Genomic DNA, 57,367 nt, shown 5'->3' with positions numbered 1-57,367 from the left:
ACGGCGCTACCGCTCCAGCACCCCGTTGAACCGACGAGGCAGCCCCAGCGGATTGTCGTCCCGCAGTTCCTTCGGCAGCAGCGCCTGAGGCGCCCCCTGGTAGACAACCGGCCGCAGCCACCGCTCGATGGCCGTACCGCCGACCGAAGTCGACGTGGACGTGGTGGCCGGGTACGGCCCCCCGTGGTGCTGCGCGGCAGCGACCGCCACACCGGTCGGCCAGCCATTGACCAGCACGCGCCCCGCCAGCGGCGTCACCTCGGCCAGGAGCTCCGCGCCCCGGCCCTCGCCCGCCGCCTCCTCCGCCGACAGGTGCACCGTCGCGGTGAGGTTGCCGGGCAGCCGGGACAGCACGGCCGTCGCCTCGCCCTCGTCGTCGTACCTGACCACCACCGTGACCGGCCCGAAGCACTCCTCCAGGAGCAGGTCGTAGGCCCCCTCCTCGGCCAGCTTGCTCGCCGGCACCGTCAGGAAGCCGGCGCTGACGGTGTGTTCGCCGCCCGCGCCGGGGGTCACCGGGGTCTCCACGCCGTCCAGCCCGGCCCGCTCGGCGACCCCGGCGAGGAAGTTGTCCCGCATCCGGTGGTCCAGGAGGACACCGGCGTCGGTGTCGCTGACGGCGTCGGTGAGGGACTTGACCAGTCCGTCGCCCGCCGCGCCGGACGGCACCAGCACCAGGCCGGGCTTGACGCAGAACTGGCCGACACCCAGGGTCATCGACCCGGCGAGACCGGCGCCGATGGCCTCGGCACGCTCTGCGGCGGCGGCCTCGGTGACGACCACCGGGTTGAGCGAGCCGAGCTCACCGTGGAAGGGGATCGGCACCGGCCGGGCGGCCGCCGCGTCGAAGAGGGCGCGTCCGCCGCGCACCGAGCCGGTGAAGCCCGCGGCGGCGACCAGCGGGTGCTTGATCAGCTCGATGCCCGCCTCGAAGCCGTGGACCAGGCCGAGGACGCCCTCCGGGACGCCGTTGTCCACGGCGGCCCGGCGCAGCACCTTGGCGACCAGCTCGGAGAGGCCGGGGTGGTCGGGGTGGGCCTTGACGACCACGGGGCAGCCGGCGGCCAGCGCGCTCGCGGTGTCGCCGCCGGCGACCGAGAAGGCGAAGGGGAAGTTGGACGCCGAGTAGACGGCGACGACGCCCAGGGCCACCTTGTAGCGGCGCAGGTCGGGGATCGGCGGGGTGGCGGTGTCGTCGGGGTGGTTGATGATGACGTCGAGGAAGGCGCCCTCGTCGACGATGTCCGCGAAGGCCCGCAGCTGGTAGCAGGTGCGGGCGAGTTCGCCGGTCAGCCGGACCGGGCCGAGGGCGGTCTCGGCGTCGGCGGTCTCCACCAGCCAGTCCTTGGCGGACTCCAGACCGGCGGCGGCGGCACGCAGGAACGCCGAGCGGACCGCGCGGTCGGCGAGGGCTCCGCGTGCCGCCTGCGCCGCCTTGACGGCCGCGTCGACCTCTTCGGCTGTGGCCTCCACCGCAACCTGCTCGCGCTGCTTCCCCGTGCGAGGGTCGACACTCCAGACTGGTGCTGCTGCCACCGCGGGTCCCTCCAAGTATTGCTTACCAAGGCCATCGACCAGGGGCGTTCGATATACTGAACACCGTCTCTGATGATGAATACGCTGTTGGAGACTATATCCTCGGTTTCTCGTCCAACGAAGGGGTCCAGGGCGATGTCGGCAGGCGAGACAGGCGGCGGGGCACAGGTCAAGTCCGCGGTGCGGACGGTTGAATTGCTCGAGTACTTCGCCGGCCGGCCCGGTATGCACTCCCTCGCGGCGGTCCAGGAGGCCGTCGGGTATCCCAAGTCCAGTCTCTACATGCTGCTTCGCACGCTGGTGGAACTGGGCTGGGTGGAGACGGACGCGACGGGCACGCGGTACGGCATCGGGGTGCGGGCGCTGCTCGTCGGCACGTCGTACATCGACGGCGACGAGGTGGTGGCGTCGGCCCGGCCGACCCTGGACCGGCTCTCCGACGACACCACGGAGACCATCCACCTGGCCCGCCTGGACGGCACGAACGTCGTGTACCTGGCCACCCGGCAGTCGCAGCACTACCTGCGTCCCTTCACCCGGGTCGGGCGCCGGCTGCCGGCGCACTCGACCTCCCTGGGCAAGGCGCTGCTGGCCACCCACACCGACGAGCAGGTGCGCAAGCTGCTGCCCGAGACGCTGCCGGCGCTGACCGAGCACACGATCACCGACCGGGAGAAGCTCATCGAGGAGCTGCAGCAGATCCGGGAGCAGGGCTTCGCCGTCGACCGTGAGGAGAACACCCTGGGGCTGCGCTGCTTCGGCGTGGCGATCCCCTACCGCACCCCCGCGCGCGACGCGATCAGCTGCTCGGTGCCGGTGGCCCGGCTGACCCCCGCCCACGAGCAGATGATCAAGGACGCCCTGTTCGACGCCCGGGACCGGCTGACGCTGGCGACCCGCAGGCTGTGACGATGGAAGTCGTACTCCGCCCGATCCGCGACAGCGACCTGCCGGTGTTCTACCGGCAGATGAACGACCCGGAGGCGGCGCGGATGGCCGCCTTCACCCCGGAGAACGCGGCCGACCAGGACTCCTTCGACGCGTACTGGAAGGAGATCCGCTCCTCACCGGACGTCGTCGCGCGGACCGTGCTGGCGGACGGGGAGGTGGTGGGGACCACGGCGGCGTACGGGCGGCCGGGCGAGCGTGAGGTGACGTACTGGATCGACCGCGCCCACTGGGGGCGCGGCCTGGCCACGGCCGCCCTGCGAGCCCTGCTCGCCCAGGTGCCGGAACGCCCGCTGTACGCGCGGGCCGCGGCGGACAACGCCGGCTCCCTCAGGGTGCTGCGGAAGTGCGGGTTCCACGAGAGCGCCCGGGCCCGGGTGTACGCGAACGCCCGTGGCGAGGAGATCGAGGAGGTCGTGCTGCTGCTCTCCTCCTGAGAGCCCGATGAGAAAACCGGCGGAACGGAACGCTCGTCCCGTCCCGCTCGTCCTCCTGGTCGGGATGAACAAGACGATCAGGCGGGCCTCCGTCTTCGCACTGCTGCTCGTGCTCACCCTGCTGATCAGGGCGACATGGCTGCAGTTCTACGACGGCAAGGCCCTCGCGGAGAGCAAGGACAACCGGCGCAACGTCATCGAGACGTACGCGGAGCCGCTGGGGAACATCATCGTGGCCGGCGAGTCGATCACCGGATCGGCGCGCGCGAAGGGCAGCGACCTCGCGTACAAGCGCACGTACAAGGACGGCAAGCTGTACGCGGCGGTGACGGGCTACGCCTCGCAGGCCTATGCGCCGACCCAGTTGGAGGGCATCTACCAGGACCTCCTCAACGGCACGGACACCCGCCTCAAGACCGTCATGGACACCGTCACCGGCAAACGCGCCGACCCGGGCGACGTGATCACCACGATCGACCCCGACGTGCAGAAGGCGGCGTACGACGCGCTCGGCGACAAGAAGGGCGGCGCCGTCGCGATCGATCCGAAGACCGGCAGGATCCTCGCGGCCGTGTCCACGCCGTCGTACGACCCTTCGGAGCTGACCGACGCCAACACCGCGGGGACGGCCTGGAAGAAGCTCACCGCCGATCCGGACAAACCGCTGACCAACCGGGCGCTGCGCCAGCCGCTGCCGCCGGGCTCGACGTTCAAGCTGGTCGTGGCGGCGGCCGCGCTCGAGGACGGGCTGTACAAGGACGTGGACCAGGCCACCGTCAGCCCCAACCCGTACACCCTGCCGGGCACCACCCGGCCGCTGGCCAACGAGAGCGCCTCCGCGCCCTGCGAGAACGCCTCGATACGCGTCGCCCTGCAGTACTCCTGCAACAACGTGTTCGGGAAGATGGCCGTCGACCTCGGCCAGGACAAGGTGCGGGCGATGGCCGAGAAGTTCGGCTTCGACGACGACCAGCTGGACGTGCCGGTGCGGGCCTACACGAGCGTGTACCCGTCGAACATGGACAAGGCGCAGACGGGCCTGTCCGGCATCGGCCAGTTCGACGTCACGGCCACGCCGCTGCAGATGGCCATGGTGTCGGCCGCGATAGCCGACGGCGGCAAGCTGGTCTCCCCGCACATGGTCGCGCAGATCACCGACGGCGGCGGCGACGTGCTGAAGAACTACGACGACAGCGCGGGGAGCAAGGAGATCATCAGCTCCTCGACCGCCGAACAGCTGCAGTCGGCGATGCGGACGGTCGTCGAGCAGGGCACCGGTACGAACGCGAAGATCTCCGGTGTGACCGTGGGCGGCAAGACCGGTACCGCCCAGCACGGCGAGAACAACAGCCAGACGCCGTTCGCCTGGTTCACCTCGTTCGCCAAGTCCGGCTCCGGCAAGGAGGTCGCCGTGGCGGTGATGGTGGAGCAGTCGGACGCGGCGCGGTCGGAGGTCAGCGGCAACGGACTGGCCGCACCGGTGGCGAAGGCGATGATGCAGGCGGCGTTGAAGAACTGAGCCCGGCGCGGGGGCGGCTCCCCCGGACCGCCCCCCGGCTCACTTGACGCCCAGGATCTGCTCCACCGGGTCGATCGCGAAGTACACGAGGAACAGTGCCGAGACGGCCCACAGCAGCCAGTTGACCTCCTTCGCCTTGCCCAGCACCGACTTGATCAGGACGTAGGCCAGGAAGCCGGCGCCGATGCCGTCGGTGATGGAGTACGTGAACGGCATCGCGGCGATGGTGAGGAAGGCCGGGATGGCGATCTCGTACCTGTCCCAGTCGATGTGCTTGACGTGCGTCATCATCAGGAAGCCGACCGCGATCAGGGCGGGCGCCGCGGCCTGGAGCGGGACGATGGTGAGCAGCGGGGTGAGGAAGAGCGCGAGGCCGAAGAGACCGCCGGTGATCAGGTTGGCGAAGCCGGTGCGGGCGCCCTCGCCGACACCGGCCGCGGACTCGATGTAGGCGGTGTTGGAGGAGGCGGAGCCGATTCCGCCGGCCACGGCGGCGGCGCCGTCGATGAACAGGACGCGGCCGATGCCGGGCACCTGGCCCTGCTCGTCGAGCAGTCCGGCCTCCGCGCTGATGCCGACGATGGTGCCCATGGCGTCGAAGAAGTCGGACAGGATCAGGGTGAAGACCAGCATGACCGCGGTGAGCACCCCGGCCTTGGCGAAGCCGCCGAACAGACTGAAGTGACCGACGAGTCCGAAGTCGGGGGCGGCCACGATCCGGTCGGGGACCTTCGGGGTGGTCAGGCCCCAGCTCTTGATGTCGGCGACGGAGTTGATGACGATCGCGACGACCGTCATGGTGAGGATGCTGATCAGGATCGCGCCCTTCACCTTGCGGGCGAGCAGCGCGATGGTGAGCAGTACGCCGAGACAGAACACCAGGACCGGCCAGCCGGTGAGCCGGCCGACGGCGCCGAGCTGTACGGGCACGGTGGTGTTCGCGGCGTCGGGGATCCGGCTGACGAACCCGGCGTCGACGAAGCCGATGAAGGCGATGAACAGCCCGATACCGACGCCGATGGCCTGCTTGAGCTGCTGCGGGATGGCGTTCATGATCGCCTCGCGCAGACCGGTGAGGACCAGCACGCAGATCAGGATGCCCTCGAGGACGACGAGGCCCATCGCGTCGGCCCAGCTCATCAGCGGAGCGAGCTGGAAGGCGACGACCGCGTTGAGGCCGAGGCCGGCGGCGATGGCGAGCGGGAGGTTGCCGCCGACGCCCATGATGATCGTCATCACACAGGCCACCAGGGCGGTGGCGGTGACCAGTTGGCCGGTGTCGAGGGTGTGGCCGAACTTGTCCTTGGCGCTGCCCAGGATGATCGGATTCAGGACAAGGATGTAGGCCATGGTGAAGAAGGTGGCGAAGCCGCCGCGTATCTCCCGGCCGAGGGTCGATCCCCGTTCGGAGATTCTGAAGTAACGGTCGACACCGTTCGCCGCGGGTGGCGCGGCGCTCGGCCGGCCGGCCACCTTCTGCGTCTCGGACATGGTGCTGCTCCCTGTTGCCTGGTGATCGGTCTGCGGATGCTGGCTGGATTGTTCCCTCGTTGAACCTGTTTCAGGTTTTCTCCGTGTTACGGAATCGGGCGCCGACCGGCCACACGGCGTTCGAGACCCCGCACGAACCGAACAGTTGATCGCTGCTACGCTTCCCCGTCTCGTCCCGGTCACCCCCGGACAGTCACACGCCATTCACGTGACACGCACAGAGAGGTACCCCGTGGGCACAGTCGTCGACGACGCCGCCTCCGAGGAGTTCCACGCTTTCTTCGAACGGCACTACGCCGAACTCTCCCGGCTCGCCCACCTCCTGACGGGCGAGCCGGACGCCGCGGACGACCTGGCCGCGGACGCGCTGCTGGCACTGTGGCACCGCTGGGACCGGGTGCGCACGGCCGAACACCCGGTGGCCTACGCCCGGGGCGTCGTCGCCAACCTGGCCCGGACCCGCATCCGCAGCGCGGTGCGTGAGCGCCGCCGGATCGCGCTGTTCTGGTCGCACCGCGAGGAGAAGACCGAGAACCCCGACGTGGCCGGCATGGTGGACGTGCAGGGGGCACTGCGCAGGCTGCCGTTCCGGAAGCGGGCGTGCGTCGTGCTGCGGCACGCGTTCGACCTGTCGGAGAAGGACACCGCGCTGGCCCTCGGGGTGTCGGTGGGTACGGTGAAGAGCCAGACGTCGAAGGGAATGGCCGAACTTCAGCGGTTGCTCGGCAGCGAGAGCGCTTCGCGGAAGGTGCACGCCGCCATGGCGCGCGGCGGCGAGACCGGAGGTAGGAACCGATGAGGCAGCAGGACGTGCATGACGAGCTGCGCGCCCGGCTGCACGAGGCGGCCGAGGCGCACGAACCCGACCGGGCACGGATTCTCGCCCGGATCGAGCGGGGCATGGCCGCCGGCGGCCACCCCGACCACCGGGCGACGCGCCCGCCGGCGTTCGGGTGGTTCCGGGTGGTCGGCGCCACGGCCGCGGTGGCCGGTGTCCTCGCGGTCGGCGGCTACGCGGTGGCGTCCGCGGTGAAGGACGACACCCCCGCGCAGCAGACGGTCGCGGTCTCACCGACGCCCACGCCGTCACCGGACGCCACGAAGAGGCCGCCGGTCCACTCGTCCACCCCGTCGGCCGTTCCGAGCCGCACCCCACCGCCCTCCCACGAGGCGAGCCCGTCCACGGCCCCGGCGCCGAAGCCCTCGGCCACCACGCGGGCGCCCGCCGGTCGGGGCACGCGGAACGGCCCGCTGTGGTCGGACGGTTCGGTCGACCCGCACAGCAACGACTTCTGGGCGCAGAGCAACATCACCCTCAAGACCGCGAAGCAGCTGACCGCGCTCACCGTGCGGTTGAAGGTGGCGCAGACGGGCGGCGTGTCCACGACGGGCGCCTGGAGCTCCCTGCCGGAGGCCGACTTCACGCATACGGTGGAGGAGAAGGACGGCTTCCTCGTCTACACCTGGGTGCTGAAGCAGGGCCGTACGGTCCCCGCGGGCCAGTGGGTCTTCGCCGGACAGTACGACCACGAGCGCGGCGGCCGGGACGCGAAGGACGACACCTACACCGCCGCGGGCGCCGCGGGCGCCGCGCAGTACGCCGTGGGGGGCGATTTCGCGGCGCACGGCTCGGGCGCCGGAGATTCCTGAACCGACTCCAGAAACAACCATGTGTTCGTTTCCGGCGTCTGTACAAGTGTCGGCCTGAGCCCCCCTCGGCCGTACGGCCGGCCTGAGCCCCCCTCGGCCGGCAACGGGAACGCCCCGCCGGTGACGACCGGCGGGGCGTTCCTCCTTTGCCGGACCGGCCGCACCCGGTCACACGGCGGATGCCGTCGGCGCCTGTGCCCTTCCCTGACCGGGCGGGTTGACGGTTCCGCCCTGAGCGGCCAGCGCCTGCTCCAGACGCCGGATGTGGTAGTACTGCACCCGCGTGGTCCGCTGCAGTGCCATGACCGCGGCGAGGAACTGGTCCATCTCGGCGGCCCTGGTGAGGATGTCGTCGGGTACGTTCTCGTCCCGCAGGCAGGCTTCCGAGTCCCGGCTCAGCACCGCGTGTGCCCAACCGCGGGTGATCGGCTTGAACAGGTCCGGGTGGTTGGCCACGATGCGGGCCCGGATGGCCAGGTCGTTCTCGGCGGCTTCCACATGCAGTCCGGTGTCCTTGTTGCGCGCCCCGAACAGCGGCTCATGGACGTGGTACGCGTCGAAGCCGTGCTCGGCGCAGCCGATCCAGAAGTCCCAGTCCTCTCCGGCCCGCATGTTCTCGTCGTACCCTCCCACGGCCCGCCACGCCTCACGGCGGTACAGCGAGCAGTAGAACATGATCAGTCGCTGGAGCAGCAGCTCCCTGCTGTACGCGGGGAGAGGCATCACCTGCGGGGGAAGGTCGTCGTCGGTGAAGGTGAACACGTCGGTCGAGGCGATGGCGACGTGGGGATCGCCGTCGAGCACCGCGACGGTCTTCTCCAGCATCGTGGGCGCGATCACGTCGTCGGCGTCCAGGGGCAGGATGTAGCGGCCGGCGGCGGCCTCGATTCCGGTGTTGCGCGCGGCGGAGACCCCGGCGTTGGCCTGCTGGAGCAGTCTGATGCGCCGGTCGGGGTGGCGGGCGATCAGGCCCTCGGTCACCTCGACGGTGTTGTCGGTGCTGCCGTCGTCGACGATGACCAGCTCCCAGTCCTCGAACGTCTGGGCGAGAACACTGGACACTGCCTCGGGCAGGTAGCGGGCGTAGTCGTGGCACGGGACGACCACCGAAACCACGGGTTCGGATCTCTGGGGCATGCGCCGTCTTTCGCTTCGGGACGAGAACGGAAACGGGAAGGGACAGGGCGGGGCGGGACGGCTGCCGGCGGCCCCCTCACGTCCTGCTGGACGGCCGCGCCGCAGCGGACCCGCCGGACCACCCACTAGTGGTGGAGCGCCGTCGACCCACTCGTGGTGGAGCGCCGTCGACCCACTCGTGGTGGAGCGCCGTCGACCCACTCGTGATGGAGCGCCGTCGACGCTCCTAGCCCTCGAAGGGGAACAGGTGCCCGTGGTGCCCGTAGTCGCAGAACGTGAGGTTGGCGATGGGGGCGCAGCAGTGGTGATGGTAGCCGGTGATGGTCATGTTGCCGATCGGCGTGCAGCAGTGGATGTAGTCGGTGATGGTCATGTTGCCGATGGGCGTGCACGGGTGCTCGTACCCGGAGGTGACGGCGACGCCGCCCATGGCCTGGTCCGGGTGTCCGTGGGTCGCCGACGGGGCGAGGGAGTCCGAAGCGGCGGCTGCGGCATAGGCCGCCTCCGCGCCGTTCAGCAGTCCGGCGGTCGCCAGTGCGGCGGGGAGGGCCAGCGAGGATAGGACACGGGTTTTCACGGTGGGTCCTCTCTGTCGAGGGTGGGGAGCTGCCCTGCGGGGCCGGTGCTTTCGCGACCGGTGCAGTGGCGCCACCGTAGGATTTACTTACTTTCCGTGTCAAAGACGCTACTCCAAGTGACGGAGCGGGCGAGTGCCGTCAGGACGGGGACACGGCCCCGGCGCCCACCGGGTCCGGTGCGTGGTGCGGGTGCACTACTTCCAGGTCGGGCAGGGCCCAGCAGGCGGTGCCCATGTCCCGGGCCATCGCGGCCAGGCCCTCGGTCTCGATGAGGTGCCGGTACGGGAAGCAAGGGAAGGTCAGGCCGTCGCGGTGGAGGTCGGCGCGGACCAGCAGTGCCGTGCCGCCCACGGAGTCGACTCGGACCAGCCCCTGTCCCCGCAACTCGTCGAGGTAGGTCCGGCCGAACCCTTTCGGGGGCTGCAGGATGCCGTCGCGAAGCCACCGGGACCAGTCGAGCGTGCCGGCCCCGCGGTGCAGGACGAACGTGTTGAGGTCGTACGTGGGTCCGCCCGCCGTGGTGGCGCAGTGCGGGACGACGATGTCCTTGCGCGCGCCGAGGAGACGCTGGATCAGGTCGGCCGGATGGTCGGTGACGTCGACGTCCAGCCACAGCGCCCACTCCTCGTCGGCGAGGGCCCGGGAGAGCAGATGGTTGCGGGCCCTGGCCAGCACCGACCGGCGCCGGCGCTGGACGCCCGGCTCCCAGCGGGGGCCCTCGAGCTGCAGGCCGAAGTCGCGGTGCACCAGGGTGACCCGCCGGTACTCCGCCTCGAGGCCGGGCAGGGCCTGCCGGAGCAGCTCTCGTGTCGTGTCCCTGCTGTCGCCCTCCAGCAGGCCGAGGGAGAGGGCCTCGCGCGGGTAGTCCAGGCCGCGAAGGCTCTCCAGATAGCGGGGCAGGAACGCGGCCGCGTCCTTGACGGGGGTGAGCACCAGCACCCGTGGCCGCTCGCTCGCCGGTTCCGGGGCCGGCTCCACGGCCGTCCGCGGTCCTTGGACGCGGGCCGGGGTGCCGGCCCGGCCCGCCTCGGCATGGGCGATGTCCTTCGGTTCGATCGGCATCCGGGCCGCCATGGCCTGCAATCGCTCGGCATAGGCGCCGGGTTCGGCCCAGATCTCGGTCGCCACGTCGAAGTGCTCCGCGAAATGGGACTCGTCGAACGTGTTGCCGCCGTGACACACATAGGTGTACAGCTCGGGCGCGTCGACCGACACCACACGGCAGCCGCGGACCACCCCTTCCGCCACCGGCGTGTCCTCGCCCCGGCGCAGTGCCGGGTAACGCGGCAGCCGGTCCTTGGCGCACACCATCGACCCCTCCCAGACGCGCGCGCAGGAGATCGCGAGCTTGCGCCGGGCGGGCCACCACAGCCGTTCACGGGCGAGGAAGCAGGCGTCGACGCCCAGCGCGAGAATCGCCGCCATCTGGGTCTCGACCCGCTCCGGGTCGTACAGGTCGTCGTCGTCCCACTGGCAGACGTAGGGCCCGGTCGCCCGGTCCACCGCCTCGTTGCGCAGTTCGCCCAACGTCCGTCCCTCCGGGGGGAGCCGGTGGTGGCGGATCCGCGGGTCGCCCTGCTCACGGATGTGCCGTTCGAGGGCGTCGTCCGTGCCGTCCTCGACGACGACCAGTTCCAGGTTCGGGTAGGTCTGCGCGCGGAAGCAGCTGATCGCGCGACGGGCCGTCGACGAGCGGTCCTTGGTCACCATCAGGCAGGACACCGTCGGCGCGGGCGCGCCCGAGGCCCAGCGGCGGCGTTGCGCGTCGAGGCTGAGCATGCCGTCGGCCAGGGGGTGCAGCTCCTGGCTCGTCCAGAACGGGTAGCGTTTGCCGGCGGAGGTCCGGGGGCCCGCGGGGGCGTCCGCCACCCAGCTGCCGGACCAGTGGTGCACGGCGTAGGCGCGTTCGTAGTCGGCGTTCTGCGGGCCGAACAGTTCTGCCGCGTACGGGCTCACCTCCGGGTAGAGGATTTCCGGGCCGAGGACCGTGATCGAGGCGGGATCCGGGACGCTGTCGACCGCCCTGGTGAGGAAGAAGGGGCCGGTGGCGTCGAGCGCGCTGGGCGACTTGTGGGAGCCCACCAACTGCCGGTGCACATGGGCCCAGAAGGGGTGGCCCGGCCGTGACGCGATGAACGCGTTGCCGACGATGCGGCCGAATCCGCGCCGGCGGGCCAGCAGCAGCCGTGTGTGCGCCTCCGGTTCGCAGCCGAGGACGAGTTCGCGCCCGTCAAGGATGTCGTCGACGGGACTGAGGCACTCGAAGTCCAGATCGACGTAGAGCCCGCCGAAATGGTCGAGCAGGAAATAGCGAATTGCGTCGGCCCGCATGATCGCTTCCGGATAGCCGTCGTAGACGGGCAGGAACCACGGATAGTGCTCCTGGAGGAATGCGCGATTGTCCGCGTCGGTCCACAGACGGTACCCCCAGCCGGGGTGGCGCCGACGCCAGGAGTCGGCCCACACCGCCCATTCCGGGGGCACATCGGTGTCTTTCCAGGTTTGGTGGATCAAGGCGGGAATCTTGTGCTGCATCCGCATTGGGACAGTATGCCGATCAGCCGGGAGGAGGGCTTTTCCGGTGCGCCGGCCGTCAGGACATTCACCCGCGCGGCCCTCGGTTCGGTGTCTCCCGGGAACCGAATCGCCGGCGTGCACGGTCCATCGCCCGGCCGATGTCCGGCGCCGGTGACAAGAGGGTGCCGGGCCGGGCGGGAGGATCGAAAGTTTCGGCGGTTCTCATCCCGCTCTCATCGATTGACGTGCCGTTTCCCACTGGTAACACTCCGAGGCGCAACACCAAACAGAATCCACCATGCTCCGACAGGACTGCCCATGCGCCGCAGAGCCGTGTTCCTCGCCTGTCTCGCCCTTCTGCTCACCCTGTTCGCCGCCCCGCCGGGCACCGCGCACTCAGGAGCCCCACCCGTGAAACACCCCAAGTACGCCGGCTACCTCTTCGCCTACTTCACCGGCGAGGGCACCGCCGACGGCGAGCAGATCCGCTACGCCCTCAGCCGGGGCAACGACCCGCTGCACTGGCGGGAACTGAACGCGGGCAAGCCCGTCCTGACCTCCACCATCGGCGAGAAGGGGCTGCGCGACCCGTTCGTCATCCGCTCCCCGAAGGGCGACAAGTTCTACCTGATCGCCACCGACCTCAGGATGTACGACAACAGCAGCGGCAGCTGGGACTACGTCCAGCGGCACGGCAGCAAGTCGATCATGATCTGGGAGTCCACCGACCTGGTGCACTGGACCGACCAGCGCCTGGTGAAGGTCGCCCCCGACAACGCGGGCAACACCTGGGCTCCGGAGGCCTACTGGGACGACTCCCTCGGTGAGTACGTCGTCTTCTGGGCGTCGAAGCTGTACGCCGACGACGACCCCGACCACACCGGTTCGACGTACAACAAGATGATGTACGCGACGACGAAGGACTTCCGCACCTTCAGCGCGCCGAAGGTCTGGGACGACCCCGGCTACTCCGTCATCGACTCCACCGTGGTCAAGTACAAGGACTCCTACTACCGGTACACCAAGGACGAGCGGGACCCCTCCTCCAGCTCGCCCTGCTCGAAGTTCATCACCGGGGAGAAGTCGGCCAGTCTGACCAGCACCAAGTACGACTTCGTCGCGGACTGCATCGGCAGCGGGTCCATCGAGCGCGGAGAAGGCCCGACGGTGTTCAAGTCGAACACCGAGAAGAAGTGGTACCTGTTCATCGACGAGTACGGACTGCGCGGCTACGTCCCCTTCGAGACCACCGACCTCGACTCGGGCAAGTGGACGATGTCCAAGGACTACCAGCTTCCGGCGAGCCCCCGGCACGGCACGGTGATGCCGGTGACGCAGGCGGAGTACGACCGGCTGCTGGCCGCCTACCCGAGCACCTCCACCTCCGTGGTGGACGCCACGGCGAAGGACCAGAAGGGGTACGCCGTCGTCACCGAGCCGGCGTCGAAGGTCGTACTCCCGATGCGGCCGGACGCCGACCTGTCCCGGCTGGCACCGAAGCTGTGGGTGGGTGAGGGCGCCCGGGTCAGCCCGGGATCCGGCACGCGGCGCGACTTCCGCACACCGCAGACGTACACGGTGACGGCGGCGGACGGCACCACCCGCACCTGGACGGTGGAGGCGGTCCGCACCCGCAGTCCGATCCTGCCCGGTCTGAACGCCGACCCGGACGTGCACTACCTGAACGGCGAGTACTGGATCTACCCGACCACCGACGGCTTCCAGGGCTGGAGCGGCACCAGCTTCAAGGCGTACTCCTCGAAGGACCTGGTCCACTGGAAGGACCACGGCGTGATCCTGGACCTCGGCCCCGACGTCTCCTGGGCGGACAAGAACGCCTGGGCGCCGGCGATCGCCGAGCGGAACGGCAAGTACTACTTCTACTTCTGCGCGGAGCAGCAGATAGGGGTCGCGGTCGCCGACTCCCCCGCCGGCCCGTTCAAGGACGCCCTCGGCAAACCGCTCGTCGCCAAGGGCAAGCTGTCCGGCCAGATGATCGACCCGGCCGTGTTCACGGACGACGACGGCCGGTCGTACCTCTACTGGGGCAACGGGCACGCCTACGTGGTCCCGCTGAACGACGACATGACGTCGTACGACCCGTCGAAGGTGAAGGACATCACCACGGACAACTTCCGTGAGGGTTCCTTCGTGATCAAGCGGAACGGCACGTACTACTTCATGTGGTCCGAGGACGACACCCGCAGCGAGAACTACCACGTGGCCTACGCGACGGGACCGTCCCCGCTCGGCCCGTGGACCAAGCGGGGGACGATCCTGTCCAAGCGTCCCGAGTACGGCATCCTCGCCACCGGCCACCACTCCGTGGTGAACGTGCCCGGCACCGACGACTGGTACATCGTCTACCACCGGTTCGCACTCAACGGCCCCGGCAGGGCGGGCGGCGACGGTATGCACCGCGAGACGACGGTCGACCGTATGCGGTTCGCCGCCGACGGCACGATCGAACCGGTCGTCCCGACCCTGGAGTCGATCAGGCCGGTGAAGACCCCTAGCTGACGAAGTACGTCGGGTTCGGGATCTTGTACGTGCGGTCGGCGTGGCCGCCGTCGAGGTCCGAGTACTGGTCGCCGAAGTTGGCGATGATGTCGTACCCGAGGTCGTCCTCGATGTGCCCCCGCGTACCGGACTTGTACTGGACCGTGGTGCAGTTCCAGGTACCCGGGGTGGCACAGGCGCTCAGGTAGGCCGGCGGGTTCGCCTTGTCCTTGAGGAACATGTGGTCGGCGTCGAGGTTCACATCGGCGCCGACCTTCTTCAGGTTCTCCACGGCGGCGGAACGCTGCGCCTCGCTCAGGCCCGAGTTGTAGAAGACCTCGACCCCCTTGGACTCGGCGTACCGGACCAGCTCCGGGCTGCCGAAGACGGCCGGGCGGTCGGCCTTGTTCACGTAGTCGGCCCATGTGGTGCCGTTGTACGTGTAGTTGTACCGCTTCTCGTAGTCGAGGCTGAGCAGCAGCGTGTCGTCGATGTCGAAGACGACCGCGGGCTTCCGGTGCCGGTGGTGCGCCTTGCGCGCCGCCTTGTCGATGTACCGCTCGGCGGCGGAGTCGAGACGTGCCAGGTCCTTGGCGTACGGGCTGTCCGGGGACGCCTGGTACACGCCATTGGCGTCCGCCGTGGTGCCGTAGTAGGTGTCGATGTCCTTCACCAGGAGCCCGATGTTGTAGGGCTCGTGGGTGGAGTTCGCCGTGGACTGACCGGCGGTGGCCGCGCCGGCGCCGTAGAGGACGCCCCCGGCGAGGGCGCAGGCGGCGGTGGCCGCCGCGATCCGCAGTGATTTATGCATGACAGGTTTCTACGCGCGTCACGCTGTGGGGGGCGAGATGGTTTACCCGATCGATACACACCGGTTCAGCGAGGGGGCTGGGGGCGGTCACTTGCACGGGGGGTCGTACGGTTCGCCGGGGACGTAGGCTTTCCACTCGTTCGGCTTGATGACGTCACCGATGCTCTTGCAGAGGATGTACTTCAGGTCCGGGGTGTTGATGGACCAGACATTGACTTTCTCCCCGGCCGCAGCCAGCAGGGGCTTCCCGCGTGGGCTGTACGACAGGCTCCCGAAGCCCGTGAGGCTTCCGAGGTCGTAGGCGAACCCGGCCTGGTCCACCGGGGTTCCAGGGTTGCGCACGTCCCACAACTCGATGTGGTTCTTCACGCTGCCGGTCGCGTTGTCCGGGTCGCCCGAGCTGCTCAGGGCGAGGGTCCGGCCGTCAGGGCTGAACGCGATGCCTGATCCCGATCCGATCGTGCGCATCACGGCGACGGGGTTCTTGGCGATCTGTCCGTTCTCGACCCACCATAGGCGTGTGACGTCCTGGGTGTCGGTAGCGGCGAGCAGCTTGCCGTCGGGGCGGAAGGCTGACTGGGACACCGTGGCGCCCGGGGTGAGCCACCGGGTGGGCCGGGCGACCGGATGCCGTGGGTCCGCGACGGTCCAGGACAACAGCTTGTCCCTGGTGTTGGCGATCAGGAGTCGGCCCTTGGGAGCGAAGGTGACGCTGAAGACCTCCTCCTTCATCGACGCCGTCCGCCGCGGGTGGGAGACGGTGCTGACGTCGAACATCCTCACCGAGGGTGGCTCGTTCCTGAGGTGGGGATCGTTGTTGTTGTCGGCGACAGCCAGCAGGCGGCCGTCGGGGCTGAAGGAGATGTCCTGGACACCGTCTGCGATGTCCTTGATGGTAGCGAGGACCGGTGCGCCGGACCGAGTGGTGTCACGAAGTCTGACGACGCGCCTGTCACCGCTCAGTTCGCTGAGCGCGAGGATCCGTCCGTCGGGGCTGAAGGCGGCCCCCTCCGCACCGATGTCTCCGCTGCCCGGCAGCTTCGCCAGGGGCTTGTGCAATATCCGGTCGCGGGGCAGGTCCCACAGGGTACCGGCGTCGGCACCGTGGATGACCAGCAGTCGCCGAGCGCCGCCGCTGACCATCGTGGTCGTCTGGAAGCCGGAGATGCTCTCGCCGAAGCTGGCTGCAGCGGCGGGCCGTATGGTGTTCTCCACGTACCACAGCAGGACGCCGCGTCCGCTCGCCCGCAGCAGCTGGTGGCCCTGCGGAGTGAAGAGTGCGGGACCGACCATCCCGTCGGCGTCGGTGCTGTCTTGCAGCTCGGCGCCCCTCCACGGGTTCGACGGTGCGGTGACTCCCCAAAGGGAGGTGGTGTGACCGCAGGCGGTGGCGATGGCCTTGCCGTCCGGACTGAAGGCGACCGAGGCCATGTCGGTCACACAGCTGGTCGCCCAGCTGTCGGTCGCCGTCCCCGCCGACGTCGGCTTCGCCCGGCCCCGCACCTTCCAGAGGCGGACGAGGACGTTCTTCCCGTCCCCTGGACCGGCCAGGAACCGTCCGTCCGGGCTGAAGGCGACGCGGTGCAGTGCCTTGTCCTTCAGTTCATCCGTCTGGGTCCCCGTCCTGAAGCCTGGCAGGGTCGCCTGCGCTGTGGTGCGAGCCTGGTTCGCCGTGTCCCAGAGCCGTACCGTGCCGTCCTTGCCCGCGCTGGCCATCAGGCTCCCGGAGGGAGCGAAGGCGAGTGAGTCGACATCGCCGGTGTGGCCGTGCAGGGTGCGCAGCAGGTGCGGCGCGGTCCGGCGGGAGACGTCCCACAGCTCGATGCCGCCGTCGACGCGGCCTGCGGCGAGCGTGCGGCCGTCGTGACCGACGGCCAGCGACAGGATCCGGGCCTCCCGCGGCCCGGGCACGGTGATGGAACGCGGCTTGTCCAGGCTGGTGACGTCCCACAGCCCCAGCGACCCGCTTCCCGTGGCACCCGCCCGTACAGCGGCAAGGAGCCGGCCGTCGGGGCTCAGTGCCACCGCCCCGGCCCGCATCTGCCCCAGGTGGCCCGGTTCCACGTCGCCATGGGCCAAGTCCCGCAGGACCACGTCGGAACCGGTCGAGATGGCCAGCCTGGCGCCGTCGGCGTCGAGGGAGATGTCCCCGGCGGGGGCGTCCGCCTGGTAGGCGCCCGGCTTCTCCATGGCGGCGATCATGGGCGCGGTGCCGGCGCTCGGGTCCAGCCGGTACGCGACCATGCTCAGCTGCTTGGCCAGTCCCGGCCGGGTCTCCTGGAACGCCTCCGCCTCCTCCGCGACCAGCCGGGCCACGGCATGCCGCCGCTGGTCCGCCTCCCGCTGCCCCGCCACCCAGGCCGTGATCCCGCCCGCCCCGGCCAGCAGCGCCAGCACGCACAGACACGCGACGACCGCCCTGCGGATGCGCACCGAACGCCGTTCCTGACGCACCGACTGGTCCAGGAACTCGGCGAGCCCCGGCTCGAGTTGGGCGTACCCGTCCCGCCCGGCGGGGTCGGTCAGGCCCGCGGTCTCGAGGCGTTCCCGGGTGGCGGCGAGCCGGGGGCCGCGGTAGAGCAGGGAGGGGTCCCTGTCCGCCTCCCACCAGACGGCGGCGTCGGCGGCGACCTGCTGGCGGGTGCGCAGCCAGTCGCGGTCCGCGTCGATCCACTGCCGGAGCAACGGCCAGGCGTTCAGCAGGGCGTTGTGGCTGATGCGGACGGTCCGCTCGTCGAGGACCAGCAGCCGCGCGGCGGCCAGCCGGTGCAGTGCGCGCTCGCCCGCCCGCGGTTCCGGTAATCCGTCCAGCAGCACGGTCCGGTCGACGGGGCGGCTGGTGTCCGGCGCGTCGTCGTCGATGCGCACCAGCCGGGGCAGCATCCGGCGTACGGCGGCACGGCCGGCGTCGTCGAGGCGCTCGTAGGTCTCGTCGGCGGTCCGTCTGATGGCGCTGTCGATGCCCCCGCTGTCGCGGTAGCCGGCGATGGTCAGCAGTCTGCCGCGCCGGTGTCGCCAGGTGGCCCACAGCGCGTGCGAGAGCAGCGGCAGCGTCCCCGTCTGCGACCGGTCGAGCCGGGCGGCTCCCAGCTCGTGGATGAGCAGGTCGACCAGGCCCTCGTCGAGTTCCAGGCCGGCGGCCTCGGCCGGGCGCTCGATCGCGGCCCGGAGTTCCTCCTGCCGCATGGGGCCGACGAGCACCTGGTTGGCCCGCAGGACGGAGGCCAGCTCGGGCAGGGCTTGGGCGTGCCCGTAGAAGTCGGCGCGCAGGGCGGCGACCACCAGGGTCCCGGCGTCGGCCAGGGCCGTCAACGCGGCCAGGAATCCCGTTCGTTCGGACGGGCTGCGGCAGGCGGTGAACAGCTCCTCCAGCTGGTCCACGACCAGGACCAGCCGCCCGCCGTCCGGGACGACGTCGCGGACCCAGCCGACGGCCCGCTGCGGGGCCTCTTCCTGCGTGTCGGTGTCCTCCGCCGCGCCGTCGGGACGCAGCGCGGCGGCCAGACCGCGCAGGGGGTGCTCGCCGGGGGTCAGGACGGCACAGGGCCAGGCCGCCGAACCCGGCAGCAGCGGGCTTCCGGCTCGCAGGGCCGCGAGCAGGCCGGCCTGCAGCAGTGACGTCTTGCCTGCGCCGGACGGCCCGACCACCGCCAGTGGCCGACCCTGCTCGACGGCCTGGCGGCAGCCGCGGAGCAGCTCGTCGACCAGCTCCTCGCGGCCGTGGAAGAAGTCGGCGTCGTCGACGGTGAACGCGTCGAGGCCCGGGTACGGGCACGGGCCGGGCGCCGGCTCCTCGGCCGCGGCGCCGTCCGGTTCACCGGGCGTGGGTGCGGCCGCGTTGACGGCGATGACCAGGCCGCCGGAGCGGTCGCCGGCCTGGCGGCGCGGCAGTGGCCCGTGCCGCGCCCGGAGCGCGCGGAACAGGTGGTCGTAGACGTCGTCCAGGGTGAGCAGGCGCGGCGCACGCGGATCGCCGTCCTTCAGGAGGCTGATGAGCTCTCCCGTGAGGGCGGTGTGTTCGGCGTCCTCGGGGGCCAGCGCGAGCTGCTCGGCGGAGCCCAGCAGATACATCCCGTGCCCGGCGGGCAGGGTGAAGGCCGCGGGCTGGGGAGTGGTGGTGCCCATCCGGGCCCGGCCGGAGAAGCAGCAGTCCAGGACGACGACGACCGAAGCGGCGCGGCACAGGGTGAGCGCCTCCCGCAGGGCGGAGAACGGGAGCGCCTGGTGTGCGGCGAGGCCCGGGGTGAGCCGGTCGGTGGCGGCGGCGGCGAGGTACAGCTCGTCACCGGGGCCGATGAGACCGTGCCCCACGTAGTACACGAGCAGAGTGCTCTCGGCCTCCTGCGCCGCCTCGGCCACGGCCAGGGCCATGGTGCGGGCGTCCGCCGGGTCGATGAGGGTGCGGAGCCGGTCGCGGGTCACCCCGCAGCGTTGGACCAGAGTGGCCGCGAGGGCTTCGACACTGCGCGGCACCGCCGGTACGGAGGTCAGTGTCGGCCCCTGGTGGGTACCGGTCCCGATGAGGAGCACCCGTGCACCCGAGGACGCCAGCGCGACGGCGGGCACCGAGACGGTGGGTGACTCGGCGGGCCGGGAGGTCATGATCCGCTGCCGTCCACGTCCCGGCCGCCCTCCAGCAGCCGGGAAGCGTCGGTCACGAAGGCGCCCAGCTCCTGGGGTGTCATCGGCCGGACCAGCTTCGTGGAGATCTCCAGCGACGCGCCGTCGGCCCGGGTCGCCTTGACGGTGACGTCGCCGTGCCGGCCGCGGATCCAGGCCACCAGGGCCGTGGTGAGTCCGGTGGCCGCACCGCCCGAACCGAGCGCGACCACCAGGCCGTCAAGGACCGGCCCCAGCGTGCCGGGCACCGGTGGCCCCTCCTGGGGGGTGACTCTGCCGCGCAGCTCGTCCTCGTCGGCGAGCCAGGCGAGCAGCGAGCGTGTCTCGTCGGCGGCGTCACCGTCGTCGGCACCGTCGGTGACGCGGACCTTCACGCGTACGTCCACAGGTTCCCCCGATCGCGTCCTCGTTCCCAAAGCACGCCAGGGCAACAGGATATGACGTCCGTGTGAGGGCCGACCGTGGCCCGTCGGTTCGTCGTGGCGCCGATGGTGGTGCTCCCCGTCGTCAGGGACGTCGTCGAGGGGTCGCACATCCCGGCGGCCTGCCTCGGCGACTGGCGTCCCTGATCCCCGAACCCGCCAGTCGTTGGCGATCGTCACGTCGCGGACCGTCAGACCGGGTGCCGCCGAGGCGAAGGTGGCCGGGCCCGCGGTGCCGTAGGTGCCCGAGCCGTCCGGCTTCGGGGTTGTGAACTGCTGCCTCGTGACAGTGCTTGGGCGCGTTGTGGTGTGCATGAGTGAGTGTCTGGGACGGATCATGCAGGTGCGCCTGAGTGGGGAACGGGAGTTCTTGCGTCGAATGCGTGACCTTTGCGGGTGGTGTTCGTTGGGTGCGGTGACGGATCTTCGAGCCGCGCGAGGGGGGGGCGATGAGCGGGTTGCGCGTGGTGGCGGCTTCGTTCGTGGTGCCGGGCCCGTCCGGGGTAGCGGTCCGTGACAGCCTGAAGGGGCTGACCGGGCGGGACGAGGAGGTGCTGCGTCTGGTCGGTGACCTGCTCGGCTCTCTGGCCTGCCGGGATCTGTAGGCCCGTTGTGCGGCGGGCCTGGACCATGACAGTGACGGGTGGGCGCGGCGCAAGCGGGCTCTCACCGGTGAGTCCTCCTCACGCTGGGCGGGCAGCATCACCAAGGCCACACACGACCAGTGGGCGCCGGCCCGACGCGGTCAGCTCGCCCACCTCCAGCACCTCCAGGCAGGTGTGGACGCGATCGCGTACCGGCTGTCGTTGCCCATCGGGGCCAAGGGCTCGGGCGGCCGACCGGGCGGGCGGGCGGTTATCGCTCGAAGAGGGAGTGGTTCGCCAAGTCCCGGCGCCTGCACCTGCTCGAAAACCGGCTGGAACATGAACGCGCGAAGTGGCAGGCCGGGCGTGTGCCAGTGGTGCGCGGCGGTAAGAAGCTGCTGCGCGCCCGGCACAACCTGGACGCCGCCCACCTGGGCGAGGCCGAGTGGCGCAGCCGGTGCGAGGCCGCACGCTGGTTCTGTCCGGCCGATGGCGAGTCGGGCAAGCGGTACGGCAACGAGAGCACGAGTCCTGGCACCAGGACTCACTCCCGCTCAGTCTCTGGGAACGGTGCGTCTGCGCATGCCGTCAGCACTTCTTCCACGGCGTCCAGTCGCCGAGGTAGGTCTCCCGGGTCGCCGACCGGGCCTGCTCGGCGGTGAGTTGGGGGCGGTTGTCCGGGAGGGTGATCTCCGCGCCCGGGCCGGTGTCGCGGTACTCGGCGAAGCGCTGGCTCTGCCAGGGGTAGGCGGCCGACATGTCGGTGTACGGCGTCGCCGCGTCGATGCCGGGACCGAGCCAGGTGTCGCGCACGGTCAGCATCGGGCGGGCGGTGGGGTCGGAACCCGGGACCCAGGGACGGGCCAGCTTGTAGTAGCCGTCGGGGGCCTCGCTGCTGACGCGGCCGCGTGTCACCAGGTAGCCGCGGGGGTTGGCGCGGGCCGTGGAGGGGGCGAAGACGAAACCGTACGGGGCCGCCGCCAGGTCGGTGCGGTTCAGGGTGCGGAAGTGGCAGTGCTCGTACACGGCCGTCGCCCGGCCGAAGACGAAGTCGACGTCGCCCTCGATGTAGCAGTGGGCGTAGTACTGCCGGGCGAAGGTGCCGAGCGCCGTCGAGTCGGCGTACAGGGTGTCCTGGTGGCCGAGGAACCGGCAGTGGGTGAACGCGCTGCGGTCGCCCTGCACCTTGATGGCGACCGCCTGGGTGCCGGTGATGTCGGGATGGTCGGCGCGCAGCCAGTCGTTGGCGAAGGTGATCCAGCGGGCGGTGAAGCCGTCGGCCTGGACGAGGGTGGTGGCCGAGCCGGTGGTGCCGTACGTGCCGGAGCCGTCCGGCTTCGGCGTTCCGTTGGCGTTGTCGTGGACGATCACCACGTCGCGGGGGTCCTCCGAGGCTCCGATCCAGGTCGCCTCGGTGCGGGTGGCGTCGAGGGCGACGGTCTCCCGGTAGGTGCCCGGGGCGAGGACCAGGGTCCAGCCGGTGCCGGTCGCGGCGGTCACGGCGGTCTGGACACCGGTGAAGTCGCCGCGGCCGTGCGGGTCGACGTACAGGGTGGTCGGTGTGAGGCGGCGGGCCGGTGATCCGTACCGGCCGAAGGGGCGCCGGCCGCCGGTGGCGTGCGCGTGCGCGGGGACGGCGGTCGCGAGGCCGAGCGCGGCGGCGGCGCTCGCCGCGAGGAAGCCCCTTCTGGACAGGGGTGCCGGGCGGTGCTGGGGCGAGGGCATGCGGATGCTCCTTCGCAGTGCGGCTCATGGGGAGGGGTGGGCCGGGGCGGGCGCCCCGGCCCGGGGCGCGTGAGGGTGCGTCAGCGCAGGTGGCCGGCGCCCGCGTTGCGGTCGACGATGCAGGGCACCGCCTTCGCCGCGTCGACCTTCGTCCGCAGGGTCGGCGTCCAGCCCGCGCCGGACTGCAGGACCTCGCCCGGGACCTGGGCGTTGTGCACCGCGATCAGGTCGGTCAGGGTGCCGTTGACGTAGTTGTCGTCGGCGGTGACCGGTGCCTCCTTCCACTTCTTCAGCACGTGCCCCGCGTCGGCCCCCGCGGGCAGGGTGAACGCGTTGTGTTCGGCGACCAGTTGGGACTCCATGCCGATGCCGTAGCTGTAGGAGTAGCCGTCGCCCGCGACGAAGTGGTTGTTGTAGGAGTCGACCTGTCCGAAGCGGACGCGCGGGGCGCGCTCGACCAGGTTCGAGAACAGGTTGTGGTGGAAGGTCACCTTGAGGTGGCCGCGGTCCACGGCGGCCGTCGAGGCGCTGTCGCTGTTGCCGATCAGGATCGTCTTGTCGTGGTCGGCGAAGACGTTCCAGGAGGCGGTGACGTAGTCGGCGCCCTTGACGATGTCGAGTTCGCCGTCGTGCTGCTCGTAGATCCGCCCGAAGTAGTGCGGGAGGGTGCTGTCCGGGTGGTCGCCGTCGGTGAAGGTGTCGTGGTCCATCCACACATGGGTGGACCCGTAGATCACGGCGCTGTCGTACTCGGAGTTCCAGTTGCCGTCGGCCGTGTCGGTCGGGTCCCACTGCGGGAAGCAGTCGAGGGGGCTCTCGAAGCCCAGGTTGCGGACGATGACGTTGTCCACGCCCTTGATCTGCAGGCTCGCGCCCTTGAAGCCGGCGTTCTCGCCGACGCCGATGATGGTGGTGTTGGCCGGGACGTCCGCCTTGATGTACGCGTCCTGGTGGGCGGCGGAGGCCCGGCGCAGGCCCTCGGGGCTGTCGTCGGGCTCGGCGTCCAGGGTCCTGTCGCGGCCCCACACGGCCGGGTCGTACTTCTTCAGGTAGGCGTCGAAGTCGTAGCCCGGCACCGCGAACGACGCACAGCTCGGGCCGTCGGCGTCGATCGTGCCCTTCACCTTGATGATCTTGGGTGCCGTGCCGCCGTCGGCGAGGGCGGCCTTGAAGGCGTCCCAGGTGGTGACGGTGTAGACGTGTGCGGAGTCGGCGGCGGCGCCGCCGGTGGTGCCGGTGCCGTGGGCGGCCCAGCCGTCGTTCGCCGCGAGGGTCTGGTGGGCGGGGTCCGGGTGCCGGGGCTGGGCGGAGGCGGTGCCGGTGACGGAGAGCCCGAGGGCGGCGCAGCCGACAAGGGTAGTTATGACACGTCCATGACATTTCTGTGTGCGCACTGTGCGGGTCTCCTCAGCTTGCGGGTGGCCAGGTGATCCAGGAGGTCGGAATGTCCTCGTGCAGCCGGACGACGTCGTGCCGGGCCAGCACCCGGGTGCGCAGCAGCTCCTGCGCCACGAGCCGGGCCACGGCGATGGCCCCCGGCGGGTTGAAGTGCGTGTTGTCCTGCTCGGTGGCCGTCCAGTTGAAGTACGTCTTCGTCGCCTCGACCCCCAGCTTCTGCCACAGCGCCAGCGACAACGCCTCGATGTCGAGCAGCGGCACGCGCTCCTCCTGGGCGAGCGCGCGCATCGCCGCCGGATAGTCGCCGTGGGTCGGCACCGCGTTGCCGTCGGCGTCGAACTTCCTCCGTTCGGCGGGGGTGGCGAGAACGGGCCGGGCGCCCTTGGCCCGCGCCCCGTCGACGTAGAGCCGCAGATAGTCCTGGTACGTGCTCCAGGGCTCGGTGTAGCGGGTGGGATCGGCGGACTTCTCGTCGTTGTGCGCGAACTGGATGATCAGCAGATCGTGCGGCCGGATCTCCGCGAGGATCGCGTCGAGCCGGCCCTCGTCGACGAAGCTCTTCGAACTCCGCCCGTTCACAGCGCGGTTGGCGACCTGGACCTCTTTCCCGAGAAAGAAGGGGAGCGCCATGCCCCACCCCGTCTCGGGGGCGGCGTCGGCGTACTTCTGGGCGGCGGTGGAGTCACCGGCGATGTAGACCGTACGACGGTGAGGGGCGGCCCGGGCGGTGCCGGTGGCGTCGAGGCCGAGCGGGAGGGCGGCGAGCGCCGCCAGTGTTACCTGTCTGCGCGTAAGGGACACGAAGGTGCACCTTTCAACAGGGGGAGGGAAACCTACGTAGGGGCGCGGGGCCGCATCGATATGCGGCTCCGCCGCGTGGGCGCGACCAGCCACAACGGCACTCAGCCGCGCCCACAACGGAAACCACCCGAGCTCAGTGGTGGCTCTTCCAGTCGGCCTGCGCCTTGTTCAGCTGGTCGGCCAGCGTGTCCAGGAACTCCTTCGCGCTCATCTTCCCGAGCAGCAGCTTCTGGAAGTTCGGCTCGTTGTCCGTCTTGGAGATCGTGTTCCAGTCCGGCAGGTAGTACGGCAGCTGCACGATCTTCGTGCCGGCCCCGTTCAGCGCCTCGGCCGCCAGTTTCGTCGGCTCGGCCCGCTGGATCCACGCGTCCTTGGCCGCGTCGGTGTTCGCCGGGACCTGCCCCGCCGACTCGTTGAACTTGGAGTTCTCCGCGGCGGAGACGGCGAACTCGATGAACTTCCAGGCGGCCGCCTTGTTCTTGCTGGACTTGAACAGGCTCAGCCCGTCCACCGGGTTGGACACCTGCACCCGGGTGCCGTCGTCCAGCGTGGGGTTGGGAATGCCCCGGAACCTGTCCTTGCCCAGCGCCTTCAGATGGTCCTGGTACGAGCCCAGGTTGTGGCTCAGCATGCCGATCGTGCCGCTGTCCCACTGGGCGACCATCTTCGTGAAGTCGTTGTTCACGTCGGCGGACGGGGTGTCCTTCTTGTAGAGCGCGACGTACTTCTCGAGGGCGGCCACGTTCTTGGGGTCGTTGACGGTGGTCCTGTCGCCGTTCCAGAACGACGTGATCCCGGTCTGGCCGTACACCGCGTCGAGGGCCGGCGCGATGGCGCCCTCGCCGCCGCGGATGGTGAAGCCGAACTGGTTCTTGCCCTTGTTCGTGAGCTTGTCGGCGGCCGCGTAGAACTTCGACCAGGTGGTCGGCGCGTCCAGGCCGGCCTTCTTGAACAGGTCGGTCCGGTACCACAGCGTGCCGTTGTTCGCGGAGGTCGGCACCTGGTACAGCGTGTTCCCGCCGCCCGCCGCCTTGCTGACGTCGATCAGGTTCCGGCTCAGCTTTCCGTTCAGCGGGCTCCCCTCGAGCCGGCCGTCCAGCGGCTCCAGCGCGCCCTGGGCCCCGACCTCGGCGAGCATCGCCGTGCCCACACCGCCGACGTCCGGCAGCCCGCCGCCCTGGATGGCGGTGTCGTACTTGGACTGGGCGCCGGCCGCCGGGATACCGACGTACTTGACCTTGATGTCGGGGTACTTGTGCTCGAAGTCGGCGATGATCTGCTTCCAGATGTCGGTCCGGACACCTCCGTTGTTGTCCCAGAAGGTGATCGTGCCCTTGCCGGAGCCCTCGTCGCCCTTGCCGCCCGCGCCGCCGCTGCCGTCGTCACCGCAGGCGGTGGCGGCCAGCGTGAGCACGGAGCCCAGGGCGACGGCCGTGGCGGCGCGCCTGCTTCTGCGGATGCTGCTCTTCATCGGTCTGCTCTTCTCTGCTTCCGGATTCGAGGGGGAGGTGAGGTCATGAGCGGATGGCAAGCGCTTGCTACGGAGGTGCGTCATTGCGGCTCCCGACAGGCGTACGGATGGGTCAAAGGGGGTCGATCCGGAATCGGGTGAAGGCCGCCGTTCCGGCGTGCCCGGGCCCTTCGGGCGCGACGGCGAACAGGCCGAGCAGAGCGCCGACCCAGCGCCAGGGCGTGGCGGTGAAGACCGGACCGGAGGGACGGAAGCCGTCCCCGGTGTCGGCGGCGAAGCGGCAGCGTGCGCCCGGCCCGGTCTCGATCCGCAGCCGGGCCCGCCCCTCGGGCGCGGGGCGCGGGTGCTCGGCGTCCCGCTCCGTCACCGCCGCGGTCTCGGCGAACCGGTGCACGAGCCGGACCGTCCCGTCCGCCGCCCGCTCCAGCCCGATCCAGCCGAAGGCGTCGCCGAGCACCGCCAGTCCGGCCCGCGCCCCCGGCCCGGTGCCGTCCAACCGCAGCCCGACCTCGGCCGCGCACGGTGCGCCGGGCAGCCGCTGGGTGAGTACGTTCGGCAGTGTGCGCAGGTCGTGGGCGTCGGCCGAGCGTACGCAGGTCAGCCGCAACCCGTCGGCGGAGTGCTGGGTGGCCCAGCCGTCCCGGGGGTTGGCGGTCCACTGCCACTGGCGGCCGTACCGTCCGCCGGGGAAGTCGTCGTCGGTGGCGGGCGCGGCGGGCGGCTGCGCAGGCAGGTCGGGCCTGCGGTGGACGGCGACGGGGGCGCCCTCGTCCCCGATCACCGGCCAGCCGGTCTCCGTCCAGCGCATCGGCTGCAGGTGGACGACCCTGCCGTACGCGCCCCGCTGCTGGAAGTGCAGGAACCAGTCCTCGCCGGTCGGGGTGCGCACCCAGCCGCCCTGGTGCGGCCCGTTGACGTCGGTGTCCTTCTGCTCCAGGACGATCCTCTCCTCGTACGGTCCGAAGAAGCCGCGCGAGCGGAAGGCGCCCTGCCAGCCGGTCTCCACCCCGCCGGCCGGCGCGAGGATCCAGAACCAGCCGTCGTGCCGGTAGAGCTTGGGGCCCTCCAGGGTGAACCAGCCGGGGATGCGGTCACCGTCGACGATCACCTTGCCCTCGTCGAGCAGGGTGGTGCCGTCGGGGTGCATGCGGTGGCCGGTGAGGCGGTTGTTGACGCCGGCGCGGGATCTGGCCCAGGCGTGCACGAGGTAGGCCTCACCGGTCTCGTCGTCCCACAGCGGGCACGGGTCGATCAGTCCCTTTCCCTCCTTCAGCAGGTGCGGGGGCGTCCAAGGGCCCCTGACGTCCGGCGCGTTGACCTGGAAGACGCCCTGGTCGGGGTCGCCCCAGAAGATCCAGAACCGGTCGTCGTGATGTCTGATCGACGGAGCCCAGACCCCGCGGTCGTGCCGGGGCGCCGCGAACTCGTCCGCCGGCTCAAGTCGTTCGAGGGCGTGGCCGACGAGGGTCCAGTGGACCAGGTCGCGTGAGTGCAGCAGTGGCAGACCGGGGGCGCGGCCGAAGCTGGAGGCGGTGAGGTAGAAGTCGTCGCCGACGCGGACGACGTCCGGGTCCGACCAGTCGGCGTTCAGGACCGGGTTGCGGTACGTCCCCTGGGTCACTGGCTCACCGCCTTGCGCACCAGCGCCGCCGCGTCCTGCCGGTCGAGGCGGCCGTCGGCGACGACCGTGACGATCCGCCGTACGACGGTCTCGCCGGGCGGGAGCGGCAACCGCTCGTCGGACGCCAGCGAGGAGCCCACCCCCGGGTATTCGGCGGCGCGGACGAACCAGGGGTCTCGCCGGGTGTCCTTGGTGGCCCCCGCGAAGACCAGCGTCCAGCCGGCGCCCGCCAGGGCGACCCAGCCGGCGCGGCCGCCGTGCACCGCCCGCTCGCCCTCGCGGTCGGCGGTGAAGACCTCCGGGGCGGCGGCCTCCTTGCGGGCCCGCCAGAAGAAGCCGCCGTAGGCGGCGCCGGGGCGCCCGTTGGTGGCCGGGCTGCCGATGGACAGCGGGCCGGGGGTGACGTTGGTGAGGGAGAAGGTGAAGTCGAGCGCCCAGGCGGAGTCGGTGAGTTCGGTCGCCGCGACGATACGGCGTTCGCGGAGTAACTCGGTTCCCGCGGCGATCCAGCGCAGTTCCTCGACGAAGCCGTCGGGGTCGCGGAGCTGGAAGGACGCGTGGCGCTGGGTGCCGTGGTCGTCCAGCTCGGTCGGGCCCCGGTCGCGGACGAAGGTGCGCCCGCCCCAGAAGTTGTGCCCCTCGACGTCGGGAACGGCGACACCGACGCCGAGGTGGTGTGTGTGGTCGGCGGGGCTGAGTTCGGTGACCGCCGTGCCGGCCAGGGTGGTGACGGGGTGCAGATACGGGCGCGGGGAGAGCCGGGCCGGCAGCTCGGGACGGGGGACGTAGCGGCCGACCGGGCGGCCCGCGACCCGCAGGACCGGGGTGTCGTTGGTCGTCATCAGGTGCTCTCCTCTTTCGGTGGGGCCCAGGAAGCGCCCAGTTCGGAGTAGAGGGCGAGGGTGTCCGCGGCGGCCGCGACCAGAGCGTCGATGCCGGGCACGACCCGGCGGTTCTCGTCCGGGAGCAGACGCCAGGCGCCGGCGGGCAGGGCGGCCGGGTCGTCGGCCAGCCTGATCGCTTCGACGACCTTCATGAAGGCGCCGGTCGACTCGGGTTCCACCAGCAGGTCGGCGCCGGTGGTGAGATGGTCGACGAGGTTCTCCAGCAGGTCGGTGCGGTCGTACTCGGTCTCCTCGGGCCCGTGGCCCGCCCGCTGGAGCAGCACGCGGTCCTGCTTGTACCAGTAGGTGATCCGGCCGGTGGAGCCGTGCACCAGGACGTACGGCTCCCCCGGTTGCTCGGCGCACAGGGTCGCGGCGACGGTGACCGGGCCGAGCGCGGTGGTCACCCGGACGCAGGAGGTGTCGTCGGACTCGATGTCGTTGGCGCGCAGCAGTTCGGTCTCGATGCCGGTGACGTCCTCGGCACGGGTCGTGCCGAGAACGGCGAGGCTGGTGGCGACGGCGTGGGCGAGGGGGTTGGTGAGGACCCCGTCGATCACGTCGTCGCCGTTCAGCCGGCGCTTGCCTGCCCAGGGCGCCCGCCGGTAGTAGGCCTCGTCGCGGGCCCAGGCCCCGGCGGCACCGACCCCTCTGACCTCGCCGACCGCGCCTTCGGCGATCATCCGGCGGATCGCGGGCACGGCGTGCGAACCCAACGACTGGAACCCGATCTGACAGCCGGTCGAGGCCTTCGCGACCCCGTCGGCCATGCGCCGGAACTCGGCGTAGGACGGCGCGGGCGGCTTCTCCAGCAGGACGTGCACACCCCGATCGGCGGCGGTCAGCGCCAGGTCGGTGTGGGTGGGGATCGGAGTGCAGATCACGGCGATCCGGGCGCCGGTGGAGTCGAGGAGCGCCCCCAGGTCGGCGGACTGCTCCGGTGTGCCGAGGCCCTCCGGGATCTCCTCCTCGGCCAGCGGGGTCAGTTCGCAGATCCCGGCCAGCCGGACGACTCCCTTCGCCTGGAGCCGGAGGATGTTGCCGAGGTGCCAGCGGCCGTGGCCGCGCGCGCCGGCCAGAACGATCGGTACGGTTGTGCTCATGGACGAATCCTCCCTGTCTCCGTACCGAAGGTGACCTGCCGGGGTCTCATCCCTTCACCGCTCCCGCACTGAAGCCGGTGATCAGCCACTTCTGGATGAAGGCGAACACGATCACCACCGGTACGGCCGCGACGATGCCGCCCGCGGCCAGCGCGCCCAGGTCGACGCTGTCCGCGCTCATCAGGGTGTTGAGGCCGACCGGGATGGTCTGCTTGCTCTGGTCGGACAGGAACATCAGGGCGAACAGGAAGTGGTTCCAGGCGTGCACGAACGCGAAGGAGCCGACGGCGATCAGCCCCGGGCGCAGCAGCGGCAGGACCACGATGCGGAACGCGGTGAAGCGGTTGCAGCCGTCCACCCAGGCGGCCTCCTCCAGGGAGTAGGGCACGTTCCGGATGAAGCCGCTGATCAGAATCATCGACAGGGGCAGCTGGAAGACGGTCTCGGCGAGGACGACACTGCCGAGCGAGTTGATCATCTGGAGCTTGGCGAAGATCTGGAACAGCGGCACCAGCAGCAGCGCGCCGGGGACGAACTGGGAGCACAGCAGGGCCAGCATGAACACGCGCTTGATCCTGAAGTCGAAGCGGGCCAGGGCGTAGCCGCCGGCCAGCGCCACGACCGTGGTCAGGAACAGGGTGGCGATGCCGACCAGGACGCTGTTCTGGAAGTACGTGCCGAAGCTTCGCTCGGTCCACACCTTCTGGAAGTGGTCGAAGGTGACCGGCCAGGGCACCAGCGAGGTCGAGCCGGCCGGGCGCAGGGCGAAGAGCAGGATCCAGTAGAACGGGATCAGGGTGAAGAGCAGGTAGACCGACAGCGGGACGTAGATCTGCCAGCGGGGGACCTCGTCCCATGCGCGGCGCTTCCCGCGTGACCGGGCCGGTTCGGGTGCCGCACGCTCGGGTGCGGGCGCGATCTCGGTGATCACTTCTGGTCACCTCCGAACTTGCTCAGCCGCAGATAGACGATCGAGCAGAAGAGCAGGATCACGAACGCGACCGTGGTCAGAGCGGACGCGTAGCCGAAGTTGTGGGCGTCGACGCTGGTGTTGGCGATGTAGAGCGGGAGTGTCGTGGTCTCGCCCGCGGGGCCGCCGCCGGTCAGGGTGTAGAGCAGGTCGACGTTGTTGAACTCCCACACCGCGCGCAGCAGCGTGGACAGGACGATGGCGTCCTTCAGATGGGGCAGTGTGATGTGCCAGAACTGCTTGAGGCGGCCGGCGCCGTCGACCTCGGCGGCCTCGTACAGGTCCTTGGAGACGGACTGGAGGTCGGCGAGGATCAGGATCGCGAAGAACGGGACGCCGCGCCACAGGTCGGCGACGACCGCCGCCGGGAAGACGGTCGAGGTGTCCGACAGCCAGCTGGTGCCGTAGGAGCCGATTCCCATGTCGGCGAGGTAACGGGTGATGCCGGTCTGGGAGTTGTAGAGCAGCACCCAGATCGCGGAGGTCAGCACGCCCGAGACGGCCCACGGGGAGAAGACCAGGGCGCGGCCCAGTGCCCGTCCGGCGAAGCTCTGGTTGACGATCAGGGCCAGGGCAAGACCGCAGAGCAGCTGGAGTCCGACCTCGACGACGACCCACTTCGCGCTGAAGGTGAGCGTGTCCCAGAACTGGGGGTCGTGCGCGAAGGCCTGGGTGAAGTTGTCGAGGCCCGCGAATCCGTTCCGCCACGGCTTGGTGGGGTTGTAGTTCTGCAGGCTGTAGTAGAAGACGCTGATGACCGGGTAGGCGATGAAGCCCAGCATGAGCAGGGCCGCCGGGGCGATCAGCAGGTACGGGAGCCTGCGCGGCGTCGCGGAGGCACGGCGCCGCCGGGGTGGCGCGGGCGGTTTCGCCACGGCTGCGGCTTGGGCCATGACTCTTCTCCGTTCTGGTGCGTCGTGCGGTCTCGTGCGGGTGAAGCGCTTTCTTTCCGTGCACTCGTGTGCGGGGGCCGGGCCGGGGGCCTCGGCGGGTGGTCAGCCCGCGTACGGGTCCGCGACCTTGCCCGGGCGGGCGAGGAACTCGAAGTCGCAGCCGGTGTCGGCCTGGGTGACCTGGTCGTTGTAGAGCGCGCCGTAACCGCGCTCGTAGCGGGTGGGCGGTGGCGTCCACCGCGCCCTGCGCCGCTGGAGTTCCTCGTCGTCCACGTCGAGCCGCAGGGTGCGCGCCTCGACGTCCAGGGTGATCAGGTCCCCGCTGCGGACCAGCGCGAGCGGGCCGCCGACGTAGGACTCGGGCGCGACGTGCAGCACGCAGGCGCCGTAACTCGTCCCGCTCATCCGGGCGTCGGAGATCCGCACCATGTCGCGCACACCCTGCTTGAGCAGGTGGTCGGGGATGGGCAGCATCCCGTACTCGGGCATGCCGGGGCCGCCCTTGGGTCCGGCGTTGCGCAGGACGAGCACACTGTCGGCGGTGATGCCGAGGGCGGGGTCGTTGATGGTCCGCTGCATGGTCCGGTAGTCGTCGAAGACGACCGCGGGACCGGTGTGCTTGAGCAGGTGCGGCTCGGCGGCGATGTGCTTGATGACCGCGCCGTCCGGGCAGAGATTGCCGCGCAGCACCGCGACCCCGCCCTCCCCGGCGACCGGATTGTCCCGGGTGCGGATGACGTCGTCGTCGTGCACCTGGGCGCCGGCGATCTGCTCGCGCAGAGTGTCGTGGGAGACGGTCGGCCGGTCGAGGTGGAGCAGGTCGGGGATGCGGGAGAGGAATCCGGGCAGGCCGCCGGCGAAGTGGAAGTCCTCCATGAGGTACGTCCGTCCGCCGGGGCGGACGTTGGCCAGGACCGGGACGGTGCGGGCGATGCGGTCGAAGTCGTCGAGGGTGAGGCGGGTCCCGGCGCGTCCGGCCATGGCGATCAGATGGATCACGGCGTTGGTGGAACCGCCGAGGCCGAGCACGGTGGTCACCGCGTCCTCGAAGGCCTCACGGGTGAGGATGTCGGACAGCTTGCGGTCCCTGTGGACCAGTTCGACGATCCGCAGACCGGACGCGGCGGCCATCCGGTCGTGCCCGGAGTCCACGGCGGGGATGCTGGACGCGCCCGGCACGGTCACGCCGAGCGCTTCCGCGGCGGCGGTCAGCGTGGACGCGGTGCCCATGGTCATGCAGTGGCCGGGCGAGCGGGCGAGGCCGCTCTCCAGCTCGGTCATCTCGCAGTCGCCGATGAGGCCGGCGCGCTTGTCGTCCCAGTACTTCCACATGTCGGTGCCGGAGCCGAGTACCTCGCCCCGCCAGTGCCCGGGGAGCATCGGCCCGGCGGGCACGAAGACGGTGGGCAGGTCGACGCTCGCGGCGCCCATGAGCAGGGCGGGCGTGGACTTGTCGCAGCCGCCCATGAGGACGGCACCGTCGACCGGGTAGGACCGCAGCAGTTCCTCGGTCTCCATCGAGAGCATGTTGCGGTAGAGCATGGGGGTCGGCTTCTGGAAGGTCTCGCTGAGGGTGGAGACCGGGAACTCGAGGGGGAAGCCGCCCGCCTGCCACACGCCCCGTTTGACGGCCTGCGCCCGGTCCCTTAGGTGCACATGACATGGATTGATGTCGGACCAGGTGTTGAGGATCGCGATGACTGGCTTGCCCAGGTGCTCCTCGGGCAGGTAGCCGAGTTGCCGGGTGCGGGCCCGGTGGCTGAAGGAGCGCAGTCCGTCGGTGCCGTACCACTGGTGGCTCCTGAGCTCCTCCGGCTGCCTGGTGTCCGGCTTCCTCATATGGCCCACCCCGCGGCGATGGCGGCGACCTCGGCGCGTTCGTCCTCGGGCAGCGGCCTGCTCGGCGGGCGGACGTCCCGGCGGCACAGCCCGAGGGAGGCGAGGGCCTCCTTGACGACGGTGACGTTGTTGGCGGAGCCGTTCGCGGCGCGCAGTTCCTCGAAGCGGCGGATCTGCTCCCAGACCTTCATCGCGGCCGGGTAGTCACCGGATCGAAGCGCTTCGATCATGTTCAGCGAAACGGCCGGGGCGACGTTCACCAGCCCCGAGGTGAAGCCGGTGGCACCCGCGGAGAAGTACGAGGGGGCGTACGGCTCGGCCAGACCCGCCACCCACACGAAACGGTCCAGGCCCGCGTCCCGGGCGAACGCGGCGAACCTCGCCGCGTCCGGGACCGCGTACTTCACGCCGATCACGTTCGGGCAGGCGTCGGCGAGCTCGGCCAGGCGGGCGCCGGTGAGCTGGGCGTTGCGGATGTACGGGACCACGCCCAGCTCGGGGACGGCCTCGGCGATGACCCGGTGGTAGTCGACCCAGCCGGACTGGGAGACGTAGGGGTGGACGGGCTGGTGCACCATCACCATCTGCGCGCCGCGCTCGGCCGCGTGCCGGGCGGAGGCGACGGCGGTCGGCACGTCGTGCCCGACGCCCACCAGGACGACGGTGCGCTCCCCGGCCTCCTCCAGGGTCAGCTCGGTGACGAGACGGCGCTCCTCGGGGCTGAGGGCGTAGAACTCGCCGGTGTTGCCATTGGGGGTGAGCGTGGTGACGCCGCCGTCGAGCAGACGACGCAGCAGGGCCCGGTGGGCGTCCCGGTCGACGCTGCCGTCCGCGGCGAACGGGGTCACCGGGATCGCCACCACGTCGGCCAGAGCGGCCCGCTGGGTCTCGAACGTCGCGCTCATTCCTGGCCTTCCTCTTCGTGGGCGTGGGGGAACGCGCGCCGCACGAACGACGCGATGTGCGCGTGCAGGGCGGCCGCCGCGCCGTCCGCGTCACCGGCCAGGGCCAGCCGGAGGATCTCCCGGTGCTCGTCGGCCTCCCGCTCCCAGGAGGGGTCGGCGGCCCAGGCGACGGCCGAGACCAGGGCGGCCTGGTCACGGACCTCGTCGAGCATCCGGCCGAGCAGCGGGTTGCCGCACGGCAGGTACAGCGCGCGGTGGAACTCCCGGTTGGCCAGGGAGCGTTCGGCGGTGTCGGTGGCCGCGTCGGCCCGGTTCAGGGCGTCGCGGGCGTCGTCGAGGGACGCCCCCCGGCGCACGGCACGTCTCAGGGCCTCCGGTTCGAGCAGCAGCCGTACGTCGTAGACCTCGCTCGCCATGTCCGCGTCCACCATGCGCACCGTGACGCCCTTGTACTGGCTCATCACCACCAGCCCGGTCCCGGCCAGCGTCTTGAGCGCCTCGCGCACCGGGGTCTTGGACACCCCGAACTGCGCGGCGAGCTCGGTCTCGACCAGGGCCTGACCGGGTGTCAGCTGCCCGGTCAGGATGCGGTGTTTGATCCCTTCCAGCACGTACTGCGTGCGGGAGGGGATCGGCGTGGGCACAGAGGTCATGCGGGCCTCTCGGGTATCGCGTATCCGATGTCGTGTATCGCGTCTCATATATGACGTACGAAGTACGACGCGACGAAGGTAGGAGGGCGCACGTGTTTCGTCAATGCTTCCGGCAGAGGAAGCCGGGGTTGCCGGGGCAGGAGGGTCAGACGGTTCGCGTCTCACCCTCGCGGGCGGTGTCGGTGGGCCGGCCGGCGACCACGGCGGCGCGCGCGGTCGCCGTCTCCCGGGAGAGCGCCGGCCCGACGTGGGTGACCAGCAACTCCTGCACACCCGCCGCCCGGGCGACGCGCCCCGCGTCCTCCGGCGTCAGATGGACCTGTTCGCCATCGCGATGCTCGTCGATGTCCGCCTCGCACAGGAACAGGTCCGCGCGGGCGGCGAGTCCGGTGAGCGCGTCACAGGGGCCGCTGTCGCCCGAGTACGCCAGGACGCTCCCCTGACTCTCGGCGCGCAGCCCGTACGCCTCGGTGCCGTGGACGACGGCGCGGGTGGTGAGGCGGAGGTTCCAGTGCCGGACGACGTGCTCGTCGTACAGGGGGCGGAAGTCCAGGACGTGGCTCAGCCACTTCACGTCCGGCCGGCCGAAGAAGCCCGCGAGGCGGCGGGCGCAGTCCTGCGGCGCGTACACCGGGATGGGGGCCGGCGGGGTGAGCCCGCCGAAGGCGAAGGCGTAGGCGGCGGCGATCAGGTCGGCACTGTGGTCGGCGTGCAGATGCGATATCCAGATCGCCGTGAGCCGCGCCGGATCCGTGTGCCGCTGCAACTCCGCGAAGGTTCCGGTGCCCGCGTCCAGCCACACCTCGGCGCCCCCGCCGCGCAGCAGGTACCCGGAGCAGGGGCGGCCGGGGCCGGGGTGCGGGGAGGCGGTGCCGAGAACCGTGAGGCTGAGGGGCATGGTGGGGAGAGTACGGTCGCAGGGCCCCGGCCCGCCTGCCGTTTGCGCCGATCTACGGTCGCCTGGTCCTGTTTGCGCCCGGACAGGGCCTGCCAGACGCCGCGCGGCAGGCGGGAATTGTCGGACAGGCCCTACGGGCGCCACCCCGGGTCACGTCCGCTCAGCCCCACCGTCCGGTCCAGCAGCGGTGCGCCGTCCGGGACGGGCACGACCGGGCCGAAGACGGCGGGACGGTCCGGGGCCTCGGCCGCGGCGCGGAGGAAGCCGTACGACGCCTCCAGCGCGGCCGGGTCGGGGACGTACTCCTGGCCAGTGGCGCGGGCCAGGTCCCAGCCGTGGACGACCAGCTCGTCGACGGCGACGGCTCCCGCGACCGCGCCGGGCAGGTCCACGCCGCCCGCGCGGGTCGTGCCGGTCCAGGCGTCCGGGTCGCGCCAGACCCCGGCGAGTTCGTCGAACACCTTGGGCAGCTCCTCGCGCCAGCCGGGGCCGATGTCCGGCACGGCCGCGTTCGGGCTGGTGTCGGTGGTGGCACCGAGGTCCTTGCGGGCGGCGTCCCGGAAGGCGGCGGCGAGACCCACCAGGTGGCCCAGCAGATGGCGCACCGCGTAGTCCGGGCAGGGCGTGGCGGCCGAGAGCTGCTCGTCGGTCACCGCCTCGGCGAGCCGCGCCACGACCAGGGTCTGCGGGCCGAGGTCGAGGATCGTGTCGGTCATGGCTTGCTCCTTCGGGCGTGCGGTACCGGTACGGAGGGTGGACCGGGCGGGGCGGCGAAACTCATCGGTGGCCCGGGGAGTTTCTAGGGCACCTGCCCGATGCTCGCGGGTCGGCCTTAGACCCACGATGACCAGGCATGACCACCTCCTGGACCGTGACCCGCCTGCTCCGTGACCGCAACGCGGCCCTCTACCTCACCGGCGTCGTGGTGTCCGGTTTCGGCACCTCCGCGCTCTGGCTCGTTTCGGGCGTCTGGGTCAAGGACCTCACCGGATCCAACGGCCTCGCCGCCCTGTGCACCGCCGCCCTCTGGGCCCCCACCCTCGCCGGACCGGCTCTCGGCACCCTCGCCGACCGGTTCCGCCGCAAACCCCTTCTGATCCGGGTGAATCTCGGTCTCGCCGGGCTCCTGCTCCCCCTCTGGACCGTCGACTCACCCTCCTCCGTCCCCCTGCTGCTCACCGTCCTCGTCTGCTACGGCGCGGCGGGAGTCGTCGAGGACGCGGCCAACTCGGCCCTCGTCGCCACCGCCGTCGACCCCGCCCTGCTAGGCGATTTCAACGGGCTGCGGATGACCGCCCGCGAGGGGACGAAACTGGTCGCCCCGCTGACCGGCGCCGCTCTGTACACGGCGTACGGCGGGCCGAGCGTCGCGATGCTGGACGCCGGGACGTTCGTGCTGGCGGCGGGACTGTGCGCGTTGCTCCGGGTCCGCGAGGAGCACCCGGGGCCGGCCGGCGGCGACGGCTGGTGGCGGCGGACCGTCGAAGGGGCCCGTCTTCTGTGGGCCCGCACCACGCTCCGTCCGCTCGTCCTGGCGGGCGGGACGACCATGTGCCTCACCGCGCTCGGCAGCAGCCTGAACTACGCCGTCGTGGACGCCCTCGGCCACTCCCCCGCCTACATGGGCGTGCTGTACGCCGTCCAGGGAGTCGGGTCGGTCGCGGTCGGGCTGGTCTCCGGGCCGGCGCTGCGCCGGTTCGGTGAGCGCCGGTTCGCGGCGTACGGCATCGCGCTGACGGCGGTTGCGGTGGCCGCGCGGGCGCTGCCGTACGACGCGGTGGTGCTGGCGTGCAGCGCGGCGGGCGGGCTGGGGCTGCCCTGTGTGCTGATCGCGGCCTACACCGCCGTACAGCGGGAGATCCCGGCCGACGCCCTGGGACGGGCGACCGCGACCGCCGACACACTGATGTTCACGCCCAACGTGGCCGGCCTGGCCGTCGGGGCCGCCCTCGTCGGACTCGTCGACCACCGGCTGCCGCTGGTGCTCCTCGGCGGCGCGCTGCTCGCCACCGCCGGGTCACTGGCTCAGCGCAGTGCCTCCCGCACCGCCGCGAGGTCCCCGTCCGACGCCAACCCGGCGTGATAGAGCCGCAGTTCCGTCGCCCCCAGCTCCCGCGCCCGCGCCGCGTCCGCCGCGAGGGTGCCGGGGCTGCCGCCCATGCCGGAGACCACGGGGAAGTTGGCGGCGATCACCGCGCCCTCGCGGCCCTGCTCGGCGAACGGTGCGAGCAGTTCCGGGCCGTCCGCGCAGGGGACGACCACGCCGTCCGCGACGGACAGGATGTGCGCGGGGTCCACGCCCGGGTTGGCGCCGCAGTGGTAGGGCACCGGGTCGGCGTGCAGCAGCACCTGGAAGCCGTCGGGCGCGGCGGCGCGGACGGCGGCGACCGCGTCCTCCTGGAGGGTGCGGGCCGTCCGGTCGCGCCACGCGCGCGTGGCGGCCGCCGTCTCCTCGCCGAGGAGCTTCTCCACCCCCGCCCAGCCCCCGTCGTCCGCGGCGCCCCGCCACAGGGGCTCCAGCGCGGCCCGTACCGAGGCCGCCAGCTCGTCGGCGTCCAGGCCTTCTCCCGCGTAGCCCGTGCGGCAGGCGGGGCAGAAGCACAGCGCCATCAGGTAGTGGCCGGCGTCCCCGAGGCCGACCCCGGAGGTCTTGTCGTGGGCGTGCAGGTGCTGCAGCCCGTACCAGCCGAGGGACTCCAGCTCCGTGCCCCGCGCCCCGGGCCGTACGGCGGCCTCGGCGGCCAGGTCGACCAGGTACGCGCGCGTGGCGGGCTGGGCGATGCAGGGCGCCCAGGGGTACCGGTCGCCGTACGCGTTGACGACCGACGTGCCGGGGTGCTCGGCGCCGAGGCGGGAGTTGTGGGCGAGGACCACCCAGGTGTGCACCTCGAGACCGGCCGCCGCGAGGGCGTCGGCGGCCTCTCCGTAGGCGTCGCCGGGGGCCCAGTCGCCCGCCGGGTACGGGCTCGGGGTGCGGCCCGTCCAGCGGTCGCCCGGCGGGTAGAGCACGGCGGCGTGCTCGGCGGTGACGATGCGGTGGCGCGGGTGACGGGGGGTCAGCGCGCGCGTGGAGTGGTAGGCGGCGGCCAGGGTCACCTGCGCGACGCCGAGTGCGGCGATCCGCGCCGGCGCCTCCGGGTCCCCGTTGACGTCCCAGGGGTAGACGAACGTCGACGCCTTCACACGTCCTCCTCGAGCAGTGCGTACCCGCGCTCGATCAGCTGAGCGAGCTGTTTCACATGATCCTCGGCCGGCTCGTGCAGCGGGGACCGCACCTCCCCGACGTCCAGCCCGCGCAGCCGTACGGCCGCCTTGACCAGGGCGACGGCGTAGCCACGGCCCTGGGCGCGCAGTTCGACGAACGGACGGTAGAAGCCGTCCAGGAGGCGGTGGGCGGTGGCGTCGTCGCCCGTCTCCAGGGCCCGGTGGAAGGCGAGGGCGATCTCGGGCGCGAAGCAGAACACGGCGGAGGAGTACAGGCCGATGCCGATGCCTCGGTAGGCGAGCTGGGTCTGCTCGGCTGTGGGCAGGCCGTTGAAGTACAGGAAGTCGCCGGGGACCTCGGTGCGGACGGCGCTGACGATCCGCTGCATCAGGTCCAGGTCGCCGAGGCCGTCCTTGAAGCCGATGATCCCCTCGGTCCGGGCCAGTTCCGCGACGGTCGCGGGGGTGAACACCGCGTTGTCGCGCTGGTAGACGATCACGGGCAGCCCGGCGGCCGCGGCGATCTCCCGGTAGTGGCGCAGCAGCCCCTCCTGGCCGGGGACGACGAGATAGGGCGGCATGGCGAGCAGGCCGTCGGCGCCGGCCGCCCGGGCCAGTGCCGCGTACCGCACGGCGAGCGCGGTGCCGTATCCGGCGCCCGCGATGACCGGTACTCGCCCCTCGGCCGCCTCGACGGCCGCCCGTACGCAGACCTCGAACTCCTCCGGCAGCAGGGCGTGGAACTCGCCGGTGCCGCAGCAGGCGAACACGGCGGCGGCGCCCGCCTCGACGCCCTGGCGCACGTGCGTGCGGTAGACCTCGAGGTCGACGGAGCCGTCCGGGCCGAACGCGGTGACCGGGAAGAACAGCGGCCCCCGGGGGTCGCGGAGACGAGCGGCGAGAGGGGCTGGCGTCACGGACTCTCCCTGTCGGTGCATACTTCTGATCGACGTCTATATTTCTGAACGCGCCCACGCTAAAGGTCCCACTCAAGGCGGGTCAAGCGCGCAAACGCGCAATAAAGGAGCGGACTTCCGCAGTCCACGGCACACTTGACCCGGTGCGCCGCCGCTCCCTAACGTGTCCACGCATGTGAATGCCGGACAAGTAGCCGGACATGGAGCGCCGCTCGAGCCAAGGAGACCCAGGATGCCCGCACCTCGCACCGTTCTGCTCACCGGCGCCGCAGGCGGGCTCGGCACCCTGATGCGCGACCTGCTCCCGCAGTACGGCTACGAGCTGCGCCTGTTCGACGTGCGCCCCATCGAGGACGCGCCCGAGGCCGTCGTCGCCGACCTCGCAGACAAGGCGGCGCTGCACGAGGCGGTCCGGGGTGTCGACGCGGTCCTCCACCTCGCGGGCATCTCCCTGGAGGCACCGTTCGAGAAAATCCTCAGGGCGAACATCGAGGGCACCTACAACCTCTACGAGGCGGCCCGCCAGGAAGGCGTGCGGCGCGTCGTCTTCGCCTCCTCCAACCACGCGGTGGGCTTCACCCCGGCGCCCCGGGGCCGCACACCTCTTGATCAGGACGCGCTGATCCCGATCGACACACCGCGCCGCCCGGACACCTTCTACGGCCTGTCGAAGGCCTTCGGCGAGGACCTCGCGCAGCTCTACTGGGACAAGCACGGTCTGGAGACCGTCTCCGTGCGCATCGGCTCCTGCTTCGCCGAGCCGACCAACGTGCGCATGCTCTCGGTGTGGATGAGCCCGGCGGACGGCGCCCGCCTCTTCCACGCCGCGCTGACCGCCGAGGACGTCGGCCACACCGTGGTCTACGGTTCGTCCGCCAACACCCGCCTGTGGTGGGACCTGAGCACGGCGCGTGCGCTCGGCTACGAACCGCGGGACGACTCCGAGCCGTACGCCGCGAAGCTCATCGCCGAGCAGGGCGAACTCGACCCGGAGAACCCGGCCCACACCCACCTCGGCGGACCGTTCGTGAGCGACCCGCCGATCTGGCCGTACTGACCGGAAGCCACCCCTGTGCGGCGGCGGGCGGGCACCGAACGGGCCCGCCCGCCGCCGTATGCGGGCATCCGCGCCGCCCGATCCCACCTCTCCCCCGGCGGCCACGCAGGTCCGAGGCGGTCATCCCACGCCGCGAACGGGCACATTCGGGCAGCATCGGGCCCGCAACAGGCCTGGTCACCGCTTCCTCCCCGCTGTACAAATTCCCCCAAGGCCCCACCGGGCCCGAACGGGCAGCCCAGCAGGGAGGCGGGTGACGGGATGAGCACCACCAGGACGGCGGAGGAACGCCAGCGCGAGATCGTGCGGGCCGCGCGGGCCACCGGCTCCGTCGACGTCACCGTGCTCGCCGCCGAACTGGGCGTGGCCAAGGAGACCATCCGGCGCGATCTGCGTGCCCTGGAGGACCACGGCCTGGTGCGCCGCACGCACGGCGGCGCCTATCCGGTGGAGAGCGCCGGCTTCGAGACGACGCTCGCCTTCCGCGCCACCAGTCACGTACCCGAGAAGCGCCGGATCGCGGCCGCCGCGGCCGAGCTCCTCGGGGACGCGGAGACCGTCTTCGTGGACGAGGGCTTCACTCCGCAGCTCATCGCCGAGAACCTGCCCGGGGACCGGCCGCTGACCGTGGTGACCGCCTCCCTGCCGGTCGCCGGCGCACTCGCCGGGGCCGAGAACGTCTCCGTCCTGCTGCTCGGCGGCCGGGTCCGCCCCGGCACGCTGGCGACCGTCGACCACTGGACGACGAAGATGCTCGCCGGCTTCGTCCTGGACCTCGCCTACATCGGCGCCAACGGCATCTCCCGCGAACACGGCCTGACCACGCCCGACCCGGCGGTCAGCGAGGTCAAGGCACAGGCGATCCGCGCCGCCCGGCGCACCGTCTTCGCGGGCGTGCACACCAAGTTCGGCGCGGTCAGCTTCTGCCGGTTCGCCGAGGTCGGCACGCTGGAGACGATCGTGACGAGCACGCTGCTGCCGACGGCCGAGGCCCACCGGTACTCGCTGCTCGGACCGCAGGTGATCCGGGTCTGACCTTCCCGCCAGACGCACCCCCAAGGGGATCCCACGCACCCCGATACCCCTTATGTCCCCATATCTCCAGGAGCGATCCATGCGAACCCCGAGCCGACGACGGCCGCCGCGAGCCACGCTCGCCCTGACCGCCGCAGGGACGCTGCTCGCCCCGCTGCTCTCCGGCTGCTGGGTCGGTGCGGGCGGGTCCGGGTCCGGCGGCGACTCCATCAACGTCCTGATGGTCAACAACCCGCAGATGACCGAGCTGCAGAAGCTCACCGCCGCCTACTTCACCAAAGAGACCGGCATCAAGGTCAACTTCACCGTCCTGCCGGAGAACGACGTCCGCGACAAGATCAGCCAGGACTTCGCCAACCAGGCCGGCCAGTACGACGTGGCCACCCTCTCCAACTACGAGATCCCGATCTACGCCCGCAACGGCTGGCTGCGCGCGATGAACCCCTACGTGGCCAAGGACCCGGCCTACGACCAGCAGGACGTCCTGGGGACCATGCGCCAGTCCCTCACCGCCGACGACGGCAAGCTCTACGGCCAGCCCTTCTACGGCGAGTCGTCCTTCCTGATGTACCGCAAGGACGTGTTCAGGGCCAAGGGCCTGACGATGCCCGCGCACCCGACCTGGACCCAGGTCGCGGACCTGGCGGCGAAGGCGGACGGGGCCAGGCCCGGTATGAAGGGCATCTGCCTGCGCGGCCTGCCCGGCTGGGGCGAACTGATGGCACCCCTCACCACGGTGGTGAACACCTTCGGCGGCACCTGGTTCGACAAGGACTGGAAGGCCCGCCTCGACTCCCCCGGGTTCGAGAAGGCGACGAAGTTCTACGTCGACCTGGTCCGCGCGCACGGCGAGTCCGGGGCCGCCCAGTCCGGGTTCGCCGAGTGCCTCAACAACATGACCCAGGGCAAGGTCGCCATGTGGTACGACGCCACCTCCGCGGCCGGCTCCCTGGAGGCGAAGGGCTCACCGGTCAAGGGCAAGCTGGGCTACGCCGCCGCCCCGGTCGAACGGACCAGGTCCTCCGGCTGGCTCTACACCTGGGCCTGGGGCATCCAGAAAGCCTCCCGCAACCCGGACAAGGCGTGGAAGTTCGTCTCCTGGGCCTCCAGCAAGCAGTACGAGCAACTGGTCGGCGACAAGATCGGCTGGTCGAACGTCCCGGCGGGCAAGCGCGCGTCGACGTACACCAACGCCGCCTACCGCAAGGAGGCCGCCGCCTTCCAGGACATGACGAAGGACGCCATCGAGAACGCCCGCCCGAACGACCCGGGAGTACAGCCGCGGCCCGCACCCGGCATCCAGTTCGTCGACATCCCCGAGTTCACCGACCTCGGCACCAAGGTCTCCCAGGAGATCAGCGCGGCCATCGCCGGACGGCAGTCAGTCGACTCGGCCCTGAAGAAGTCCCAGCAGCTCGCCGAGCGCATCTCCAAGGAGTACGAGGGACGATGACCGCCACCACCACGGCCCCCGTGGCCGCCGCACCCGTACGCACCGCCCGGCAGCCCTCCGCCCGGCTGCGCGCCTGGGCCACCCGCGCCCCGCTGCTCCCCGCCCTCGTCTTCATGATCGCCGTGACCCAGTTGCCGTTCGTGGCCACGCTGGTGATCTCCTTCTTCGACTGGAACGCCCTCTACCCCAAGGCCCGCCGCTTCACCGGCCTCGACAACTACCGCCAGGTGCTCACCGACGCGGATCTGCGCCACTCGGTGTGGACGACCGTCCTGCTCACGGTGGCGGTGGTGCTGGCCAGCCTGGTCCTGGGACTGGCCCTCGCCCTGCTGCTGGACCACAGGTTCCCCGGCCGGGGCGTGGTCCGCACCCTGCTGATCGCCCCGTTCCTGGTGGTCCCCGTGGCGGCGGCGCTGCTGTGGAAGCACGTGCTCTACAACCCCGAGTACGGCCTGCTCAACGGGCTGTTGCACTACGTCGGCGGCCCACAGCCCGACTGGATCTCGAAGACCCCGCTGCTCGCGGTCGAGGCCTCCCTGGTGTGGCAGTGGACGCCGTTCATGATGCTGATCCTGCTCGCCGGACTGCAAAGCCGCGACCAGCAGCAGATCGAGGCCGCCCGGGTGGACGGCGCGAGCGACTGGCAGATCTTCCGTCACCTCACGCTGCCGCACCTGCGCCGCTACCTGGAGCTGGGCGCCCTGCTCGGCTCGATCTACATCGTCCAGAACTTCGACGCGGTCTTCACCCTCACGTCCGGCGGCCTGGGCACCGCCAACCTGCCCTACACCGTCTACCAGAGCTTCTACCAGGCCCACGAGAACGGCCTCGCCTCGGCCGCCGGCGTCCTGGTGGTCATCGGCTCGATCGTCATCGCCACCTTCGCCCTGCGCGTGGTGTCGTCCCTGTTCCGCGAGGAGGTGTCCCGCGCATGAGCGCCCTGCGACGAAACGGCCTGGGCCTGCTGGCCTGGCTGACCGGGATCGTGTTCTTCCTGCCGATCGCGTGGATGGCGCTGACGTCGTTCCACTCGGAGTCCGACGCGGCGACCAACCCGCCGTCCTTCGCGGCGTCGCTGACGCTCGACGGCTACCGCGAGTTCTTCGGCACGGGTGGCGGGGCCAGCCCCTGGCCCGCCCTGATCAACTCCACGGTCGCGTCGGTGGCCTCGACGGTCCTGGTCCTGCTGCTCGCGCTGCCGGCCGCGTACGCGCTCTCCATCCGGCGGGTGCGCAAATGGACCGACGTGCTGTTCTTCTTCCTGTCGACGAAGATGCTCCCGGCCGTGGCGGGCCTGCTGCCGATCTACCTGTTCGCCAAGAACACGGGCATGCTCGACAACATCTGGCTGCTGGTCATCCTGTACACGTCCATGAACCTGCCGATCGCGGTATGGATGATGCAGTCCTTCCTCGCCGAGGTACCGGTCGCGGTCATCGAGGCGGCACGCGTGGACGGCGCGAGGCTGCCGACGGTCCTGGCCCGGGTGGTGGCCCCCATCGCGCTGCCGGGAATCGCGGCGACGGCGCTGATCTGCTTCATCTTCAGCTGGAACGAACTGCTGTTCGCCCGGGTCCTCACGGGCGTGGTCGCCGAGACCGCCCCCGTCTTCCTGACCGGCTTCATCACCAGCCAGGGCCTGTTCCTGGCCAAGGTGTGCGCCGCGTCGCTCGTCGTCTCCCTGCCGGTGCTCGCCGCGGGGTTCGCCGCCCAGGACAAGCTGGTCCAGGGCCTGTCGTTGGGAGCCGTGAAATGAAGGCCGCCGTCATCGAGTCCGTGGGCCGCGCCGTCGTCACCGAGGTCCCCGACCCCACGCCCGGCCCCCGCGAGGTCGTCGTCGAGGTCGCGGCCTGCGGGCTGTGCGGCACCGACCTGCACATCCTCCAGGGCGAGTTCGCGCCCAAGCTGCCGATCGTCCCCGGGCACGAGTTCGCGGGCGAGGTGGTCGGGGTCGGCACCCAGGTCACGGAGGTCGCGCTCGGCGACCGGGTGGCCGTGGACCCGTCCCTCTACTGCCACGAGTGCCGGTACTGCCGCACCGGCCACAGCAACCTCTGCGAGCGGTGGGCGGCCATCGGCGTGACCACGGCGGGCGGTGCGGCACGCTACGCGGTGGCACCGGTGGCCAACTGCGTGAAGCTCCCCGAGCACGTCCGCACCGAGGACGCGGCGCTGGTGGAGCCCCTGTCGTGCGCCGTACGGGGCTACGACGTGCTGCGCTCCCGCCTCGGCGCCCACGTGCTGATCTACGGCTCCGGCACCATGGGCCTGATGATGCTGGAACTCGCCAAGCGCACGGGCGCGGCGAGCGTGGACGTGGTGGACGTCAACCCGGCGCGGCTGGAGACGGCACGGCGGCTGGGCGTGTCGGCGACCGCGGAGGGCGCCGACGAACTGGACCGGCCGCAGGGCTGGGACCTGGTCGTCGACGCGACCGGCAACGCGAACGCGATCCAGGACGGCCTGGGCCGAGTGGCGAAGGCGGGCACCTTCCTGCAGTTCGGGGTGGCCGACTACGCGACGCGGGTGACGATCGACCCGTACCGCATCTACAACCAGGAGATCACCATCACCGGCTCGATGGCCGTCCTGCACAGCTTCGAGCGGGCGGCGGAGCTGTTCGCGAACGGGGTGCTGGACCCGGAGCTCTTCATCAGCGACCGTCTGCCTCTGGACCAGTACCCGCAGGCACTGGAGCAGTTCGCGGCGGGGGTCGGGCGGAAGATCGTGGTGGTGCCGTAACAGCTTCGGAGGGGCTGGAAACAGCCCCTCCGGCGCTTGAGGAGCGGGGTCTGGGGCGGAGCCCCAGGTGGGGTCGAAGGGGCGAAGCCCCTGGAGGACGGGACGGGTAGGGGCGGCGGGGGCGAACCCCCCTCGACCCGTCGCCCACGGTAAGGGAACGGTAAAGCGCCCCCGCTCGTTCACCCGGCATGACAGCTATGACCCCTGGCTCGAACATCCCTCTGTCCGTCTCCCGCGTCGCGGTGGACGTCGCCGCTCCGGTGCGGCTCGACGTGTCGGGCCTGCTGCTGACCGCCGACGGCAAGGTGCGCTCCGACGACGACTTCATCTTCTACAACCAGCCCGCCGGGCCGGGTGTGACGTACCGCTCGGGCGGAGGCTCTGCGCCCGACGCGATCACCGTCGACACCGCTGCCGTGCCGCCCGGCATCGAGAAGATCGTCGTGACGGCGAGCCCGGACGCCGCGGGGCAGACCTTCCAGGGCATCGAGCCCACGGCCACCATCCGCGACGCGGACGACGGCAGCGTGCTGGCCACGTTCACCCCGCCGCAGCTGGGCACCGAGACGGCGCTGGTGGTCGTGGAGATCTATCTGCGGGGCGGACAGTGGAAGGCCCGCGCGGTCGGCCAGGGGTACGCCAACGGGCTGGCGGGCATCGCGACCGACTTCGGTGTGACGGTCGAGGAGCCGGCCTCGGCGCCCGCCGCGCAGCCGGCGCCCGCTCCGGCGGCCCCGGTCACCGCTCCCCCGGCACCCGCCGCTCCCCCGGCCCCGCCCGCGCCACCCGCCCCCGGCGCCGGGAAGATCAACCTCGACAAGGGCCGGGTCAGCCTCCAGAAGAACCAGACCGTGTCCCTCATCAAGGGCGGCCGCCCGCTGTTGTCGCAGGTCCGGATGGGTCTGGGCTGGGAACCCGCGTTCCGCGGCAAGGACATCGACCTGGACGCGTCGGTCATCGCCTACGGTCCGCAGCGCAACCACATCGACAGCTGCTACTTCGGCAAGCTCACGATCCTCGGCGGCGCGGTGCGGCACTCCGGCGACAATCTCACCGGCGAGGGCGGCGGCGACGACGAGGTGATCACGGTCGACCTCGGACGTCTGTCGCAGGAGGTCACCGGCCTGGTCTTCACCGTGAACTCCTTCTCCGGCCAGAAGTTCACCGAGGTCGCCAAGGCCTACTGCCGCCTCCTGGACGCCGCGACCGGCGAGGAACTGGTCCGCTTCGACCTCACCAACGCCGAGCCGCAGACGGGCGTGATGATGGCCAAGCTCGTCCGGCAGTTCTCCGGCGAGTGGGACATGACGGCCATGGGCGACTTCGTGAAGGCCCGCACGGTACGGAACATGGTGCAGCCGGCCGCTCAGGCCCTGTAAGCGGTCACCCCGGCAGTCGCAGAACACCGACGGGCGCCTCGGCGGGGGCGCCCGCCGTCGGTCCTCCGGCGTGATCCACAAGACACCCCCCTAGGGCCGCAGCCCCTCCGTCAGCAGCGACAGGTACCGGCGGATGAGCTTGCCCCCGTCGTCCGCCAGTTCGGACGCCGTGGCGACCCCGTGCGCCAGCCGCAGGATGTCGATCGACTCGACGTCCCCGCGCAGCGTTCCCTCCTGCTGCGCCGCCTCGACCAGTCGCCGGGCCGCCCCCTTCAACGAGTTGCCGCAGGCCGTGACCGCGACGGAGCTGCCGTCCGTGACGACGGAACCGAGCAGCGCCTTCAGGCCCCGGACCTGGATCATCCCCACGCCGAGCTCGTTGAGCCACTCGCTCAGTGCCTCGCCCGGCGGCAGTTCCTTCGCGATCTCGTCGGCCCGCGCCGCCTGCGCCTCGATGGCGTCGACGTATACGGCCTCCAGCAGCGCCTGCCGGGTCGGGAAGTGGCGGTAGAGCGTCCCCGAGCCGACCCCCGCCCGCTTGGCGATGTCGTCGAGCGACGCGTTCTCCCCATGCTCGGCGAAGGCCTCCGCCGCCACCTTCAGCAACCGCTCATAGTTGCGCCGAGCGTCCGCACGCATGGGCTTGACCTGCGTCATCCAGCTACTCCTTGCAAACCGGGGACCCTCTCCGTATCTTATCCAACATCAAACGGAGACAGTCCCCGCTTACCGCCGTGTGCTCCACGGGCAGTCCGACCTGCCCTTTCGCGCAGCACCGGGGACGCCACAACGGGAGAACCCCATGTCCACCCCGTCCGCACCGCCCGCGACGACCGACGTGCACTCCGCACCACCGCATCCCGCCAGACTCGGCACCGTCCTTCTCGTGATCGTGACCGCCTACTTGATGGTGGGCGTCGACTCGACCGTCGTCAATGTCGCGCTCCCCGACATCCAGCGGGGCCTGCACTTCAGCGGAACCGGCCTGTCCTGGGTCCTCAACGCCTACACGCTCGCGTTCGGCGGTCTGCTGCTGCTCGGCGGACGCGTCGGCGACATCCTGGGGCGCCGGCGTACGCTCACCGCCGGCGTCCTGCTCTTCGCCCTGTCCTCGCTGCTCGGCGGACTCGCCGCCGAGGGCGGCTGGCTGCTCGCGGCCCGTGCGCTGCAGGGCGTCGGCGCCGCCCTCATCGCGCCGAGCACCCTCGCCCTGATCACCACCAACTTCCCCGAGGGGCCGCGCCGCCACCACGCCCTGAGCGTCTACGCCTCCATGGGCGGCATCGGCGGCTCCCTCGGCCTGGTCCTCGGCGGCATGCTGACCTCCTGGACCTCCTGGCGCTGGGCCCTGCTCATCAACGTCCCCATCGGCCTCGTCCTCGCCTTCGCCCTGCCCCGCCTCGTCACCGAGACCCCGCGCCACTCCGGCCGGTTCGACGTGGCCGGCGCGCTGACGGGGACAGCCGGGACGACCTCGCTGGTGTACGCGTTCATCCGGGTCTCGGAAGGGGGCTGGAGCGACGGCCAGGCGCTGGTCGGCTTCGGCGCGGCGGCCGCGCTGCTCGTCGGTTTCCTCCTGATCGAGTCCCGCGCCGGACAGCCGATCATGCCGCTGCGTCTGTTCGCCGACCGGGACAGGGCCGGCGGTTACGTCAGCATCATGCTGCTGCCCGCGGGGATGTTCGGCGCGTTCTACTTCCTCACTCTGGTCGCCCAGCAGGCCCTGGGATTCAGTCCGTTGCGCGCGGGGTTCGCCTTCCTGCCGCTGACGCTGGTGATGTTCACGATCGTGCGTCTGGTGCCCCGGCTCCTGGCCCGGTTCGGCGTCAGGCCGGTGCTGCTCACCGGCATGAGCCTGATCACCGTGGCGAGCGCGTGGCTGTGGCGGCTGCGGCCGGGTGACGGCTACGCGGCCGGGCTGCTCGGCCCGCTGCTGCTGATGGGTCTGGGCGTCGGCCTCAGTTTCATGCCGCTGAACGCGACGATCCTCGCCCGGATCGAGCCCCGCGAAGCCGGCGCCGCCTCCGGTCTGCTGCAGACCCTCCAGTGGCTCGGCGGCACCGTCGGACTCTCCGTCCTGGTCACGGTGTACGGCACGGCGACCCGCCACGCCACCGGCTCCCCGGCCGACGTCCTCACCCACGGGGCGTCCCGCGCCTTCGGCGCCGGTGCCCTGATCACACTGACCGCGGTGCTGGTGGCGGGGTTCGTGATAGAGGGAAGGCGTCGGCGCTAGAGGACCGGTGTGGCCCGCACCCCCCGTAGCAGTGCGGGCCACGCTTCGGCGGCTCAGGCAGCCCAGGGCCAATCGGAGTTCTGGGCCGCTTCGAGCAGGGGAACCATCCGGAAGGCCGCGTCCGAAAGGCCCCCGAAGGTGTGCCGGTTCGCCTTGCCCGACGGACCGTGGCCCGCCCGGTAGCCGGCGAGGTTCCAGGTGTAGACCGGCACGTGCGCCGGGACCTGCTCGGTCGGGTCGCCGCGGTGGTTGAAGGCGTACTGCTCGTCGGTGACGATCAGCACCCGGTCCTGCCCCCGGTAGTGGGCGCGGACCGCGCTGGTGGTGTCGGTGCCGCCCAGGTCACCGAAGCGCCCCAGGACCTTGAGGACCGACTCGCCCTTGTCGAACGCCAGCCGCCTGCTCGTGGTGCCGAACTCAACCAGATCCGCGTCGGCCGCCCGCAGCGCGAGCGCCGTACCGAAGATCGCCGCCGCGTCGGCCCGGTTGAGCTCCGAGCGGTCCGACAGCGGCGCCCACATGGAGCCGGACCGGTCGACGAGGACCAGCGTGCGGCCGGGCAGCGCCGGCACGTTGGCCAGCGAGTGGCCGAGCGCCTGCTCCAGCGGGTACGACCAGCGCAGCGACGGCGCGTGCTGGTACGCGGCGAGGTACCGGAAGGGGAACTGCCGCGAGCGCGCGACCTCCGCCGGGTCGCTGATCTTCGCCGCCACCCGGGCCGCGACCTCGTCGGAGACTCCGGCCTGGTCGAAGTTGCGCAGATTACGGGTGAGGGACATCGCGCCCATGGACGGGATCACGGCCTCCCAGGCCGCCTGGTCCATCGGACCCTGCAGCCAGCCGGCCAGCGCCTCCCAGGTCATCCCGGCCGCCGCGAGCCGCTCGGCACCGCCCTTCGACGTCACGACCGCGCGCCGCCGCCGCACCGGCAGGGCCATCAGCTCGCGGTGCGCGGTCAGGACACGGTTCGACGCGGGCGGCATCGCGGTGTCGGGGTTGTGCCGGCGGTCGAGGGCGTACTGGAACAGCTCGCCCTGCCACGGCTTGTCCGGGTCGGGCGCCGCGTGCACCAGGTTGAGGATGTCGCCGAAGCGGTAGCCCTTGGACGCGGTGTCGTACTTCAGCAGCGACTTGCCGCTGTAGAGACGGCGTACGGCGTCGGCGATGCCGCGCTTGACGGGCTTGGGGATGGCGCGGCCGTAGGTCGCGGTCCAGTAGGCGAGCAGCTCGCCGGGCTCGTCGGGCCGCTGCAGTACGGAGGCCACGACCTGGCGGTTCGACGGGCCGTCGGTGGCGTCCGCCGTCAGGCGCGCGTGTACGTACTCCGCGGCGCCCACGATCGAGGCGGTCCGCATGTTGCCCTCACCGCGCAGCCAGCCGAGCAGACCAGCGGCCCACGCGGGATCCTCGACGGCGAGCTGCCGAACGAGTTTCGCGAACCGGTCGTCGCGGTCCTCGGCGCGCTCGTAGAAGGTGTCCGCGGCAAAGTGCGACACCGCCAGCAGGAAAAGCTCGGAGCGCACGTCGCGCTCCCGCCCGCGGCCACCCTCGTAGGTACGGAGCACCCGCCCCGTCGAGGTGACCCGCGAAACGGGCTGCGCTCGGGCGGACTTGCGGTTGAATCGCGCCATGGTGAATTCCCCCGAATTCATTGGAGTTCCGGAGGGAGGCGCTACAAAAGGAGGGTGCCCGAGATCAGGAGTCGGCGACGGGACTTATCACCTGGCGCGTCTTCCCTTTCCGCCACACCGGCCCTGGGCCGATGACGGGATTCGAACCCGCACCCCCGTTTCCAGGGACCAGATCCCTGAAGTATCCGCTGCCTGCGCACCGGGCACCCACCTTGTGCTGCGCCTCCCGAGATCAGGTCGGCGGCGGCATCGGGTTCTCTTTGCAAAAGAAGTAGCCGCAGCCCGCGCACCGGGAGGTGCATGAAGTTGTGGTGTCCAGAGATCGAGGTCGGCGGAACCGACGTAGGTGCTCTAACCCCTGAGCTACACCGGCGAGTTGTACCGGTGGCGGGACTCGAACCCGCGGCCGCCCCATTATGAGTGGAAGTAGGTCCTGCCTTCGCACCTGGACGTACATCACTCTAGGAGGGGGCCGCGGGACGGGCGAGCGAATTAATTCCCGCGAGGGCTGTTACCGCTTCTGCCGCTTCCACGGACCGGTGATGGCCAGCATGATGCCCGGTTCCTGGATGTTGGCGAACAGGGTGCTGCCGTCGGGCGAGAAGGTGACGCCGGTGAACTCGCTGTACTCCGGCTCCTCGGCGGTGCCGATGTTCAGTTCGTTGCGGGCGATCGGGTACGTACGGCCGCTGTCGGTCGCGCCGAACAGGTGCTGGACGCCCTCGCCGTCCTCGGCGATGACCAGGCCGCCGTAAGGGGAGACGGTGATGTTGTCCGGGCCGTCGAAGGTGCCGTCCTTCGACGGGTCGGGGTTCACACCGAGCAGGACCTTCAGGGTCAGCGTGCGGCGCCCCGGGTCGTAGAACCAGACCTGGCCGTCGTGCTGGACGGGGCTCTCCTCACGGGCGTAGGAGGAGACGATGTAGGCGCCGCCGTCGCCCCACCACATGCCCTCCAGCTTGCGGGCGCGGGTGACCTGGCCGCCGGTGAACTGCTTGCGGACGGACGTGGTCCTGGCGTCACGGTCGGGGACGTTCACCCAGTCCACCCCGTACACCGTGCCGATCTTCGTGGCCCGGGAGAGGTCGTCGACGAACTTGCCGCCGGAGTCGAAGCACTTGAAGGCCTGGAGCACGCCCGCGTCGTCGGCGAGGGTACGCAGCCTGCCGCGGCCGTGGTGGAAGCCCGCCGGCGGAGTCCAGCGGTACAGCAGGCCGTTGGGGCCGGACGCGTCCTCCGTCAGGTACAGGTGGCCGCGCTTCGGGTCGACGACGACGGCCTCGTGGGCGTAGCGGCCGAGCGCCTTGACCGGCCTGGGGTCGCGGTTGGCACGGCGGTCCTCGGGGTCGACCTCGAAGACGTATCCGTGGTCCTTGGTCATGCCGTTCTGGCCGGCCTTGTCCTCGGTCTCCTCGCAGGTCAGCCAGGTGCCCCAAGGCGTGTTGCCACCCGCGCAGTTGGTGGAGGTGCCGGCGATGCCGACCCACTCGGCGACATGGTCCCGGCGGACCTCGACGACCGTGCAGCCGCCCGAGGCGGCGGGGTCGTAGACGAGGCCCTCGGTGAGCGGCACCGGGTACTTCCAGGCCGCCCGGGGGCCCTTCAGCTCGTGGTTGTTGACCAGGAGCGTGGCACCGCGCGGACCGCAGAAGGTGGAGGTGCCGTCGTGGTTGGACGGGGTGAACTCACCCGACTCCAGCTTGGTCCGGCCGCTGTAGGTGATGATCCGGTACTTGAAGCCGGCGGGCAGCGCCAGGATGCCGTCGGGGTCGGGGACCAGCGGACCGTAGCCGACTCCGCCGTGTCCGCCGTGCGCTTCCGCCTCCGGGCCGTCGGACTCCGTGGACGCGAGGGCGTTCGGCGCGGTGGCGAGGGCGCCGACACTGCCCGCCAGCGCGACTCCGGCACCGGTGATCGCGGATTTCCTGGCGAAGTCCCTGCGGGTGAGCGACATGGTGTCTCCTGTGACGGTGTGCGAGCCGTGGAGGGTGGCGGACCTCGGGTCGGCGAAACAGTCCCGCCCGCCGCTGAACGGGAGTTGAACGCGGGGCGACTTCACCGGGCCCACTTCCATGAATCCGTAATGGCTCGCCCACGGGCACCAAAAATCCCGTCGGCCCCGGCCCCGGCCCACGGACCCGCGGTCAACTCCCCTGCTGTGACCGCGCCTTGAACGCCGCCTTCCTGGCTTCCTTCGCCACCTTCTTGTCGGGATGCAGGCGGCCCATCGCCTCCAGGACGTCCGCTGTCGCCGGGTGCCCCACGCGCCAGGCCGCCGCGAAGAAACCGCCGTGCTGGCGGGCGAGGCCCTCGACCAGCAACTGCAGCTCCTCGGAGTTGCCTTCGGCCTGGAGCTGGGCGGCGATCGTGTCGATGGTCAGCCAGAAGACCATCTCCTCGGACGGCGGCGGCACGTCGGCGGCGCCCTGCTCGCTCAGCCACACCCGGGCCAGTCCGCCGAGTTCCGCGTCGTCGAGCACCTCGCGCAGCGCGGGCTCGGCCTCCCCGCCGACCAGGGAGAGCGCCTGCTGGCAGCGCAGCCGGCGCAGCGGTGCGCCCGGGTCGCCGCCCCGTGCGGCGGCCAGCAACTCCCGTGCGGCGGCGAGTGGTTCACGACGGGCGAGCCACTGCTCGGTCTCCGCCTGGGCCGAGGCCGACGGGTAGCCGGAGGTCCCGTCGAGCAGCACGTCCGCGCCCTTGTCCGCGAGGTCACCGACGGCGGGGGCGGTCAGCCCGGCCTCCTGCAGTCGCGCCCGCAGACCGTAGAGGCCGAGCGGGGTCAGCCGGACCATGCCGTAGCGGGTGACGTCGGTGTCGTCGGCCGGCCCCGGCATCTCCTCGGCGGTGCCGCCCGTGCCGTCCGTGCCGTCGTCGTCCGTCATGAGCGCCTCGTCGACGGGCTGGTACTCCACGAGCCCGATCGGCTCCAGCACCCGGAACTGGTCGTCCAGTCGCATCATGGCGTCGGAGACCTGCTCCAGTATGTCGTTGGTGGGCTCCCCCATGTCGCTGGGCACGATCATGGACGCGGCCAGCGCGGGCAGCGGGACGGGCGCTCCGGCGGGACCGGCCTCGTTCACGGTGAGCAGGTACAGGTTGCTCAGGACGCCCTCGAGGAACGCGGCGTCCGCCTCCGGGTCCCAGTCGAGTGACGAGAAATCGATCTCGCCGCCGGCGTCCATCGCCTCGACCAGGCCGTCCAGGTCGGGCACGCTCGCGTCGGCGACCACGGTCTCCAGGGCGGCCAGCCACACCGTGAGCACGTCGTGCGGGGAGCCCCCGGTCAGCAGGGACAGGTCCTGCCCCGCGGCCACGGTTCCGGCCTCCTCGTCGACGATCTCCACCAGACCGGTGTCCACGGCGATCCGCCAGGCCTCGCCGGCGAGCGCGGCGGCGTCGTCCCCGCTCAGCGAGAGCACCTCGACGGCAGCCGGGATCTGCTCGTCGACCAGGCCGCCACCGTTGTCCACACGGGTCTCGGGGCCGGCCCAGCGGGCGAGCCGGGCGGCCCGGGAGAGCAACGGCGTGGACAGCGCGTCACGCGCCAGCTCCGCTTCGGGGTGCAGCCGCACCGGCGGCAGGGGGGAGCTGTCTGGCATCGGCGGGTTCTCCTCGACCTGGATAGGGCTCAGCCGCTCAGCCTAGACGGGTTTCGTCCCATGCGGCCCGGTTCATCTCCCCGCCCGCGGCGGTACATGGCCGAAACCTTGACAACTGGCCTGGGCAGGCAGGAGATTGACGCGCGTAGAAGCGGGGGGACAACTGTTCACTCACTTTCTGCGCGTGCCGCCCACGGTCCACCACAGGCACGCTGCCCCACCCTCGTCCCGGCGCTCACGCATGTCCCCGGAGGGATCCCTTGCCGAGCAGGTCTTCCGCGCGCCTCGCCGCGCTCACCGTCGCCGCCGTCTGCAGCGCGGCCTCCACCGTCGCGCTCACCTCGCCCGCGCACGCGGATTCCGTGCGCATCCACGACATCCAGGGCACCACCCGAATATCGCCGTACGCCGGCCAGAAGGTGACCGACGTACCCGGCATCGTCACGGCCACCCGCGGCTACGGCTCCTCCAGAGGCTTCTGGATCCAGGACCCGAACCCGGACGCCGACCCGGCGACCAGCGAGGGCGTGTTCGTCTTCACCGGCTCCAGCCCCAAGGTCGCCGTCGGCGACTCGGTCACGGTCACCGGCACGGTCTCGGAGTACGTGCCCGGTGGTGCCTCGAGCGGCAACCAGTCGGTGACCGAGATCGGCAAGCCGACGGTCACCGTCCTCTCCAGCGGCAACAGCGTTCCGGCCGCCACGGTGATCGACGCGAAGTCGGTACCGGCACGCTACGCCCCGGCCGGCGACACCGCCGCGAGCGGTTCGGTGAACGGGCTGGCCCTGGAGCCGGCGAAGTACGCCCTGGACTACTACGAGTCCCTGGAGGGCATGAACGTCGAGGTCGCCGACGCCCGCGTGGTCACCGCGACCGACCCGTACAGCGAGTTGTGGGTCACGGTGAAGCCGCACGAGCACCGCAGCCGCCGCGGCGGCACGGTCTACGGCTCCTACGACTCGCAGAACACCGGCCGCCTGCAGGTCCAGTCGCTGGGCTCGACAGCGGACTTCCCGAAGGCGAACGTGGGCGACACCCTCGCCGGCACCACCTCGGGTCCGCTCGACTACAACCAGTTCGGCGGCTACACCCTGGTCGCCGGGCAGCTCGGCACACTGAAGAGCGGCGGCCTGCAGCGGGAGACGACCCGCAAGCAGTCCCGCGGCGAGCTGGCGGTGGCCACGTACAACGTCGAGAACCTCGACCCGTCCGACACCACCTTCGACAAGCACGCCTCCGCGATCGTGAACAACCTGCAGTCGCCGGACATCGTGTCCCTGGAGGAGATCCAGGACGACAACGGCGCGAAGGACGACGGCACGGTCGCCGCCGACGTCACGGTGAACAAGCTGATCGACGCGATCGTGGCGGCGGGCGGCCCGAAGTACCAGTGGCGCTCGATCGACCCGGTCAACGACCAGGACGGCGGCGAGCCCGGCGGCAACATCCGCCAGGTGTTCCTGTTCAACCCGGAGCGGGTGTCCTTCACCGACCGCGCGGGCGGCGACTCCACCACCGCGGTCGGTGTCACCAAGGTGCACGGCAAGGCTCGGCTGACGGCCTCGCCGGGCCGGATCGACCCCGCGAACGCGGCGTGGAACTCCAGCCGCAAGCCGCTGGCCGGCGAGTTCGTCTTCCGCGGCAGGACCGTGTTCGTGATCGCCAACCACCTGAACTCCAAGGGCGGCGACCAGGGCCTGACCGCGCAGTACCAGCCGCCGGTGCGCGGCTCGGAGGTCCAGCGGCACGCGCAGGCCACCGTGGTGAACGCGTTCGTCAAGGACATCCTGTCGGTCCAGAAGAACGCGGAGGTCATCGCGCTGGGCGACATGAACGACTTCGAGTTCTCCGGCACCGCGAAGATCCTCGAGGGTGACGGCGAGCTGTGGTCGGCGATTCGGTCGCTGCCGGAGAGCGAGCGCTACACGTACGACTACCAGGGCAACGAGCAGGTGCTGGACCAGATCCTGGTGAGCCCCTCGATCCGGCGCGGCTGCGACGTCGACTACGACAGCGTGCACATCAACTCGGAGTTCAACGACCAGATCAGCGACCACGACCCGCAGGTGCTGCGGTTCCGTCCGTAGCGGCCACCGGCCGGACGACACGGCGGCCACCGGCCGGACGACACGGCGGCCACCGGCCGGACGACACGGCGGCCACCGGCCGGACGACACGGCGGCCACCGGCCGGACGACGCGGCG

The 57,367-nt window shown here is 71.1% G+C and carries 45 protein-coding genes and 2 pseudogenes; 18 read left to right on the top strand and 29 right to left on the bottom strand.

Going from position 1 to position 57,367, the window contains the following annotated elements; genetic code table 11:
• Positions 1–6: 6 nt before the first annotated feature.
• Positions 7–1,536 carry an aldehyde dehydrogenase (NADP(+)) gene (locus tag ACWC21_RS22365; protein WP_450884448.1) on the bottom strand — a complete coding sequence of 510 codons (1,530 nt, stop codon included), beginning with the start codon at positions 1,534–1,536 and terminating at the stop codon, positions 7–9.
• Between the two features lie 135 nt (positions 1,537–1,671).
• Here ACWC21_RS22365 and ACWC21_RS22360 point away from each other — a divergent pair, with 135 nt between their 5' ends.
• The 3 genes from ACWC21_RS22360 (at position 1,672) to ACWC21_RS22350 (ending at position 4,440) form a co-directional block, all read left to right on the top strand.
• Positions 1,672–2,445, top strand: a complete 774-nt coding sequence (locus ACWC21_RS22360; RefSeq protein ID WP_450884446.1) for an IclR family transcriptional regulator — start codon at positions 1,672–1,674, stop codon at positions 2,443–2,445.
• A 2-nt stretch (positions 2,446–2,447) separates the two neighbouring features.
• Positions 2,448–2,921, top strand: coding sequence for a GNAT family N-acetyltransferase (locus ACWC21_RS22355; RefSeq protein WP_450884444.1), 474 nt, complete (start codon positions 2,448–2,450; stop codon positions 2,919–2,921).
• A gap of 64 nt (positions 2,922–2,985) precedes the next feature.
• Positions 2,986–4,440 (top strand): peptidoglycan D,D-transpeptidase FtsI family protein, encoded by a 1,455-nt coding sequence (locus tag ACWC21_RS22350; RefSeq protein ID WP_450884442.1) that lies wholly within the window; start codon positions 2,986–2,988, stop codon positions 4,438–4,440.
• A 39-nt stretch (positions 4,441–4,479) separates the two neighbouring features.
• Here the strand turns inward: ACWC21_RS22350 and ACWC21_RS22345 are convergent, their stop codons facing one another.
• The gene (locus tag ACWC21_RS22345; protein ID WP_450884440.1) at positions 4,480–5,931 is read right to left on the bottom strand and encodes an NCS2 family permease; all 1,452 of its coding nucleotides are present in this window, start codon (positions 5,929–5,931) and stop codon (positions 4,480–4,482) included.
• A 232-nt stretch (positions 5,932–6,163) separates the two neighbouring features.
• Here ACWC21_RS22345 and ACWC21_RS22340 point away from each other — a divergent pair, with 232 nt between their 5' ends.
• Both ACWC21_RS22340 and ACWC21_RS22335 read left to right on the top strand, forming a co-directional pair.
• Complete coding sequence (locus ACWC21_RS22340; RefSeq protein WP_450884438.1) at positions 6,164–6,730, top strand: SigE family RNA polymerase sigma factor; 567 nt, start codon at positions 6,164–6,166, stop codon at positions 6,728–6,730.
• On the top strand, positions 6,727–7,581 hold the full coding sequence (locus ACWC21_RS22335; RefSeq protein ID WP_450884436.1) for a hypothetical protein: 855 nt from the start codon (positions 6,727–6,729) through the stop codon (positions 7,579–7,581). The genes ACWC21_RS22340 and ACWC21_RS22335 overlap by 4 nt, the downstream gene beginning before the upstream one ends.
• Before the next feature lie 168 nt (positions 7,582–7,749).
• Here ACWC21_RS22335 and ACWC21_RS22330 read toward each other — a convergent pair whose 3' ends face one another.
• The 3 genes from ACWC21_RS22330 to ACWC21_RS22320 all read right to left on the bottom strand — a co-directional run bounded on the left by ACWC21_RS22330 (position 7,750) and on the right by ACWC21_RS22320 (position 11,810).
• A complete protein-coding gene (locus ACWC21_RS22330; RefSeq protein ID WP_450884434.1) occupies positions 7,750–8,718 on the bottom strand; it encodes a glycosyltransferase family 2 protein in 969 nt (322 codons plus the stop codon).
• Between the two features lie 226 nt (positions 8,719–8,944).
• Complete coding sequence (locus tag ACWC21_RS22325; RefSeq protein WP_450884432.1) at positions 8,945–9,295, bottom strand: hypothetical protein; 351 nt, start codon at positions 9,293–9,295, stop codon at positions 8,945–8,947.
• Between the two features lie 139 nt (positions 9,296–9,434).
• Positions 9,435–11,810 carry a glycosyltransferase gene (locus tag ACWC21_RS22320; protein ID WP_450884430.1) on the bottom strand — a complete coding sequence of 792 codons (2,376 nt, stop codon included), beginning with the start codon at positions 11,808–11,810 and terminating at the stop codon, positions 9,435–9,437.
• Positions 11,811–12,131: 321 nt separating this feature from the next.
• Between ACWC21_RS22320 and ACWC21_RS22315 the strand changes: the two genes are divergently transcribed.
• Positions 12,132–14,333 carry a family 43 glycosylhydrolase gene (locus ACWC21_RS22315; RefSeq protein WP_450884428.1) on the top strand — a complete coding sequence of 734 codons (2,202 nt, stop codon included), beginning with the start codon at positions 12,132–12,134 and terminating at the stop codon, positions 14,331–14,333.
• On the opposite strand, the gene ACWC21_RS22310 is transcribed toward ACWC21_RS22315, so the two are convergent.
• From ACWC21_RS22310 to ACWC21_RS22295, 4 genes and pseudogenes are all read right to left on the bottom strand, one after another.
• Positions 14,326–15,123 (bottom strand): HAD family acid phosphatase, encoded by a 798-nt coding sequence (locus ACWC21_RS22310; protein WP_450884426.1) that lies wholly within the window; start codon positions 15,121–15,123, stop codon positions 14,326–14,328. The two genes, ACWC21_RS22315 and ACWC21_RS22310, sit on opposite strands and share 8 nt — an antisense overlap.
• Positions 15,124–15,210: 87 nt before the next feature.
• Complete coding sequence (locus tag ACWC21_RS22305; protein WP_450884424.1) at positions 15,211–19,725, bottom strand: caspase, EACC1-associated type; 4,515 nt, start codon at positions 19,723–19,725, stop codon at positions 15,211–15,213.
• Entirely contained in the window at positions 19,722–20,129 is a 408-nt protein-coding gene (locus ACWC21_RS22300; protein WP_450884622.1) for an effector-associated constant component EACC1, read from the bottom strand. The genes ACWC21_RS22305 and ACWC21_RS22300 overlap by 4 nt, the downstream gene beginning before the upstream one ends.
• 195 nt (positions 20,130–20,324) lie before the next feature.
• Positions 20,325–20,432 (bottom strand): annotated as a pseudogene (locus ACWC21_RS22295) (pectinesterase family protein); the annotation flags it as partial.
• 182 nt (positions 20,433–20,614) lie between these two features.
• Between ACWC21_RS22295 and ACWC21_RS22290 the strand changes: the two are divergent.
• Entirely contained in the window at positions 20,615–20,770 is a 156-nt protein-coding gene (locus tag ACWC21_RS22290) for a hypothetical protein (RefSeq protein WP_450884422.1), read from the top strand.
• An 18-nt stretch (positions 20,771–20,788) separates the two neighbouring features.
• A pseudogene (locus ACWC21_RS22285) lies at positions 20,789–21,273 on the top strand (IS200/IS605 family accessory protein TnpB-related protein); the annotation flags it as partial.
• A 64-nt stretch (positions 21,274–21,337) separates the two neighbouring features.
• Here ACWC21_RS22285 and ACWC21_RS22280 read toward each other — a convergent pair.
• From ACWC21_RS22280 to ACWC21_RS22215, 14 genes are all read right to left on the bottom strand, one after another.
• Positions 21,338–22,474, bottom strand: a complete 1,137-nt coding sequence (locus ACWC21_RS22280; RefSeq protein WP_450884420.1) for a pectinesterase family protein — start codon at positions 22,472–22,474, stop codon at positions 21,338–21,340.
• 80 nt (positions 22,475–22,554) lie between these two features.
• Positions 22,555–23,868 (bottom strand): pectate lyase family protein, encoded by a 1,314-nt coding sequence (locus ACWC21_RS22275; RefSeq protein ID WP_450884418.1) that lies wholly within the window; start codon positions 23,866–23,868, stop codon positions 22,555–22,557.
• Positions 23,869–23,881: 13 nt separating this feature from the next.
• The gene (locus ACWC21_RS22270) at positions 23,882–24,673 is read right to left on the bottom strand and encodes a rhamnogalacturonan acetylesterase (RefSeq protein ID WP_450884416.1); all 792 of its coding nucleotides are present in this window, start codon (positions 24,671–24,673) and stop codon (positions 23,882–23,884) included.
• A 133-nt stretch (positions 24,674–24,806) separates the two neighbouring features.
• A complete protein-coding gene (locus tag ACWC21_RS22265; RefSeq protein WP_450884414.1) occupies positions 24,807–26,144 on the bottom strand; it encodes an ABC transporter substrate-binding protein in 1,338 nt (445 codons plus the stop codon).
• 112 nt (positions 26,145–26,256) lie between these two features.
• Complete coding sequence (locus ACWC21_RS22260) at positions 26,257–27,765, bottom strand: family 43 glycosylhydrolase (RefSeq protein ID WP_450884412.1); 1,509 nt, start codon at positions 27,763–27,765, stop codon at positions 26,257–26,259.
• Positions 27,762–28,607 carry a DUF6807 domain-containing protein gene (locus ACWC21_RS22255; protein ID WP_450884410.1) on the bottom strand — a complete coding sequence of 282 codons (846 nt, stop codon included), beginning with the start codon at positions 28,605–28,607 and terminating at the stop codon, positions 27,762–27,764. Before ACWC21_RS22255 ends, ACWC21_RS22260 begins: the two co-directional genes overlap by 4 nt.
• Entirely contained in the window at positions 28,607–29,752 is a 1,146-nt protein-coding gene (locus ACWC21_RS22250; protein ID WP_450884408.1) for a Gfo/Idh/MocA family protein, read from the bottom strand. Before ACWC21_RS22250 ends, ACWC21_RS22255 begins: the two co-directional genes overlap by 1 nt.
• Positions 29,753–29,798: 46 nt before the next feature.
• Positions 29,799–30,683 carry a carbohydrate ABC transporter permease gene (locus ACWC21_RS22245; RefSeq protein ID WP_450884406.1) on the bottom strand — a complete coding sequence of 295 codons (885 nt, stop codon included), beginning with the start codon at positions 30,681–30,683 and terminating at the stop codon, positions 29,799–29,801.
• Positions 30,680–31,615, bottom strand: a complete 936-nt coding sequence (locus tag ACWC21_RS22240; protein WP_450884404.1) for a carbohydrate ABC transporter permease — start codon at positions 31,613–31,615, stop codon at positions 30,680–30,682. Before ACWC21_RS22240 ends, ACWC21_RS22245 begins: the two co-directional genes overlap by 4 nt.
• Positions 31,616–31,717: 102 nt before the next feature.
• Positions 31,718–33,454, bottom strand: coding sequence for an L-arabinonate dehydratase (gene araD / locus ACWC21_RS22235; RefSeq protein ID WP_450884402.1), 1,737 nt, complete (start codon positions 33,452–33,454; stop codon positions 31,718–31,720).
• Positions 33,451–34,359 carry a dihydrodipicolinate synthase family protein gene (locus tag ACWC21_RS22230; RefSeq protein ID WP_450884400.1) on the bottom strand — a complete coding sequence of 303 codons (909 nt, stop codon included), beginning with the start codon at positions 34,357–34,359 and terminating at the stop codon, positions 33,451–33,453. The genes araD and ACWC21_RS22230 overlap by 4 nt, the downstream gene beginning before the upstream one ends.
• The gene (locus ACWC21_RS22225) at positions 34,356–35,012 is read right to left on the bottom strand and encodes a GntR family transcriptional regulator (RefSeq protein WP_450884398.1); all 657 of its coding nucleotides are present in this window, start codon (positions 35,010–35,012) and stop codon (positions 34,356–34,358) included. Before ACWC21_RS22225 ends, ACWC21_RS22230 begins: the two co-directional genes overlap by 4 nt.
• Positions 35,013–35,157: 145 nt before the next feature.
• Positions 35,158–35,910 (bottom strand): MBL fold metallo-hydrolase, encoded by a 753-nt coding sequence (locus ACWC21_RS22220; RefSeq protein WP_450884396.1) that lies wholly within the window; start codon positions 35,908–35,910, stop codon positions 35,158–35,160.
• Positions 35,911–36,041: 131 nt separating this feature from the next.
• Positions 36,042–36,626: a TIGR03086 family metal-binding protein gene (locus ACWC21_RS22215; RefSeq protein ID WP_450884394.1), complete on the bottom strand. Its 585-nt coding sequence runs from the start codon at positions 36,624–36,626 to the stop codon at positions 36,042–36,044.
• A 137-nt stretch (positions 36,627–36,763) separates the two neighbouring features.
• On the opposite strand from ACWC21_RS22215, the gene ACWC21_RS22210 reads away from it, so the two are divergent.
• Positions 36,764–37,993: an MFS transporter gene (locus tag ACWC21_RS22210; RefSeq protein ID WP_450884392.1), complete on the top strand. Its 1,230-nt coding sequence runs from the start codon at positions 36,764–36,766 to the stop codon at positions 37,991–37,993.
• Here the strand turns inward: ACWC21_RS22210 and ACWC21_RS22205 are convergent.
• Both ACWC21_RS22205 and ACWC21_RS22200 read right to left on the bottom strand, forming a co-directional pair.
• Positions 37,936–39,093: a hypothetical protein gene (locus tag ACWC21_RS22205; RefSeq protein WP_450884390.1), complete on the bottom strand. Its 1,158-nt coding sequence runs from the start codon at positions 39,091–39,093 to the stop codon at positions 37,936–37,938. The genes ACWC21_RS22210 and ACWC21_RS22205 overlap by 58 nt on opposite strands.
• Positions 39,090–40,031, bottom strand: a complete 942-nt coding sequence (locus ACWC21_RS22200; RefSeq protein ID WP_450884388.1) for a 5-dehydro-4-deoxyglucarate dehydratase — start codon at positions 40,029–40,031, stop codon at positions 39,090–39,092. The genes ACWC21_RS22205 and ACWC21_RS22200 overlap by 4 nt, the downstream gene beginning before the upstream one ends.
• A 232-nt stretch (positions 40,032–40,263) precedes the next feature.
• On the opposite strand from ACWC21_RS22200, the gene ACWC21_RS22195 reads away from it, so the two are divergent.
• From ACWC21_RS22195 to ACWC21_RS22165, 7 genes are all read left to right on the top strand, one after another.
• Entirely contained in the window at positions 40,264–41,088 is an 825-nt protein-coding gene (locus tag ACWC21_RS22195) for an NAD-dependent epimerase/dehydratase family protein (protein WP_450884386.1), read from the top strand.
• A 261-nt stretch (positions 41,089–41,349) separates the two neighbouring features.
• Positions 41,350–42,123, top strand: a complete 774-nt coding sequence (locus tag ACWC21_RS22190; RefSeq protein WP_450884384.1) for a DeoR/GlpR family DNA-binding transcription regulator — start codon at positions 41,350–41,352, stop codon at positions 42,121–42,123.
• A gap of 79 nt (positions 42,124–42,202) precedes the next feature.
• Positions 42,203–43,576, top strand: coding sequence for an ABC transporter substrate-binding protein (locus ACWC21_RS22185; RefSeq protein WP_450884382.1), 1,374 nt, complete (start codon positions 42,203–42,205; stop codon positions 43,574–43,576).
• Positions 43,573–44,511 (top strand): carbohydrate ABC transporter permease, encoded by a 939-nt coding sequence (locus ACWC21_RS22180; protein ID WP_450884380.1) that lies wholly within the window; start codon positions 43,573–43,575, stop codon positions 44,509–44,511. The genes ACWC21_RS22185 and ACWC21_RS22180 overlap by 4 nt, the downstream gene beginning before the upstream one ends.
• Complete coding sequence (locus ACWC21_RS22175) at positions 44,508–45,332, top strand: carbohydrate ABC transporter permease (RefSeq protein WP_450884378.1); 825 nt, start codon at positions 44,508–44,510, stop codon at positions 45,330–45,332. Before ACWC21_RS22180 ends, ACWC21_RS22175 begins: the two co-directional genes overlap by 4 nt.
• Entirely contained in the window at positions 45,329–46,318 is a 990-nt protein-coding gene (locus ACWC21_RS22170; protein WP_450884376.1) for a zinc-dependent alcohol dehydrogenase family protein, read from the top strand. The genes ACWC21_RS22175 and ACWC21_RS22170 overlap by 4 nt, the downstream gene beginning before the upstream one ends.
• Before the next feature lie 197 nt (positions 46,319–46,515).
• Positions 46,516–47,697, top strand: a complete 1,182-nt coding sequence (locus ACWC21_RS22165; protein WP_450884374.1) for a TerD family protein — start codon at positions 46,516–46,518, stop codon at positions 47,695–47,697.
• Between the two features lie 90 nt (positions 47,698–47,787).
• On the opposite strand, the gene ACWC21_RS22160 is transcribed toward ACWC21_RS22165, so the two are convergent.
• Positions 47,788–48,354: a TetR/AcrR family transcriptional regulator gene (locus tag ACWC21_RS22160; RefSeq protein ID WP_450884372.1), complete on the bottom strand. Its 567-nt coding sequence runs from the start codon at positions 48,352–48,354 to the stop codon at positions 47,788–47,790.
• 145 nt (positions 48,355–48,499) lie between these two features.
• Here ACWC21_RS22160 and ACWC21_RS22155 point away from each other — a divergent pair, with 145 nt between their 5' ends.
• On the top strand, positions 48,500–49,933 hold the full coding sequence (locus tag ACWC21_RS22155) for an MFS transporter (protein ID WP_450884370.1): 1,434 nt from the start codon (positions 48,500–48,502) through the stop codon (positions 49,931–49,933).
• A 53-nt stretch (positions 49,934–49,986) separates the two neighbouring features.
• On the opposite strand, the gene ACWC21_RS22150 is transcribed toward ACWC21_RS22155, so the two are convergent.
• From ACWC21_RS22150 to ACWC21_RS22140, 3 genes are all read right to left on the bottom strand, one after another.
• Positions 49,987–51,564 (bottom strand): TROVE domain-containing protein, encoded by a 1,578-nt coding sequence (locus ACWC21_RS22150; RefSeq protein WP_450884368.1) that lies wholly within the window; start codon positions 51,562–51,564, stop codon positions 49,987–49,989.
• Positions 51,565–52,075: 511 nt separating this feature from the next.
• A complete protein-coding gene (locus tag ACWC21_RS22145; protein WP_450884366.1) occupies positions 52,076–53,518 on the bottom strand; it encodes an alkaline phosphatase PhoX in 1,443 nt (480 codons plus the stop codon).
• Positions 53,519–53,708: 190 nt separating this feature from the next.
• A complete protein-coding gene (locus ACWC21_RS22140) occupies positions 53,709–55,163 on the bottom strand; it encodes a hypothetical protein (RefSeq protein WP_450884364.1) in 1,455 nt (484 codons plus the stop codon).
• A 260-nt stretch (positions 55,164–55,423) separates the two neighbouring features.
• Between ACWC21_RS22140 and ACWC21_RS22135 the strand changes: the two genes are divergently transcribed.
• On the top strand, positions 55,424–57,250 hold the full coding sequence (locus ACWC21_RS22135) for an endonuclease/exonuclease/phosphatase family protein (protein ID WP_450884362.1): 1,827 nt from the start codon (positions 55,424–55,426) through the stop codon (positions 57,248–57,250).
• Positions 57,251–57,367 lie beyond the last annotated feature (117 nt).

It is taken from the genome of Streptomyces sp. NPDC001348, assembly GCF_053597535.1.
This window is presented reverse-complemented; position numbering and strand designations above follow the sequence as displayed.

What these genes read in the sequence shown, in the direction of transcription:
- ACWC21_RS22360 (WP_450884446.1), top strand. Translation starts at nt 1,672, where the DNA reads ATGTCGGCAGGCGAGACAGGCGGCGGGGCACAGGTCAAGTCCGCGGTG.
- ACWC21_RS22355 (WP_450884444.1), top strand. Translation starts at nt 2,448, where the DNA reads ATGGAAGTCGTACTCCGCCCGATCCGCGACAGCGACCTGCCGGTGTTC.
- ACWC21_RS22350 (WP_450884442.1), top strand. Translation starts at nt 2,986, where the DNA reads ATGAACAAGACGATCAGGCGGGCCTCCGTCTTCGCACTGCTGCTCGTG.
- ACWC21_RS22345 (WP_450884440.1), bottom strand. Translation starts at nt 5,931, where the DNA reads ATGTCCGAGACGCAGAAGGTGGCCGGCCGGCCGAGCGCCGCGCCACCC.
- ACWC21_RS22335 (WP_450884436.1), top strand. Translation starts at nt 6,727, where the DNA reads ATGAGGCAGCAGGACGTGCATGACGAGCTGCGCGCCCGGCTGCACGAG.
- ACWC21_RS22330 (WP_450884434.1), bottom strand. Translation starts at nt 8,718, where the DNA reads ATGCCCCAGAGATCCGAACCCGTGGTTTCGGTGGTCGTCCCGTGCCAC.
- ACWC21_RS22315 (WP_450884428.1), top strand. Translation starts at nt 12,132, where the DNA reads ATGCGCCGCAGAGCCGTGTTCCTCGCCTGTCTCGCCCTTCTGCTCACC.
- ACWC21_RS22310 (WP_450884426.1), bottom strand. Translation starts at nt 15,123, where the DNA reads ATGCATAAATCACTGCGGATCGCGGCGGCCACCGCCGCCTGCGCCCTC.
- ACWC21_RS22305 (WP_450884424.1), bottom strand. Translation starts at nt 19,725, where the DNA reads ATGACCTCCCGGCCCGCCGAGTCACCCACCGTCTCGGTGCCCGCCGTC.
- ACWC21_RS22290 (WP_450884422.1), top strand. Translation starts at nt 20,615, where the DNA reads ATGAGCGGGTTGCGCGTGGTGGCGGCTTCGTTCGTGGTGCCGGGCCCG.
- ACWC21_RS22280 (WP_450884420.1), bottom strand. Translation starts at nt 22,474, where the DNA reads ATGCCCTCGCCCCAGCACCGCCCGGCACCCCTGTCCAGAAGGGGCTTC.
- ACWC21_RS22265 (WP_450884414.1), bottom strand. Translation starts at nt 26,144, where the DNA reads ATGAAGAGCAGCATCCGCAGAAGCAGGCGCGCCGCCACGGCCGTCGCC.
- ACWC21_RS22255 (WP_450884410.1), bottom strand. Translation starts at nt 28,607, where the DNA reads ATGACGACCAACGACACCCCGGTCCTGCGGGTCGCGGGCCGCCCGGTC.
- ACWC21_RS22250 (WP_450884408.1), bottom strand. Translation starts at nt 29,752, where the DNA reads ATGAGCACAACCGTACCGATCGTTCTGGCCGGCGCGCGCGGCCACGGC.
- ACWC21_RS22240 (WP_450884404.1), bottom strand. Translation starts at nt 31,615, where the DNA reads ATGGCCCAAGCCGCAGCCGTGGCGAAACCGCCCGCGCCACCCCGGCGG.
- araD (WP_450884402.1), bottom strand. Translation starts at nt 33,454, where the DNA reads ATGAGGAAGCCGGACACCAGGCAGCCGGAGGAGCTCAGGAGCCACCAG.
- ACWC21_RS22230 (WP_450884400.1), bottom strand. Translation starts at nt 34,359, where the DNA reads ATGAGCGCGACGTTCGAGACCCAGCGGGCCGCTCTGGCCGACGTGGTG.
- ACWC21_RS22225 (WP_450884398.1), bottom strand. Translation starts at nt 35,012, where the DNA reads ATGACCTCTGTGCCCACGCCGATCCCCTCCCGCACGCAGTACGTGCTG.
- ACWC21_RS22220 (WP_450884396.1), bottom strand. Translation starts at nt 35,910, where the DNA reads ATGCCCCTCAGCCTCACGGTTCTCGGCACCGCCTCCCCGCACCCCGGC.
- ACWC21_RS22215 (WP_450884394.1), bottom strand. Translation starts at nt 36,626, where the DNA reads ATGACCGACACGATCCTCGACCTCGGCCCGCAGACCCTGGTCGTGGCG.
- ACWC21_RS22210 (WP_450884392.1), top strand. Translation starts at nt 36,764, where the DNA reads ATGACCACCTCCTGGACCGTGACCCGCCTGCTCCGTGACCGCAACGCG.
- ACWC21_RS22195 (WP_450884386.1), top strand. Translation starts at nt 40,264, where the DNA reads ATGCCCGCACCTCGCACCGTTCTGCTCACCGGCGCCGCAGGCGGGCTC.
- ACWC21_RS22190 (WP_450884384.1), top strand. Translation starts at nt 41,350, where the DNA reads ATGAGCACCACCAGGACGGCGGAGGAACGCCAGCGCGAGATCGTGCGG.
- ACWC21_RS22185 (WP_450884382.1), top strand. Translation starts at nt 42,203, where the DNA reads ATGCGAACCCCGAGCCGACGACGGCCGCCGCGAGCCACGCTCGCCCTG.
- ACWC21_RS22180 (WP_450884380.1), top strand. Translation starts at nt 43,573, where the DNA reads ATGACCGCCACCACCACGGCCCCCGTGGCCGCCGCACCCGTACGCACC.
- ACWC21_RS22175 (WP_450884378.1), top strand. Translation starts at nt 44,508, where the DNA reads ATGAGCGCCCTGCGACGAAACGGCCTGGGCCTGCTGGCCTGGCTGACC.
- ACWC21_RS22170 (WP_450884376.1), top strand. Translation starts at nt 45,329, where the DNA reads ATGAAGGCCGCCGTCATCGAGTCCGTGGGCCGCGCCGTCGTCACCGAG.
- ACWC21_RS22165 (WP_450884374.1), top strand. Translation starts at nt 46,516, where the DNA reads ATGACCCCTGGCTCGAACATCCCTCTGTCCGTCTCCCGCGTCGCGGTG.
- ACWC21_RS22160 (WP_450884372.1), bottom strand. Translation starts at nt 48,354, where the DNA reads ATGACGCAGGTCAAGCCCATGCGTGCGGACGCTCGGCGCAACTATGAG.
- ACWC21_RS22155 (WP_450884370.1), top strand. Translation starts at nt 48,500, where the DNA reads ATGTCCACCCCGTCCGCACCGCCCGCGACGACCGACGTGCACTCCGCA.
- ACWC21_RS22150 (WP_450884368.1), bottom strand. Translation starts at nt 51,564, where the DNA reads ATGGCGCGATTCAACCGCAAGTCCGCCCGAGCGCAGCCCGTTTCGCGG.
- ACWC21_RS22145 (WP_450884366.1), bottom strand. Translation starts at nt 53,518, where the DNA reads ATGTCGCTCACCCGCAGGGACTTCGCCAGGAAATCCGCGATCACCGGT.
- ACWC21_RS22140 (WP_450884364.1), bottom strand. Translation starts at nt 55,163, where the DNA reads ATGCCAGACAGCTCCCCCCTGCCGCCGGTGCGGCTGCACCCCGAAGCG.